Source organism: Caballeronia cordobensis (assembly GCF_001544575.2).
GTDB classification, from domain to species: domain Bacteria; phylum Pseudomonadota; class Gammaproteobacteria; order Burkholderiales; family Burkholderiaceae; genus Caballeronia; species Caballeronia cordobensis.
In genome coordinates this window covers 1-54810 of record NZ_FCNY02000034.1, presented here as the reverse complement: position 1 = coordinate 54810, position 54810 = coordinate 1, and the positions used below count along the sequence as shown (strand labels likewise).

The following is a 54810-nucleotide window of genomic DNA, read 5'->3' as shown; positions in this document are numbered from 1 at the left end:
TGCGAGGGAAACCAGCGAACACGAGTGCACTCGCATACCCGATTAACCCATCGGCCGCGAAGCGGGCTGGAGCTTGAAATGGCTGTACCAATGAATTAAGTGGCGCGATGTGACGGATCGTGCGCGATCCAAGCCCGATTGTTCCTTCGAGGGCACTCTTAGGCGAGGGCCGTTCCCCGAGGAGAAGAATGGCCAACGTGCGTGTGACTGCGGGCGGTGACAAAGCTGCTTTCTTTGGTGACTTTCTTTGCAGCAGCAAAGAAAGTTACCCCCGCCCCGGGGAGGGGCAGTGCTAATAAACCGACACGAAACCGGGATCCGGCGACACAAAAAAAACCCTCAATACATCCCAGCCGCAACCCGCCCCACCTCCCCAATCCCCACCTCGAAGATACGCTGAAAAAACGGCATCAAATTCGGCACCATGAGTTGCAGCAACAGCAACCCGACGAGCATCGTCACAGGAAACCCGACCTGAAAAATCCCGATTTGCGGCGCAGCGCGATTAAGAATCCCGAGCGCGAGATTCGCGATCAACAACGCCGCCACAATCGGCAAAGCCAGCAGCAACCCCGTAGAAAACACACTGCCGCCATAGCCAACCAAAACCCGCCACCCCTGCGCATGCGACGCCGCCGCCACGACATTCGCCTCGATCGGCACACTCTGAAACGTCGCGACGAGCGCACTCATGAGCTGCAAATGCCCATCGAAGACGAGAAACGCGAGCATCGCAAGCGTATTCAAATACCGCGAAACCACCACCGCATTCCCACCGGCGCGCGGATCGTAAAGCATGGCGAACCCCAGGCCCATTTGCTGCCCGATGAACTCGCCCGCCGCATCGACCGCCGCGAACGCAATCTGCATCACCATGCCGATGGCCGCGCCGATCAAGAACTGATTGACGATGATCCACACGCCCGCCGCCGAAAACACCGTCGCCTGCGGCATCGCGCCCAAAGTAGGCGCAACGATCAGCGAGATGAACGCGGCGAGCGCAATCTTCACGCGCATCGGAATCGCCATGTGGCTCAGCACGGGCGCGGTCGCGATCAGCGCGAGGATACGCACGAACGGCCACAGAAACGCCGTGAGCCAGCCGTTCAGTTGCGCGTACGTGACGGAGAACATCAGCCGCTCACGCCCGGCGCGATGGTGAAGACCGAGCGCATGTAGTCGAGCAGCGTCGACAGCATCCACGGACCCGCGATGACGAGCGTCACCGCCACCGCAATCAGCTTCGGGATGAAAGACAAGGTCGATTCGTTGATCTGCGTCGCGGCCTGAAACAGGCTCACGACCAGACCGACGACAAGCGCGACCAGCAACAGCGGCGCGGCAAGCAACAAGGCGACGTACATCGCCTGATGCGCCATCGTCATGACGGATTCTGGCGTCATTTCACACTCTCACGAAATCAGGAAACGAAGCTCTGCGCAAGCGAGCCGATCAGCAACTGCCAGCCATCGACGAGCACGAACAGCATCAGCTTGAACGGCAGCGCGATGGTCGTGGGCGACACCATCATCATGCCCATCGACATCAGCACGCTCGCCACCACCATGTCGATGATGAGAAACGGAATGAAGATCGTGAAGCCGATCTGAAAACCCGTCTTCAGCTCGCTCGTGATGAACGACGGCACGAGCAGCGAGAGCGGCACGTCCTCGGGACCGTTCATCGGCGCGGCCTTCGAAATGCGCGCGAAGAGCGCGAGATCGGATTCGCGCGTCTGCTTCAGCATGAACTGCTTGAACGGCGCGACGCCGCGCGTCACCGCCTGGTCCATCGCGATCTGGCCTTCGGAGAAGGGCTTGTACGCGTCGTTGTAGGCGCGGTCGAGCACGGGCGACATCACGAAGAACGACAGAAACAGCGCGAGTCCCACGAGCACCTGATTCGGCGGCGTGCTCGACGTGCCGAGCGCCTGACGCAGCAGCGACAGCACGATGATGATGCGCGTGAAGCTCGTCATCATCAGCACCATCGCGGGGAGGAACGAGAGCATCGTCAGCAGCAGCATCGTCTGCACGCTGAGCGAGTACGTCGTGCCGCCGTTGGGGCCGGGACTGGTGTTGAAAGCCGGCAAGCCTGCCGTGCTCTGCGCGAAGGCGAGATACGGCATCGAGCCGATGAGAACCGGAAGCGCGAGCTTCGCCACGCGCACGATATGACGACTGACCTGCATTACTTGCTCCCGCCGACGATGCTTGCGAGGGCATCGAGAATGCGCTGACCTTGAATGACGACGAACGTGATAGCCATGAAATCCTGCCTCTTTCGATAGGATGAATTCTCGGCGATCGCGATATCGGACGATGGCGCGAAAAGAGGGGGAAACCCGCGCCAACTCGTTCTATTGGTAAACAGCGGCTGTAAACGCAAATCGGGCGCGGTCCTTTCGAACCGCGCCCGATATGACGGCCAATCCGCCTTATTTGACGAACTTCTGGAGCCGCTTGTTCGCTTCGCCGGCGAGGGCGTCGCGAAATCTCGCGCCAAAGCTGCCGGACGGCGTTGCCGGAATGCCGACGCCTTCCACTTCCGCCGATCCCGCGGGCATCGTGTGCAAGAGGCGCACGTTGCCCGGACCCGCGCCGAGCACGAGCCACGTATCGCCCACTTCGACCACCGCGACGCGCTCCTTGTTGCCGAGCGATGCGCCGCCGACAACCTTCACGAGCCCCGAGCGCTTGCCGCCCTGCAAGCCGAACTTGCGCGCGAGCCACGCGCAGCCGAACACGAAGCCGATCACGACGACGAGCCCGACGAGCGTTTGCAGCACCGCGCCGAAGCCGAGCGACGGCACCGCGGTGCCCGCGCCGACACCCGATGCGATCTGCGCGGCGTGATTCACCGCGTTCATGTCCGCGGCGTGAGCGAGAAGAGGCGCGCAGAAGAGCAGCGCGGCGGCGAAGCGTTTCATCGATTCAATTTCCGGATACGTTCCGACGGCGTGATGATGTCGGTCAGGCGAATGCCGAACTTGTCGTTGACGACGACCACTTCGCCCTGCGCGATGAGACAGCCGTTCACGAGCACGTCCATCGGTTCGCCGGCGAGGCCGTCGAGTTCCACGACCGAGCCTTGCGCCAGTTGCAGCAGGTTGCGGATCGCGATCTTCGTGCGCCCGAGTTCCACCGTCATCTGCACGGGGATGTCGAGAATCATGTCGATGTCGTTGCGCGTCGACGGCGGCGCGGCCTTCGACAGCGGCTGGAACACGCCGGCGCTCGCCGCGACAGGCACGTCGTTGCCGTTCTGCTCGGCGAGCGCGCTCGCCCAGTCGTCCATCATGAGCTCGTCGCTCTTTTCGTCCGCGCCGGGCGAGCCCGGCAGCGTGCCTTCCTGCATCAGGTCACTCATATCCACCTTCCTTCATCGTGTCGGTCGCGCTGATCATCTTCTGTACGCGCAGCGCGTATTGACCATTGAAAATTCCGTAGCCGCATTCCATGACCGGCACGCCATCCACTTTCGCGACGACCTGCTCCGGTATGTCGATCGGCAGCACGTCGCCAGCGCGCATGTTCAAAATCTGCTCGAACGACGAGCGGATCTCGGCGAGATCCACCGACAGTTCGACTTCCGCCGTCTGCACCTGCTGCGACAGCACGCGCACCCAGCGGCGGTCCACTTCGAGCGCTTCGCCCTGAATCGGCGAGGAGAGCACGTCGCGAATCGGCTCGATCATCGAGTACGGCATGCAGATGTGCAGCGTGCCGCCCGTCGAGCCGAACTCGATCGTGAACTGCGTCACGATGACGATCTCGTTCGGCGTCGCCACGTTCGCGAACTGCGTGTGCATCTCCGAGCGCATGTATTCGAACTGCAGCGGCTTCACGCTGCGCCACGACGTCGCGTAGTGCTCGAACACGAGATTCAGCAGCTTGCTGATGATGCGCTGCTCGGTCTGCGTGAACTCGCGGCCTTCGACGCGCGTGTGAAAGCGCCCGTCGCCGCCGAACAGGTTATCGACCACGAAGAACACGAGGTTCGGATCGAACACGAACAGCGACGTGCCGCGCAGGGGCTTCACGTGGACGAGGTTCAGGTTCGTCGGGATCGGCAGATTGCGGGTGAACTCGCTGTATTTCTGCACCTTCACCGGGCCGACGGAAATTTCCGCCGAACGCCGCATGAAGTTGAAGATGCCCACGCGCATGAGGCGCGCGAAGCGGTCGTTAATGATTTCGAGGCCGGGCATCCGGCCGCGGACGATGCGTTCCTGCGTCGCGATGTTGTACGGACGTACGCCGGCGGGCTTTTTCTCGTCAGCTTCCTGATCGATTTCGCCGGTGACGCCCTTGAGCAGGGCATCGACCTCCTCCTGCGACATGAACTCTTCGTGGCCCATGGCTCTTTACTCGTTGATGCGGCCGTTACTGAACGACGAATTCGGTGAACAGCACTTCTTCGATGCGCACCGGTTTTTCCGTGGTGCTCGCCGCCGTCTCGACTGCGGCGCGCAGTTCGCCTGCGAGCTGCCTTTTGCCGTCGACCGATGCGAGATCGTCGGGGCGTTTGCCGGAGAGCAGGAGCAGCACGCGGCTGCGGACTTCGGGCATGTGCTCGGTGACGAGCAACTGGACCTTTTCGTCCTTCAGCTTGAGCGTGAGACCGGCGCGGAGATAGTGCATGGCGCCGTCGTCGGATTGCAGATTCACGGTGAGCGATTCGAGCGGGAAAAACACGGGCGGCGGTTCCGGAGCGGGCTTGGCCGGGCCGTGATTCTTGCCGAGGAAGAAGTAGGCGCCTCCGGCTCCCGCGCCGAGAAGCACGATCGCCCCGACGGCGATGATCAGGATCTTTTTGAGCTTGCCGCTCTTCGCGGGAGCGATGGGTTGCTGGTTTGCAGTCGTGGTAGCCATTTGCTTGCCTCTTTCGATAGGGTGAATTGTTGGCTATCGGGGTGTAAAGCGATGGGTCGAACAGAGGGGGGATTTGGGGTTATTCCAGCTTTTTGCCCTGCGCGGGCTTGGCGTTTTTGGGTTTGGTTTTTTTTGCCGGATCCCGTATTCGTGTCGGTTTATTAGCACTGCCCCTCCCCGGGGCGGGGGTAACTTTCTTTGCTGCTGCAAAGAAAGTCACCAAAGAAAGCAGCTTTGTCACCGCCCGCGGTCACACGCACGTTGGCCATTTTTCTCCTCGGGGAACGGCCCTCGCCTAAAGAGTGCCCTCACAGGCCTAACCGGGCGTGGATCGCGCACGGTCTGACCAGCCATAACTTCGAACGCGCTGGTTCAGCACGAAATAGCTTCGGCACAGCGCTTCGCGCTGCCGTGGGGTATGCGAGGGAAACCAACGAACACGAATGCGCACGCAAACCCGCTCTTCCCGTCGGCCGCGAAGCGGGCTGGAACTTGAAATGGCTGTACCAGTTCGTTAAGCGGTGCGATGTGACGGACCGTGCGCGATCCAAGCCCGATTGGGCTTGTGAGGGCACTCTTTAGGCGAGGGCCGTTCCCCGAGGAGAAGAGTGGCCAACGTGCGTGTGACCGCGGGCGGTGACAAAGCTGCTTTCTTTGGTGACTTTCTTTGCAGCAGCAAAGAAAGTTACCCCCGCCCCGGGGAGGGGCAGTGCTAATAGACCGACATGAAAACGGGATCCGGCGAATCAAAAAACTCAAGCAAACGTATCGACAAGCCCGACAGTACGCCTCACAGGCACACTCACACTCACACCACCAGCACCAACCGCCCCCGCGACACCGCCAATCCCCCGCCCACCAGGTCCAGAGGAAGAAGAACCACCCCGCCCCTCGCCCCCATTCTGCTGCCGCGCAAACGCCGACCCATCCGAAACAGAAGCACTCCCAAGGCTGATGCCATTAGCCTCCATCGCCTCCCGCAGCTTCGGCATGGCGGCCTCGACCGCCTCCCGCACCTGTTGATGCTGCGACACGAACAACGCGTGCGCGTGATTCTCCGAAACCTGCAACGTCACTTGCAACGGCCCGAGATCCTTCGGATTCAGCGTAAGTTCAGCACTCTGCTGATCCGCCTTCGAGAGAAACACGACCTTCTGACTGAACGCATCGTCCCAGCCCGATGCGCCCACGTGCGGTGCGATCGCCGCGCTCGTCGCCGACGCCATCGCGCCCTGCGGACTCGATACCGCCGCATTCGCCGATACCGATTGCATCGCCACCGCATGCGCGGCCGCATCGGCGGCCTGCTTGTAGGCGGCGGTCGCGGCGTCCGCCGGCGTCGTCGCCGCGGCCTGCGCGCTTGCGAGCGCGGCTGCGTCAGCGGCTTTGTCGTCGATCTTCGTGTTGGCCACAAGCCCGATCAGGCTCGCGCCCTTTCCGCCCTTGCCCAGGAGACCGCCTTCCTCGTCGCCCTTCGCGCCCTCGCGTGCGCTCGACGCCGCGCCATTCACGGGCGCCGGATTCGCCTGCGCATTGTTGAGCGCCGCAAGCGCCGCCTGCAACGCATCCTGCGCGGATTTCGCATCGCCGGGCTTGTGCGTCTCGCCCGTGGACTTCGCGTCATCGGTCGAGGTCGAGGCGTTCGCCGTCACGAGCGTAGCCGCATCGGTCAGATCGGCGAGCGTGGCGTCGGTGTCGTCGGCATTCGCGGCGTCGGCGCGCGCTTTCGCTTGCGCTGCGGCGGCGGCATCGGCGGACGAATGGGCCGGTTGCGCCGGCGCGGGCTTCGATGCGTCCGCCGTCTCCGTCTTGTCCGTATTCTTCGATGCCTCTTTCGGCGCGTCAGCGTGATCGGGCTTCGACGCAGCCTGCGTGTCGTCGCTCGACGACTTCGCCGATGCGCTGTCATCCGGCTTCGGCGCGTCATGCACGCTCGACTTGTCGGACGATGAATCCGCCAGCGCCTGCGCCGCCTGCGCGTCGGCATGGGCCTTGTCGGCGATGTTTTGCAGCGTCATGCCGAACGAAGCGCCCGCGCTCGCCGCGCGTTTGCTTGCGGCCTGAGAAGACGAAGCCGCGCCGGAAAGCGCGCCCAGAAGAGAAACGGAGGACATGAAAAATCTCTAAGCAAAAAATTTGGATTACGACGAAGCCCGCTCGGCGCGCATACGCAGAATCTTCGCGGCGTGCTCGTCGGACTCGCGCTGCTCGACGCGCGCGGCCTTCTTCGCGAGCATCGCCTCGCCGCGCGCGGCCAGCACTTCGTAGCTGCCGAGCTTCTGTTTCTTGAGACGCCAGTCGGGCTTGGCCGACTCGATGCGCTGGTCCGCCATGATGAGCGCCGTGCGCTGCTGCGCGATCGCGTTATCGAGCGTATCGACGAACGCCTGGAAATTGCGCAGCGTCTGCGCCGTGGTGCCTTCCTGCGCCGATGCCGTGAACCGTGCGTGATACTCGTCGCGATACGTCACGAGCGAATTGAGCTGCGTCTCGATTTCGTCTCGCTCCTGCTGGAGCTTGCCGAGTCGTTTCGTGGCGGCGTCGAGTTCCTCTTCGGCGAGTTCGATGAGCGTGTTGATCGGCAGATTCTTGGACATGGCGTGGCGGTCCCGTATGGTCTTTATGCTTTCTTGTGACGAATGCTTTGGATACTAGTCGAAAACTATTCGAACAGTTGATTCAACATCGCGATGCTCGGCTCGAACGGCGCCTCTTCGCGAAACCCTTGCTGCAAGAACGACTCCATGCGCGGATACAGCGCGATGGCGCGATCGAGCAGCGCATCGCGACCGCTCGAATACGCGCCCACGTTGATGAGATCCTTGTTGCGCTGGTAGCGCGACAGCATCTGCTTGAAAAGACGCACGCGCTCCAGATGTTTGTCGTCGATGAGCGCGGTCATCGCACGGCTGATCGATTGCTCGATGTCGATGGCCGGATAGTGCCCCGCCTCGGCCAGCGACCGGTTCAGCACGATATGGCCGTCGAGGATCGCGCGCGCCGAATCGGCGATCGGGTCCTGCTGATCGTCGCCTTCGGTGAGCACGGTGTAGAACGCCGTGATCGAACCGCCGCCTTCCGGGCCGTTGCCGGTGCGCTCGACGAGCGCGGGCAGCTTCGCGAACACCGACGGCGGATAGCCCTTCGTCGCGGGCGGCTCGCCGATCGCCAGCGCAATCTCGCGCTGCGCCATCGCGTAACGCGTCAGCGAATCCATCAGCATCAAGACGTGCTTGCCCTGGTCGCGGAAATATTCGGCGAGCGAGGTCGTGTAGGCCGCGGCCTGCATCCGCAGCACGGGCGAAACATCCGCGGGCGCGGCGACGACCACCGAGCGCGCGAGACCGTCCTCGCCCAGAATCTGCTCGATGAACTCCTTCACTTCGCGGCCGCGTTCGCCAATCAGCCCGATCACGATCACTTCCGCGCTCGTGTAGCGCGCCATCGTTCCGAGCAGCACCGACTTGCCGACGCCCGAGCCCGCGAACAAGCCCATGCGCTGACCGCGTCCCACGGTCAGCAGCGAATTGATCGCGCGCACGCCGACATCGAGCACCTTGTGAATCGGCTCGCGGTTCAGCGGATTGATGACCGGCGCGGACAGCGGCGCATCGACTTTCGCGCCGAGCGGGCCGAGGCCGTCGAGCGGACGGCCCGACGCATCGACCACGCGGCCGAGCATTTCCCAGCCAACGGGCAAACGCTTCGCGCCCGCCATCGGATCGTTGATCGGCGCGCTTTCGAGCGGATAGACGCGCGCGCCGGGCAGCAAGCCGCCCGTTTCCGTGGTCGGCATCAGAAAGAGCTTGTCGCCCGCGAAGCCGACGACTTCGGCTTCGGCGGTCGGAATCGCGCTGCCCGGCGGCAGTTCGATCATGCATTCGGCGCCGACGCCCATCTTGAGGCCGACGGCTTCCAGCACGAGACCGGCCGCACGCGTCAGCCGCCCGCACGGACGCAGCGGCTTCGCGATCGCATTGCGCGAGCGCAGCGCATCGAGCTTCTCGCGCCACGCGTCGATATGCGGATTGCCGGCGATATCGGCCAGTTCGGCGATGGTGCGCGCAGCATGCGCGTCGGGCTCGGTGTCGAAGTCGTCGTCAGCGGCGAGCGGGCCGAACGATGCGCGCGCGAGTTCCTGTTCGAGCGCGGAGAGGCCATCCTGCGTGATCCGTTGGTTCACCACGGCTTGTTTCTCCCCAAAGCGGCCACGACGCGCTCCCAGCGCGACACGTTGGTCGAGTCGATCTCGCCGGTCGCGGCGTGCGCCTTGCAGCCGCCGCGCTCGACGACCGGGTCCGGGCGCACGGTCCAGCCCGCGCCTTCGAGTTCGTCTTTCAAGTACGCATCGACGATCGGCATGTCGGCGGGATTGACGACGAGCGTCGGATCGCCCGCGAGCGCCGGTTCCGCGGCGATCACTTCACGCGCCACCGCGACGAGCGCGGTCGGATCGAGCGCGAGATGCTGGCGCACGACCTGCTGCGCGATATCGACGGCGAGTTCCGCAAGCGATTCCGCGATGGCGGCGTCGGCGGCCTGCAACGCGGTCTTGAACGCGTCGGCGATCTCGGCGATCCGCGCGGCCTGAGCCAGCGCTTCCTTGCGGCCGTCGTCGAAACCCTTCGCCTGGCCTTGCTCGTAGCCGGCCTGATAGCCGAGCGCCTGGCCCGCAACATGCCCCTTCGCGAGCCCTTGCTGATACGCGTCTTCCTCGACGCGGCGCAGGTGCGCTTCGAGCGCGGCCTGTTCCGCCGCGCCGTCGTCGGCCTTGACTTCGACCGGATCGAACGACGCCATCTCCCAGCGCTGATAAGCCGAGAGCGGCGCCTTCTGGGTGCGCGCATCAGACATACGCGTCCTCCGCCTTGCCGCCTAGCTGGATCTGACCGTTTTCCGCGAGATTGCGGACGATCTGCAGAATCTTGCGCTGCTGCTGCTCGACTTCCGACACGCGCACCGGACCGCGCGAATCGAGGTCTTCCGCGAGCAGTTCGGCCGCGCGCTGCGACATGTTCGACAGGAACTTCTGGCGCAGCGCGGGCTGCGCGCCCTTCAGCGAGACGATCAGCGTTTCCGACTCCACTTCCTTCAGCAGCAACTGGATCGCGCGGTCTTCCAGATCCAGCAGGTTCTCGAACACGAACATCTGGTCGATGATCTTCTGCGCGAGTTCCGCGTCGTATTCGCGCACGTTCGAGATGACGCCTTCTTCGTGATTGCTCGACATGAAGTTGAGAATCTCGGCCGCCGTGCGGATGCCGCCCATCGGCGCGCGCTTCAGGTTGTCGCTGCCGGAGAGGAGCGTGGTCAGCACGTCGTCGAGCTCGCGCAGCGCGGCGGGCTGAATGCCGTCGAGCGTCGCGATGCGCAGGAGCACGTCGTTGCGCAGGCGGTCGGTCAGCAGCGAAACGATTTCCGACGCCTGATCGCGGTCCAGGTGCACGAGAATCGTCGCGATGATCTGCGGATGCTCGTTCTTGATGAGTTCCGCGACCGCGCCCGAGTCCATCCACTTCAGGCCTTCGATACCGCTCGTGTCGCTGCCTTGCAGGATACGGTCGATCAGCGCGCCGGCCTTGGTTTCGCCGAGCGCCTTCGTCAGCACCGAGCGGATGTACTCGCTCGAATCGAGCGAGAGCGCGGTGTGCTGCTCCGCCTCGCTGACGAATTCGGTCAGCACGTTGTCGAGCTGCTCGCGCGTGACGTTCTTCAGCGCCGCCATCGTCGCGCCGATCTTCTGCACCTCGCGCGGCGCGAGATACTTGAATACTTCGGCGGCTTCTTCCTCACCGACGGACATCAGGAGGAGAGCGGCTTTGTTCAGGCCTTCAGCGTTCATCGGACACCCAGTTCTTTACGACCGTCGCAACGATTCTCGCGTCCTGACGCGCCACCATGCGCGCGTAGTCGAGATTGCGATCGAATTTGGCTTTCTTGCTTTCATGACCGAGCAGACTCACCTCGGCATCCTTGTCTTCGTCCAGCTTCTTCGCGCCCTCGGCGGCGGGGCCGTCGAGCAGCGAAAGTTCATCCGGTGCGGCGAACGTCGGCGCGGTTTCGGGCGGCGGCGGGAAGGCGCGCTTCATCGCCGGCTTCACCATGCTGAAGTACAGGAACAGCCCGACGATGCCGATGCCCGCGTACTTCGCCGCCTGAACGCCCCACGCGATCATCTGCGGGGTGCGCCACCACGGCGCTTCGGGCGTCACGTTCAGATCGGCCGAGAAGGCGCTGTTCACGACGTTCACCGAGTCGCCGCGCTTCTCGTCGAAGCCCATCGCGTCCTTTACGAGCTGCTGGACCTGCGCGAGCTTGTCGGCGGCGAGCGGCGTCATCGTCACGTTGCCCTTCGCATCGACCTTCTTTTCGTAATTGACGACCACCGCCACCGAGAGCCGCTTGATGCCGCCCGTCGCCTGCTCGTAGTGACGCACGGTGCGGTCGACTTCGTAGTTCGTGGTCGTGTCCTTGCGCTGGTTCTGCGGCCCGGTTTTCGCGGTGGCGGCAGCGCCCGACGCGGCGGCATCCACCGGCGCGGAAGCCGGCTGCGGCGGCTGGTTCGACAGCGCGCCCGGCACGCCGCCGATGCTGCTGCCGCCGGTTTCGCTCGATTCGCTCGACTGCTGGCTGCGGATCGCCGTGTTCTGCGGGCTGGCGTTCGGGCCGTAGCTCTCGGCGGTCTGCTCCAGCTTCGAGAAGTCGATGTCCGCGCTCACTTGCGAATGCGCGTTGCCCGCGCCGAAGAGCGGCGAGAGGATCGCGTCGATGCGCTTTTGCGTGTTGTGCTCGATCTGCTGCACGTACTTCAGTTGCGACGCGTCGAGGCCGTTCGCGGCGCTCTGGCTCGTGAGCAGGTTGCCGTCCTGATCGACGATATTGACGTTCTTCACCGGCATGTCCGCCACGCCCGAGGCGACCATGTGCGCGATCGCGACGACCTGGCCTTCGTCCAGCACGCGGCCCGGATACAGATTGACCATCACGGAGGCGGTCGGCAGTTCCTTGTCGCGCACGAAGACGGAAGGCTTCGGAATCGCCAGATGCACGCGCGCCGACTTCACCGACGAAATCGAGCCGATCGTGCGCTCCAGCTCGCCTTCGAGCGCGCGCTGATAGTTGATCTGCTCGGCGAACTGGCTGATGCCGAACTTCTGGTTGTCCATCAGCTCGAAGCCGACCGAACCGCTTTTCGGCAGGCCCTGGCTCGCAAGGCGCAGACGCGTTTCGTGAACCTGCTCGCCCGGCACGAGAATGGCGCCGCCGCCGTCGGACAACTTATACGGAATGTTGCCCTGCTGGAGCGCGGCAACGATTGCGCCGCCGTCCCGGTCGGAGAGATTCGAGAACAGCACGCGATAGTCCGGCTGGCGCGACCACATGACGAGGCCGGCGACCACCATCACCAGAATCGCGACCGCCACGATGAGCGGCACGCGCGGATTCGAGCGGAACTGGTTGAGCATCGGCACGCGCTGCGTGAAGCCGCCGAAGTCGGCGCCTCCCGCGAGGCTCGGGCCCGCAGCGGCCGTAGCGGCTGCGCCCGGTTGCGCGCCCGCCAGGCCCATTCTGGCGTCGGGCGTGATCAGTGAGTTGTTGGGCGTATCCATTTAGCGTCGAGGCTCCGAATCTTTGCTTCCCCTGCGGCCGCCCGACTTTTAATAAGCGGCGGTAGAGGACTTTTCACGATGGGGATTATCCGCAGAAGATTGCAAGTCGATTCGGCGAATAGAGCGGGGTTTTCCCCGTTCTTCCGGTGCTTTGAAAATCCGCCCGCTGCTAATCTTTTTCGTACTCGGACAACCTCCGCAAACGCGGCCCGAGCATAAGGTCCCCGCCACGAGCGCGCCGGCTTTTCCCTGTCATCCGGAGTCAACATGAACTTTCCGATCAATCCGCTTTCCGCCGCTCTCTCGGCGATTTCGTCGATGGCGTCGCAAGCCGCCGGCGGCGCCGGCGCGGCCTCGACCGTCGCGTCGGGCGCCATCGCGGACAGAAGCGGGACATCGGGCGCGGCGAGCGCCGGCAGCTTCGCCGATGTGCTGAAGACGTCGATCGACAAGATCAGCGACACCCAGACCAAGGCGCTCAACCAGGCCCACGCATTCGAGATCGGCGCGCCGAACGTGTCGCTTAACGACGTGATGGTGGACATGCAGAAGGCGAACGTGGGCCTGCAGTTCGGGCTTCAGGTGCGCAACAAGCTCGTCTCGGCGTACAACGACATCATGCAGATCTCGGTCTGATCCAAGGCTCCCCGCGCGATCCCGCCCTTTAACGCCCCAATGGCGTCTAGAGCCTTGCGTCCTAAAGCTTTTCCGCGTTTCTCCGATAACCCCGATAACGGCACGGCGAACGATGGCTCGCCCGTATGGGCGGGCAGCGCGCTCGCGTGCACCGGCTTTACCGGACCCACACGCATCAGGACGAGAGGCACGGCGTCGGCATGAAGCTCGCGGACGCCGCGGCATCGCACAAGGAGAACCGAGAGATGTATTCGCCAGGACACGCTGGAGCCAGCGCCTACGCACGCGTGGGCGTTCAGACAGGGGTGATGGGCGCGAGCCCGCACCGTCTGATCGTGATGCTGTATCAGGGCGCGCGCCAGGCGATCGCGCAGGCGCGCATGCATCTGCAGCAGAAAAACGTCAGCGCGCGCGGCATGGCGGTCGGCAAGGCCATCAGCATCATCGAGAGCGGCTTGCAGCAGGCGCTCAACAAGGATGCGGGCGGCGAAATCGCCGAACGTCTGGACGCGCTCTACACGTATATGTCGCGCCGGCTGCTCGAAGCGAACCTGAAGCAGGACGAGTCGATGCTGGTCGAGGTCGACAACCTGCTCGCGACGCTCGAAGAAGCCTGGGTGGGAATTGGACCGGAAGTGGCGCAAATGACCGCGGCGCCCGTTTGACGGGATTGCGCGTCGACTGCCTCGAAAGTATGAAGACGACACAAGAATATTTCGCCCATTACGAAGCCATCGCGGCGATTTCCGGCCAGATGCTGGCGGCCGCGCGCGGCGGCGAATGGAGCGAGCTGAAGACGCTGCAAGGCACTTACCGCGACTTGATCGAGCAGTTGAGGGAAGTGGACTCCGGCTCGGAACTCGACGAGAACGCCCGCGCGCGCAAGCTGGACCTCGTGAAGAAGATTCTCGCCGACGACGCCGCGATCCGCGATCTGAGCTCGCCGAGCCTCGCGCGCCTGTCGGCGCTCTTCACGGTCAACAGTCCCGCGCGCGTACTGAAAAAAATGGTCGGCCTGCGTTAGGCCGTTCGCGCCCGGCCACGGCCGGAGCGCCAATGAGGATGTGGGCATGACTGGACTCGACACCGCGATCGCAACGCTGCTCGCCAGCCGCACCGAGCTCCTCATGTCCGCGATCCGCGCGCCGAACGGCGTCGCCGGCGGCGGCGTGACCGGCGCGAGCGTCGGACAGACGACGGCGCAGACGGACACCGCGCAGTTCGTCGGACCGGCGGCGGGCGGTGCGACGCCGGCGGCATCGGCGCAAACCGAGCTTTCCAGCGTTGCGCGCACGCTCGACGTGATCTCGCGCTTCGGCGGCGCGGCCCCCGCATTGACCGGCGACGCTCCGCTCTGGCCGACTCCGCCGCGTCCCGCGAGCGCTTTCGCCGCGCTCACGACCGGCCTCTTCGATACCGCTTTCTCCGCCAATGCCGCCGCCGTCGCGGCCGCGCGCGCCGCGACGCAGAATCTGCCGCCGCTGCCCGCCGCCGTGCTGGCGGGCGCGCTGGCTAAAACCGTCGGCGAAAGCGGACTCTTCTACGAATCGCATCTGATGCAATGGCTCGCGGGCCAGCGCAGCGCGGCGTCGCTCGCCAGCGAGCCGCAGGCGCGCGCCGATGCCCGCTCGATGGCCCTGCCGCTCGATTTCGCGAACGCCGCAACGAACGGCGACACCGGCCTCGACGACGCCCGCGCCGCGCAACTCGTGCCGGATCCACCCGATCTGCATGCGGGCGCACGCGCCGTCGCGACGCCGCAGAATCCGCAGCAGGCCGCGGCGCTGGCGGCATCCGTGCGCGATGCGCCACCGGCCGCGCTGTCGAATTCGCAAAGCGGCAACCCGACCGGCGCGGGCGCGCAAAGCGCGCAGCCGAGCCAGCACGAATCCGCGCTGCAGGCGTCGATCGCGGCGGGCATTCATCCGGCGACGCTCAATGTCGTGCGCCAGCAACTCGACGTGCTTGCCAATCAGCAGTTCCGATGGCAGGGCGAGGCGTGGCCCGGCACGCGCTTCGAATGGGAAATCGCGCGCGAACCGCGCGATCCGCGCACGATGGCCGACGAAGCCGCCGACGAACGCGCGTGGCGCACGCGCATCACGCTGTCGCTGCCGGCGCTGGGCACGATGGACGCCGAACTGGTCCTGACGGGCGACAAGCTCGTCGCGCGCATCCGGGCGGGCGATTCGGGCGCGCGCCGTCTCGCCGCCGAAGGCGAAGCGTTCGCGCGCCAGCTCGAAGCGGCGGGCATCGCGCTGGCATCGCTTTCCGTGCGTTCCATGGACGGCGTTACCGATCTCGCGCTCACCGGCGACAAACCCGCCGCGAAGAAACCGCTGCGCTCGCCGCTGGAGCATCTATTCCGCGCACCCGACGGCGACGGAGGCGGAACATGAGCGCCGATCAACCGCTCTACACGCGCAAGCAGGCGACGGCGCTCGCCTACGAGGCGGGCAACCGGGAGTCGACGCCGCGCGTGGTCGCGAAGGGCTACGGCATGGTCGCGGAAATGATCGTGCAGCGCGCGAAGGAAGCGGGGCTGTACGTGCACGAATCGCCCGAAATGGTGTCGCTCCTGATGCAGGTCGATCTGGACGCGCATATTCCGCCCGCCTTGTATCAGGCGGTGGCGGAATTGCTGTCGTGGGTTTATCGGCTGGAAAACGAAGAGCCGATGCGGGAAGCGGGCAGGCTCGCGCGCTAGATTGCAAACGCCCGCGTCACGATCGCCGCATGATCGAAGCGCGCCGGCAGCGTTCCATACACGCGCCCCGTGTCGCCGCGCGCATCGCCCAGACGCGTGTCGATGAAGGCGTCGGCGACTTCCTGCGGCGCATGCCGCGCGAGCAGCACGCCTTGCGCACACAACGTCAATTGCTGCGCGATGCGCCGCGCCGACGCTTCACGCGCGGCCGGATCGCCCGTGAGCATGTCCGATAACGACGACAGCGCGCCCGCCAGCGCCGGATGCGCGCCCGCCGTCGTCTTCCAGTCGTCGAAGAGCGCGTGCGCGGCGTCCTGTTCGCGCTCGAACGCGCGCAGCACGTCGAGACACATGACGTTGCCCGAGCCTTCCCAGATCGAATTGACCGGCGCCTCGCGATAGAAGCGCGCCATCGGCCCCGTTTCGACATAGCCGTTGCCGCCCCAGACTTCCATTGCCTCGCCGGTGAATTCGAGCGCGCGCTTGCAGACCCAGAACTTCGCGGCAGGCGTCACGATGCGCCGCCACGCCCGCTCGGCGAGCGCGCCGTCCGGCGTGGCGCTCTGCTCGAACGCGCCCGCGAGGCGCATGAAGAGCACCGTCGCCGCTTCGGATTCGAGCGCCAGATCGGCGAGCACGTTGCGCATCAAGGGCTGATCGACGAGATGCGCGCCGAACGCGCTACGATGCCGCGCGTGATGAATCGCCTGCGCGAGCGCCGCGCGCATCAGCGCCGCGCTGCCGATCACGCAATCGAGCCGCGTGAAATTCGCCATCTCGATGATCGTCGGCACGCCGCGCCCCTCGTCGCCGATCATCACGCCGTAGGCATCGAGAAACTCCACTTCGCTGCTCGCGTTCGAGCGATTGCCCAGCTTGTCTTTCAGGCGCTGAACCTGGACCGCGTTCTTGCGGCCGTCGGGCGTGAAGCGCGGCACGTAGAAGCACGACAGGCCGCCTTCATCGGCGGTGCGCGCGAGCACCAGATGGGCGTCGCATTGCGGCGCGGAGAAGAACCACTTGTGACCGACGAGCCGATAAGCGCCGCCGCGCCCCGATGCCGCGCCCGCGATGGCATGCGCGCGCGTGCGGTTGCTGCGCACGTCCGAGCCGCCCTGTTTCTCGGTCATGCCCATGCCGATCAGCATAGAATGCTTGCCGGCCTCCAGCGGAATGTCGCGCGAATCGTGCTCGCGCGACAGCAGCGGATGCGCGATCCGCGCGAACAGATCCGGCTCGTTGCGCAGCACCGGAATGCTCGCGAAGGTCATCGTGATCGGGCACAGCGAGCCCGATTCGAGCTGCCCGTGCAGATAGTAGCCCGCGCAGCGCGCGGCCATCGATCCGGCGCGCGCCGACGGCTCGAACGGCAACGCGTGCAGCCCTTCGTGACGCAGACGCCGCAGCAGTTCGTGCCACGCCGGATGAAACTCCAGCGCATCCACGCGCACGCCGCGCGAGTTGTGCGTCGCGAGTTCTGGCTCGTGCCGGTTGGCGAGATCGGCCAGCGTGACGACATCCGGCTGAGTGAGCGCCATGCCGTCGCGCGACAGTGCTTGCGCGTGCCATTGCGCGCCTTCCCGCCCGAGCGCCGCGACGAGCGCCGGATCGAACGCGAAAGCGTCATAGCCAACGAGCGGCGGGGCCTGATTCGTGACTTCGTGTGTCTGCCCGAACGGGCGGTCAGCGGGATCGGCCATCGTCGGTCTCCTTTTGACGCGCGCGAAAGGCCGGCGCGCGGTTTTGTCACTGTCGGGCGGGCGCAACGGTCGGTCTGGGCCGATCGGCCATTCCGGCGCCATCTCGAATTCAAGAATCATAGGCCGCACGCGCGTTGGGCGGGTAGAGGCATCGTTCTTTTCGGAATCGGGCGTGCTTTTCTTATGCGCAGTCCTAAAGCGCCAATTGCTGAGATAAATCCGATTGTTATTCCCTCCCCGATGACGTGCAGGACCCCGAACCTATAATCGGCACGCCTATTTCTCCGGCAGATGCAACAACGCCTTTCAGGGAAGCATTCTATGAGCATCAACCTCAATCAACTCGTACAGGGCGCTTTGACAGAAAGCGTGCTGCAGAATATTGCCGGGCGCATCGGCTGTGCGCCGGAATCGGCCATGCGCGTGGTCTCGCTGTGCGGTCCCGCGCTCATCGGCGCGATGATGAACAAGGCGTCGTCGCTCGAAGGCGCGCGCAACCTGTTCGCGTCGATCATGTCGCCGGCGACGAACGCACACATCGCGGAAGAGTTGCCGCATTTCGCCGCGCACGACGATGGCTTTAGAACGCTCATCGACACGAGCGCGAAAACCGATCAGGCGATCGCCTCGCACGACAGCCTGAACCTGCTCGCCGAGCGTGTCGCGGAATACACGGGCGTGGCGTCGAGCGCCACGCGCACGCTGACCGGCGTGGTCGGCGCGACGCTCTTCGGCGTGCTCAAGCGCTATTTGACGCAGCACAACGGTCATCCCGGCCAGCTCCCGACGCTGCTCGGCCATCAGTTGCCGGTGGTGCGCGCGAACCTCACCGACACGTTCGCGCATGCGCTCGGGCTCGGCTCGGTCGGCGCGTTCCTCGCGGGCGTCGCATCGCGGCTGAAAGCGGTATCCGCGCATCTGGAGCATCCGTCGACGCACGAGGCGGCGGCGTTCCCGCAGCAGGTGGAAACGCACGTCACGCACGAGCAGCCCGTGCAGGAGAAGGCGAGCAAGAAGAAATGGTGGTGGATCGCGCTTGCCGCTGCGCTTGCGCTGCTCGCGATTCTGCTCGGACGCGGTTGCTCGACGGAAAAGACGGAGCAGGAAGCTGCGCCCGCGGCGACGCCTGAAGCGACTTCCGAGGCCGTTTCGGCCGCGGCGGTCGAGTCGAACGCATCGGCTGTATCGGCGGCATCGGATTCGTCGGCCGCCGCGGCGCCGGGCAAGGATTCGACGATGTCCTTCGTCGTGGACGCAGCCGGCCTTCCCACGCTGAACGCGACGGTTCACAGCGAAGCGGAGCGTAGCCAGCTGATCGACGCGCTTGCGGCGAAGCTCGGCGCGGACAAGTTCCACGCGAACATCACCGTCGATCCGGACACGAAACCGGCCTCGTGGATCGCCAAGCTCGACGGCCTGCTGCCGGTCATGGCGCTGCCGGGCGCGAAGGTGAGCGTCACGGGCGAGACGATCGATCTCGGCGGAAGCGCCGCTGACGCGAAGCTCGGCTGGCTGGACAGGCTCAAGGCCTTCTTCGGCGCCGGCTGGACGATCGGCGCAAGCGAAAGCACGCCGGCGGCGCGCACGCTGGCCGCGTCCGACGCGCAAGCTGCCGCAGCCTGCGCCGCCGCCGACATCGCCAAGCACATGAACGCGCATCCGATCAACTTCGGCTTTGCATCGAACGCCTTGCCGCGCGCGGCGCTGAACGATCTCGCGGATTCGGCGAAGTCGCTGAAGGAGTGCGGCACGGCAGGCACGCCGATCAAGCTGCAGATCGGCGGTTACACGGATAGCACCGGCGACCCGGCGGCGAACCTGCGCATCTCGAAACAGCGTGCGGAGACGGTGCGCGCGTACCTGATCCGGCACGGCGTGAAGGCGGACACGCTTTCGGTGGAAGGTTTCGGCGACGCGCAACCGATCGGCGACAACACGACGCCCGCAGGCCGCGCGGCGAATCGCCGGATCGAGTTCAAGGAAGTGAGCTGATTCGGAAAAGGCCCGCAGGCCGCTTCGAATGACGCGCCGGCCCGCTTCTCGCGGGCCGGCGCGTTTTTTTATGGCGCTCGGCGAGTCATGATTCCGGCTCGCCGCGCCGGGCGCGCGGGAAGCCATCGGCCATGAAATCCTCGTCGAGATTCGCGGGCAGCATTTCGCGCGCGACCTCGATCCACGCGCGCGCCGCGTGCGACAGATAACCGTTGCGCCGCCAGCCGAGCGCCATGTCCCAGTGAATCTCGGGCGCGACGACGCGACGGCAGGTGAACGCGTCGGCGTCGAGGCGGCGGCAATAGGGCGCCGGCAGCAGCGCGATGCCGATGCCCGCCTGCACGAGCGCCGCCATGAAATCCCAATGCCCGCTGCGCCCGACGATCGTCGGTGCAAAACCGGCCTCGCGGCACGCGTTGAGCACGACATCGTTCAAGGCGAGGCTCTCGCCGTAGAACACGAACGGCTCGGCGGCGAGATCGGTGAGCGCGACTTCGCGCGCTTCGTCCCAGCGCGAGCCTTTCGGCGCGACGAGCCACAGCACTTGCCGGCTGACGGGCAACACGTCGAAGACTTCGGTGTTCACGGGCTGCAGCACACCGCCCAGTTCGAGCTCGCCGTCGATCAGCGCGGCCTCGATCGCCTTCGAGCCGCGCTCGAACAGCTTGAGCTCGACCTTCGGATAGCGTTGCCGGAACGCGGCGATGGCCGGCGTGAAGAGCGCACCGCCCATCGGCGGAATGCCGATCGTCAGCGTGCCGCGCCCGAACGTGCCGAGATCGTTGAGTTCGGCTTCGAGCCGCGCGTGGGCGGCCAGCACCTCGACGCCGCGCTGATAGACGATCTGCCCCGCATCGGTCAGCACCATCTGACGGCCTTCGCGCAGAAGAAGCGGCGAGCCGACTTCATCCTCCAGCGACTTCACCATTTTGCTGATGGTCGGCTGCGTCACGAACATGTGCTCGGCGGCGGCGGTGAAGCTCTTCTGCTTCACGACCTCGATGAAGTACCGCAAGGCGCGCAATTCCATCGTCGGCTCCGAAATTCCAGTTTGGAATGATTTAGATAAGGTTAAGTCATTTTTATTATGCGAGGGGCGCCCATATACTCGGACTACGGGATAACCCTAATCAATCGCATTCAACGTAGAAGAGTCCACATGTCCGCCGTCCTTTCGACTAAAACGCCTTCCGCTTTCGGACGCTTCGTGCGCATCGCGTCGCAGTCCGCCGTGCTCGCGGCCATCTGGGCGGTGGCCGACTTCGTCGCGCGCAAGCTGGCGCTGCCGGTGCCTGGCGGCGTGATCGGCCTCGTCGCGCTCCTCGCGCTGCTGTTTTGCGGCGGGATCGCGCCGCGCTGGGTGAAGGCCGGCGCCGACTGGCTGCTCTCCGACATGCTGCTGTTTTTCATTCCGGCGGCGGTGGCGGCGGTGCAGTACGGCGGTCTTTTCATGGAAGACGGCTGGCGGCTCGCGCTGGTTGTCGTCGGCGGAACCTTGATGGTGATGGTCGCAGTCGCGTTCGCCGTCGACCGTGCGGCGCGCCTCGAACGCCATCTCGCGCTGCGCCGCGCGCTCGTGGCGCGGCATGCGGCCCGCGCCTGATTACGCCGTCATGAACCACTTTCTCGATTCCCTTCTCGAAGACGACGCCGCGCGCCTCATCGCGGCGGGCTGCTTCGTGCTGACCGTTGCGCTGTACTTCGCGGCAAAACATCTCTATGCGCGTTTCAAACGGCCCTGGCTCACGCCGCTGCTGGCGGTGCCCGCGGTGCTCGCGCTGATCGTCGTGATGGCGCGCATTCCGTACTCCGTCTATTACGCCGACACGCGCTGGCTGATGTGGCTGCTCGGCCCGGCGACGGTCGCGTTCGCGGTGCCGATCTACGAATACCGCGCGCTCATCAAGCGCCACTGGATTTCGCTGACGGTCGGCGTGACGGTCGGCATTCTGGTCGCGGTCGGCGGATCGCTAATGCTCGCGAAACTGCTGCATCTGTCGCCGGAATTGCAGCGCAGCTTGGCGACGCGCTCCGTTTCGACACCTTTCGCGCTCGCCGTCTCCGACAAGATCCACGCGCCGAAAGATCTCACCGCGCTGTTCGTGATCGCGACGGGCGTCTGCGGCATGCTGTTCGGCGAGATCGTGCTGGCGCTCGTGCCGCTGCGCACTCGGCTCGCGCGCGGCGCGTTGTTCGGCGCGGCCGCGCACGGCGTCGGCACGGCGAAGGCGCGCGAACTGGGGAGCGAAGAAGGCGTCGTCGCCAGTCTCACGATGATGATCGCCGGCGTCGCGATGGTGCTGCTCGCGCCGGTGTTGTCGGTGTTGCCGTTCTGATCGCGACCAGCGAGACTTTGCTACAATCTGCGTTCGCTTCCGAGGAGCGTTGCGACGGCCTTTCAGTACGACAGTACATGGCCGCCAGGCTCGGAAGCTTTCAATCCGGACGGTTCGAAAGCGCCTGAAAAAAGCGCCCGCTGAGCCACCGCATTCGAACGGCGCTCACGTCAACATTTCTAGTACTTTTTAGAAAGGAGGGCGTGATGAACGCCGCAGTTCTCGATTCCAAAGATTCCAAGGATTACGTCGTCGCCGACATGTCGCTGGCCGCATGGGGCCGCAAGGAACTCGACATCGCCGAAACGGAAATGCCGGGTCTCATCCAGACGCGCGAAGAGTACAAGGCGCAGCAGCCGCTGAAGGGCGCACGCGTCGCCGGTTCGCTGCACATGACGATCCAGACGGGCGTGCTGATCGAGACGCTCACGGCGCTCGGCGCCGACGTGCGCTGGGCATCGTGCAACATCTTCTCGACGCAGGATCACGCTGCCGCCGCCATTGCCGCGGGCGGCACGCCGGTGTTCGCGTTCAAGGGCGAGTCGCTCGACGAGTACTGGGAATTCTCGCACCGCATCTTCGAATGGCCGAACGGCGAATTCGCCAACATGATTCTCGATGACGGCGGCGATGCCACGCTGCTGCTCATTCTCGGCGCGAAGGCGGAGAAGGACCGCTCGGTCATCGCCAAGCCGACGAACGAGGAAGAAGTCGCGCTGTACAAGTCGATCGCCAAGCACCTCGACGCCGATCCGAAGTGGTACTCCACGCGCCTCTCGCACATTCAGGGCGTGACGGAAGAAACGACCACGGGCGTGCATCGCCTGTATCAGATGGAGAAGGAAGGGCGTCTGCCGTTCCCGGCCATCAACGTGAACGATTCGGTCACGAAGTCGAAGTTCGACAACCTGTACGGCTGCCGCGAGTCGCTCGTCGACGGCATCAAGCGCGCGACCGACGTGATGATCGCGGGCAAGATCGCGGTCGTCGCGGGTTACGGCGACGTGGGCAAGGGCTGCGCGCAATCGCTGCGCGGCCTGGGCGCGACCGTGTGGGTCACGGAAATCGATCCGATCTGCGCGCTGCAGGCCGCGATGGAAGGCTACCGCGTCGTGACGATGGAATATGCCGCGAGCCGCGCCGACATCTTCGTGACGGCGACGGGCAACTACCACGTCATCAACCACGACCACATGAAGGCGATGCGCAACAACGCGATCGTCTGCAACATCGGTCACTTCGATTCGGAAATCGATATTGCTTCCACGCGCCAGTACACGTGGGACAACATCAAGCCGCAGGTCGATCACATCGTCTTCCCGGACGGCAAGAAGATCATCATTCTGGCTGAAGGGCGTCTGGTGAACCTCGGCTGCGCGACGGGCCATCCGTCGTTCGTGATGTCGAACTCTTTCACGAACCAGACGCTCGCGCAGATCGAACTGTTCACTCAAGGCAAGAAGTACGAGAACAAGGTCTACGTGCTGCCGAAGCATCTCGACGAGAAGGTCGCGCGTCTGCACCTCGGCCGCATCGGCGCGGAACTGACCGTTTTGAGCGACGAGCAGGCCGGTTATATCGGCGTCGACAAGAACGGCCCGTTCAAGCCGAACCACTACCGCTATTAATCGCCTGAGCGGCGGCGTTCGTCCGCACGGGTGCGAACAGTTGAAGATCGCACCCGCGCGGCGCATGCAAGCTGACGCATCAAACCCGGAGAACCCTCGATGACCTTGCTGCTGACATGGCTGATCAACGCGCTCGCGCTTCTGATCATCACGTATCTGGTGCCGTCGATTCACATTCGCAGTTTCGGCACGGCGCTCATCATCGCGGTGGTGCTCGGACTCATCAATGCAGTGCTGAGGCCGGTGCTTATCATCCTCACGCTGCCGGTGACGGTACTCACGCTCGGACTCTTCATTCTGGTGGTGAACGCGCTCTGCTTCTGGCTGTGCTCGTCGCTGCTGAAGGGCTTCGAAGTGTCGGGGTTCTGGTCCGCGTTCTTCGGCTCGATTCTGTACAGCATCGTGTCCTGGCTGTTGTCGGCGCTCATATTCGGGAACCGCAACTTCGGCTAGACGGACTGTCGCCGCTCGAGTCCTCATCATCATGAAACCGATCGAACTCTCATTCGAGTTTTTCCCGCCGAAGACGCAGGAAGGCGTGGACAAGCTGCGCGCTTCCCGCGCCGAACTCAAGAAGTTGTCGCCCAAGTTCGTCTCCGTGACGTTCGGCGCGGGCGGCTCCACGCAGCAAGGCACGCTCGACACCGTGCTCGAAATGGCCGCGGAAGGTTTCGAGGCCGCGCCGCATCTGTCGTGCATCGGGTCGTCGAGAGACAATCTGCGCGCGATCCTCGCCAATTACCGCGAGCACGGCATTCGCCATATCGTCGCGTTGCGCGGCGATCTGCCTTCGGGCATGGGCGAAGTCGGCGAGTTGCGCTATGCGTCGGAACTCGTGGCGTTCATTCGCCAGGAGCACGGCGACTGGTTCAACATCGAAGTGGCCGCGTATCCCGAGTTTCATCCGCAATCGAGATCGCCGCGCGCCGATCTCGAAAACTTCGCGCGCAAGGTGAAGGCGGGCGCGAATTCGGCGATCACGCAGTACTTCTTCAACGCGGACTCGTACTTCAAGTTTGTCGAGGAAGCGCGGAAGCTGGGCGTCGACGTGCCGATCGTGCCGGGCATCATGCCGATCACGAACTTCTCGCAACTGATGCGCTTCTCCGACATGTGCGGCGCGGAAGTGCCGAAGTGGGTCGCGCGCCGGCTCGAAAGCTTCGGCGACGACCGCGAGTCGATCCGCGCGTTCGGCGTCGATGTGGTGACGGGTCTGTGCCGCCGTCTCATCGACGAAGGCGCGCCCGGCCTGCATTTCTATACGCTCAACGGCGCGTGGGCGTCGAAGATGATTTGCGAGCGGCTCGGCTTCAAGAGCGTCTGATCTGCATCAATGTTGTTCCCGCGCGGCGCTCGCCGCGCGGTTCTTTCCTCTCCCCTTCGAATTCCGCCTTTTTTGCGCGATCTCGCGCCCTCACGCGCAATATTTCGTCCTCCGGTCTATCAGTTAAACGCATGGGCGATAACCTGCCCTTATCGAAGCGCGGCCGGCGGCAAACGATAGTGGGGAAAACCAAGAACGCATGTCACTTTTGTTCGTGCTAGGGTAGCGCCCACTTCGCGCACACGCTTCCGAAAGAACGAGCGACGCGATCCAGTAAACTCGCGCTACGCCGGCCCGAACGCCGGCATTGACTTGGAGGAAACATGAACAAAAACAGCCTGTTGCGAGCCGTCCGCATGTCGGCGCTCGTGGGCGCCGTGGCCACGGCATCGCTCTTCGCGGCGACCGCCGCCAACGCCGCCATCCCGAACAAGACGCTCGTCTACTGCTCGGAAGGCAGCCCGGCGGGTTTCGATCCGGCGCAGTACACCACCGGCACCGATTTCACCGCGAACACCTTCACCGTCTATAACCGTCTCGTCGAATTCGAGCGCGGCGGCACGAAGGTCGAGCCGGGTCTCGCCGAGAAGTGGGATGTGTCGTCGGACGGCCTCACGTACACGTTCCATCTGCGTCACGGCGTGAAGTTCCAGACGACGTCGTTCTTCAAGCCGACGCGCGAATTCAACGCGGACGACGTGATCTTCACGTTCAACCGCATGCTCGATCCGAACAATCCGTTCCGCAAGGCGTACAACGTGCAGTTTCCGTACTTCACGGACCTCGGCATGGACAAGCTGATCTCGAAGATCGAGAAGGTCGATCCGTACACCGTGAAGTTCACGCTGAAGGAAGTGAGCGCGCCGTTCATCCAGAATATGGCGATGGAATACGCGTCGATTCTTTCCGCCGAATACGCCGACAAGCTGATGAAGGACGGCAAGGCCGCCGATATCAACCAGCAGCCGGTGGGCACGGGCCCGTTCATCTTCCGCAGCTACACGAAGGACGCGACCATCCGCTTCGACGGCAATCCTGATTACTGGAAGCCGAACGCGGTGCAGATCTCGAAGCTGATCTTCTCGATCACGCCGGACGCCGCCGTGCGCGTGCAGAAGCTGAAGAACAACGAATGCCAGGTGATGAGCTATCCGCGTCCGGGCGATATTTCGACACTGAAGTCGGTATCGACCGTCGATACGCCGTCGCAGGCGGGCTTCAACGAAGGTTACGTCGCCTACAACGTGACGAAGAAGGGCCTCGACAACACCGACGTGCGCCGCGCGCTCGACATGGCGATCAACAAGAAGGCGATCATCGATTCCGTGTATCAGGGCGCGGGCCAGCCGGCCACCGCACCGATGCCGCCGACGCAATGGTCGTTCGACAAGAACCTGAAGGGTCAGGCCTACGACACCGCGAAGGCGAAGGATCTGCTCGCGAAGGCGGGCTTCCCGAACGGCATGGAAATCACGCTGTGGGCCATGCCCGTGCAACGCGCCTACAACCCGAACGCGCGTCTGATGGCGGAAATGATCCAGGCCGACTGGGCCAAGATCGGCGTGAAGGCGAAGATCGTCTCGTACGAGTGGGGCGAGTATCTGAAGCGCGCGCACGCGGGCGAGCATGATGCGCTGCTCATCGGCTGGACCGGCGACAACGGCGATCCCGACAACTGGCTCGGCACGCTGCTCGGCTGCGACGCGGTGAAGGGCAGCAACTTCTCGAAGTGGTGCTACAAGCCGTTCGACGAACTCGTCGTGAAAGGCCGTTCGACGACCGATGTCGCCGCGCGCACGAAGGCGTACACCGACGCGCAGCAGATCTTCGCGCAACAACTCCCGTTCTCGCCGATCGCGCACTCGACGGTCTATCAGCCCGTCAGCAAGAAGGTGACGAACATGAAGATCGAGCCGCTCGGCTACGTGCGTTTCGATGGCGTCGGCATGCAATAAAGTTTGTCAGCGGAACGCTTTTTGCACTAAACCATAACTATTCGAATACGCCGGCGGCGCGGGTTCACGAGATCCAAGCCGCCGGACTCACATTCTGTCCTCCCAAAGCACCAAAGGGCGATCATGTTCCGATTCGTTTTGCGACGCATAGGAATGGTGATACCGACGTTCATCGGCATTACGATTCTTGCGTTCGCGCTCATCCATCTGATTCCTGGCGATCCCATCGAAGTGATGATGGGCGAGCGCGGCGTCGACCCGGCGATGCACGCCGAAGCCATGAAGCGCCTGGGGCTGGATCAGCCGCTTCCGCTGCAATATCTGACGTATGTCGGGCACGCGCTCAAGGGCGATCTCGGCACGTCCATCATCACGAATACGAGCGTGATGGGCGAGTTCCTCGCGCGCTTTCCCGCGACTGTCGAACTGTCCATCTGCGCGATGATTTTCGCGCTCGCCGTCGGCTTGCCGGCGGGCGTCGCGGCGGCGCTCCGGCGCGGCACGGTCGTCGATCACGGCGTGATGGGCACCGCGCTCACCGGCTATTCGATGCCGATTTTCTGGTGGGGCTTGATCCTCATCATGTTCTTCTCCGCGAAGCTCGGCTGGACGCCGGTGTCGGGCCGCATCGCGGTGGAATACGACATTCCGCACGTCACGGGCTTCATGCTGATCGATGCGCTCTTCTCCACCGATGAAGGCGCGTTCAGGTCGGCCGTGAGTCACCTGATCCTGCCGACCATCGTGCTCGGCACGATTCCGCTTGCGGTGGTTGCGCGCATGACGCGCTCGTCGATGCTCGAAGTGCTGCGCGAGGACTACATCCGCACGGCGCGCGCAAAGGGTTTGTCGCCGCTGCGCGTGGTGGTCGTGCATGCGCTGCGCAATGCGCTGATTCCGGTCGTGACCGTGATCGGTCTGCAAGTGGGCACGCTGCTCGCGGGCGCGGTGCTGACCGAGACGCTGTTCTCGTGGCCGGGCGTCGGCAAGTGGCTTATCGACGCCATTTCGCGGCGCGATTATCCGGTCGTGCAAGGCGGCATTCTGATGATCGCGACGCTCGTGATCGTCGTGAATCTGGTCGTCGATCTGCTCTACGGCGTGTTGAATCCGCGCATTCGCCATACGAGGTAAGCATGTACCCCCACGCTCACATTTGTTCGCTGCCCCCCGAGGGGGCTTATGCCTCGCTTGAGGCGGCTCGGCGCGAGGCATGAAAAGTTATGGCTGACGTTCAAAACAATCTCCCGCCGGGCGCGCTGACGCCGCCGTCCGGCCGCATGGTCGCCGCGCGCGAGTTCTGGTTCAACTTCTCGCGCAATCGCGGCGCCGTGGTCGCGGGCGCGATCGTGGTCGCGCTGATTCTCGTCGCGCTGCTCGCGCCGCTGATCGCGCCGCATAGCCCGATCGAGCAATACCGCGATTACGTCAAGATTCCGCCCGCGTGGCTCGAAGGCGGCAATCGCATGTTCCTGCTCGGCACCGACGAAGCCGGCCGCGACATTCTTTCGCGTCTCATGTACGGCGCGCGGCTGTCGTTCTGGATCGGCTTCGTGTCGGTGGTGCTCGCGCTGATTCCGGGCGTCGTGCTCGGTCTGATGGCCGCGTTCTTCCACTGGCTCGACACGCCGATCATGCGCGTCATGGACGTGCTGCTCGCGTTGCCGTCGCTGCTGCTGGCGGTCGCGGTCGTCGCGATCATCGGGCCGGGGCTCGTGAACACCATGCTCGCCATCGCGATCGTCGCGCTGCCGGGCTATGTGCGTCTCACGCGCGCATCCGCGCTCGGCGAGTTGCAGAAGGAATACGTGACGGCATCGCGCGTTGCGGGCGCGGGCACGGTCCGGCTGATGTTCTCGCAAGTGCTGCCGAACTGCGCCGCGCCGCTCATCGTGCAGGCGACGCTCGGCTTTTCTTCCGCGATTCTCGATGCCGCCGCGCTCGGCTTCCTGGGCCTCGGCGTGCAGCCGCCCGCGGCGGAGTGGGGCGCGATGCTCGCATCGGCGCGCGACTACATCGAAAGCGCGTGGTGGATCGTGACGATGCCGGGCCTGTCGATTCTCGTCTCGGTGCTCGTCATCAACCTTCTCGGCGACGGTCTGCGCGACGCGCTCGATCCGAAACTCAAGCGGATGGGCTAAGCGATGAACGATCTTTTGACTATCCGTAATCTGCAGGTGACGTTCGGCGGCACGCAGGCCGTCGATCGCATCGATCTTTCCGTGAAACCGGGCGAGGTCGTCGGCGTGGTCGGCGAATCCGGCTCGGGCAAGAGCGTCACGATGATGGCGCTGATGGGCCTCATCGACGCGCCCGGCAAAGTGACCGCCGATCAGGTGACGTTCGATGGCCGCGACTTGCTGAAGGCGTCGGCGCGCGAGCGTCGCAAAATCATCGGCAAGGATATCGCGATGGTGTTTCAGGACGCGCTGACGAGCCTGAACCCGAGCTATACCGTCGGCTACCAGATCAAGGAAGTGCTGAAGCTGCACGAAGGCTTGCGCGGCGATGCGCTTCACCGGCGCGCGGTCGAACTGCTCGATCAGGTCGGCATTCCGGATGCGAAGAGCCGCATCGAATCGTTTCCGCACCAGATGTCGGGCGGCATGAACCAGCGCGTGATGATCGCGATGGCGGTGGCGTGCAATCCGAAGCTGCTGATCGCCGACGAGCCGACCACGGCGCTCGACGTCACCATTCAGGCGCAGATCATGGAACTGCTCGTGCGCCTGCAGAAAGAACGCGGCATGGCGCTCGTGCTGATTTCGCACGATCTCGCCGTGGTGTCGGAAGTGGCGCAGCGCGTCGCGGTGATGTACGCGGGCGAGATCATCGAAACGAATCATGTGCCGACGATCTTCAGCGAGCCGCATCATCCGTACACGGAAGCGCTGCTCGCGGCCATTCCCGAGCATAACCGCGGTACGTCGCGCCTCGCCGCGCTGCCGGGCATGGTGCCGGGCAAGGACGACCGGCCAGGCGGATGCCTCTTCGCGCCGCGCTGCAAGTATGTCGTCGACGATTGCTGGAAGGCGCGGCCGAATCTGTTTCAGCTCGACAAGAACGACCCGGCCGTGCGCGCGCGTTGCATCAAGCCGCTGAATATCGATGTAGTCGTGGAGGGCGCGCGATGAATGCCGTACCGAAGGAAATCAGTCAGGAGATCGTGCTCGCCGCCGACCGGCTCACGAAGCACTACGACGTGAAGCGCAGCGCGTTCAAGCACGGCACGGTGAAGGCGTTGAACGGCGTGTCGTTCGAGCTGAAGCGCGGGCGCACGCTCGCGGTCGTCGGCGAATCGGGCTGCGGCAAGTCGACGCTCGCGCGTCAGTTGACGATGATCGAAGCGCCCACGTCGGGCCGCTTGCTGATCGAAGGCGACGACGTTGCCGGGGCGAGCAAGGCGAAGATCGCCGAGTTGCGTCAGCGCGTGCAGATGGTGTTTCAGAACCCGTTCGCGTCGTTGAATCCGCGCAAGACCGTCGAGCAGACGCTCGGCGAGCCGCTCGCGATCAACACGAAGCTGAGCGCGACCGAGCGCGCCGAGCGCATCGCGCACATGATGCGCACCGTCGGCTTGCGGCCCGAGCATGCGTCGCGTTATCCGCACATGTTTTCGGGCGGACAGCGTCAGCGCGTGGCGATCGCGCGCGCGATGATTCTGGACCCGCAGATCGTCGTCGCCGACGAGCCCGTGTCCGCGCTCGATGTATCGATCCAGGCGCAGATTCTGAATCTGTTCATGGATTTGCAGGCGCAGTTCGGCACGAGCTACGTGTTCATCTCGCATAACTTGTCGGTGGTGGAGCATATCGCCGACGACGTGATGGTGATGTACTTCGGCGGCGTCGCCGAGCTCGGCGACAAGAAGACGATTTTCGCGAAGCCGCGTCATCCGTACACGCGCGCGCTGATGTCCGCGACGCCCGCGATCTTCGAGGAAGACCGGAGCATCAAGATCAAGCTGCAGGGCGAGATGCCTTCGCCGCTCAATCCGCCGTCGGGCTGCACGTTTCATCAGCGCTGCCCGTATGCGATCGAGCGATGCCGCGTCGAGGAGCCGAAGCTGCGCGCCGTCGATGGGAGGCAGGTGTCGTGTCATCGCGCCGAGGAGGTAGGAGAAGGCGAAGCCTGAATCTCGGCGGACGCGCGCGACGCGTCATGTGAATGTTTTAAGATGACGGTCGTGCCGGATTCATACGTCAAGCCGCGCTCTTTGCGCGCGGCGCTCGCCCAAACGACAGTCATCGTGCTGTCGTTCGTGCTGTTTACGGCGGGTGTCGCGTGGTGGTCGCCGAGCTTCGCCGTTATCGGGGCACGCACGCCGCAGGCCGCGGGCGATGCCGGTTCCGCCACCGCGCCGTCGAACCCGGCGCCTGCGCCGCCGCGCGCGGATCGTTCGACCGGCACGACCGCAAGCGGTCCGGTGCGCGCGCAGCCGCCGCGCATGCCGTTCTACGTCGCGACCAAGGGCGCGACGACCATCTACGTGCTCGGCACGCTCCATGTGGGTTTCGCGAGCGACTATCCGCCCGAGCAACCGTTTCGCAAGCCGATACTCGCGGCGCTCGATGCATCGCCGACACTGGCGCTCGAAATCTCTCCCGACGAACTGCTGCTCTCGCAAGAAGACGTGAATCGCTATGGCATGTGCCGTAGCGAGTGTCTCATCGACTATTTGCCCGACGCGATGTGGAAGAAGGTCGAGACGCGCATGCGCAGCAATCCGCAGGCTTTGAAGGAACTGCGGCACACGCGGCCGTGGCTGGCTTCAATGCTGATCGAAACGTACGACACGTTGAAAGCGGGTTTTCAGAGCGAGTACGGGACCGAGGCGCAATTGCAGAACGTGTATCTGCGGGTGCGCGGGAAGATCGTCGGGCTGGAAACGTTGAACGAACAGATATCGACGTTCACGCGGCTCACATCGGCGCAGCAGCGCGAAATGCTCGCGCAGGATCTCGTGCAGACGCCCGCGGAGAATGTGGCCGACGTGAAGGAGTTGCACCGGTTATGGCGTATCGGCGATGCGGATGCGTTGAAGGCCTGGGACGATGCGAAGAGTTCGAAACTGGCGCGCAACAGGGCGCTGGCTGAGCAGGTGGATAACCGCGTGGTTTATCAGAGGAACCAGCGGTTTGTGCAGAGGATGGTTGCGCTGGCGGCGCCGGATAAGCCGGTGTTCGTGGCGATCGGGGCGCTGCATTTGGGCGGTGCGCGGGGGGTGTTAGAACTGTTGAGGAAGAGGGGATTTGTGGTGGTGGGGGGGTGAGCCGGGCGAGGCAGGTGCATCAAAGCTAACGGATCGGTGCTCGCTTCTGCCATTCCATTGAATACGGACGTGCGGACAATCGAGGCTCTGCATGTGCATGCTCTCGATGGCGTTTGTCGTATAAACGATTGGACGCGCCTCGGGCGGATAGACGAAGAAGGGGCCACCTGTTCCCGTTGATGCTGCCACATCGCCGCGACGTTTTTAACCAGCCTCAGCACACAAGATTTCTGACCCGTTCAACTATTTCGCTTACCGACGAAACGGGGCGATTTCTCCTCTGTCATGTCCAGACTTGCACACGCACTTTCGGTTTGTTTCGTCATCGGTACACTGTCGTGCGCGATGTCGCTCGGCGGCCTACCGGCGCACGCGCAGGAGGCACATACGTCGTACGCGTCGACTTCGGTGCAACAAGGTCCTCTGCGCGTCGGCGTTCAGGTCAAGATCGAAACGTTTTCTGAACTGGATGCAGAGAAGATCGCGAACGCGGGCTTCGCATTCGTGCGCCTGGGAGTGTGGACCGACCAACTCGACAATGCGCGGTATATGCGCCGTGTCACCGCAGCCTTTTCGATTGCCGCTCGCGCCCGGCTTCCCGTCCTGCTGACCATCCGCTCCACCGTCCCCCAGATTGCAGCAGGCGATGCGAGTCCTTCGTACTTGCAGTTCGTGGGCAGGCAATTCGGCGCGCGTGTTCAAACCATTGCACAAGAATACGCGCAGCAACTCCTCGGCATCGAACTGTGGAACGAGCCGGATCTCGGCCGTTATTGGCCGACCGGCGACGCCGCAACGACTTTCCCGCCGTTCATGAGCGGCGTGTGCGCGCAGATCAAGGAGCCACCGTTGCACGTTCCGGTGTACGGCTTCGGGTTTTCCACCGCACCCGTCGGCGACAGCACGGCGAGCCGACTTCTACGCGCGGCGCTTGACGGATCGTCCCGCTGCCTCGATGCGGTGTCGTATCACGCATACGGCATGACGCCGGCGCAGATCCGCAATGCCGCTCGCGAACTGCGCAACCGCTATGGGCTGCCGGCGGTCATCACCGAATGGGGTGTGCCGTCCCAAGGTTCCGCGACGAGCAGTCCAGCGATGCAGGCGCGCAGAATCGGCGCGTTCGTTGCGTCGCTCGATGCGTCGCTCGATGCGTCGAGTATTCCGCTTTTCTCGATCTACGAGTGGAAAGACACTGCGCGCGCCGAAAACGCGCGGGAGCGCAGTTTCGGACTCGTCGATACGGACAGCAACGCCAAAGCTGCGCTCGCCCCAGTGCTCGACTACCTGGGCGAAAGTGCGGTCCGCCGTTGATTGTCAGCGCGTACGGCGCGAACCGGATTGGCACGCGTCGCAAACAGGACCATGCAGAAAATCGACACACTCGAAAGATGCCTCACGTAGCTGCCGAGATCGGGTTCGAACAGCATCGATACAATGATGTGTCCCATGACCAGACACGCGAGTCTTCCGATACCGGGACACGCCTCCGCCGCACGGCGCATTGGCCGGGCGGCGCACCATGCCGCGATCACGAATGCCTGCATCGCCAGACCGCGTGGATCGGGCGAAAAGAGAACGGGCAAATGCAAGCGCAAGGCGGCGTAGAGATAGTCGATACAAAACGCTAGGAATGTGTCGGGCGCAATCAGGTTGTAGAAACTCGTGCGCGCGCCATAGGGTGACTGATACATCAGGTAGTCCACCGCCATGTCGCGCGGATGCAGCAAGGCCGTATAGACGACCGAAGGCAATAGAAAAAGCGTCAGCAGAACGCCGCACACAAGAACGAAACGTGCGCGCTTTCCCGCGCACCTGAAAAGCCATACACCGCCGGCACACACCACGATCAAAAGAAAATAGCGCCGCACCAGAAGCGCGTAGACCATGTAAGCAGCGATTGCGACGAAGGTTGTGAATCCCGCGCGCCCGCGCCGTAGTGTCCAGACGATCATGAGCGCCATGGCCACGACGAGTGTGTCCTTTGAGGCGACGAACAGATTGAAAAAGACGCACGGAACTCCAAGGAGAAGCGCCATGCTCAGTGCGCCAGCGTCCCTGACGCGAGTCAGCAATGCACAGATGAACCATATACCGACCGCCATCACGAAGACGTTCAGCAGCGTCGGTCCAAACATCGCATATAACTTGCCGACAGCGTCGAAGGACGATCCGTCGTAGGTGCTCGAACCGTTCATCTGAGCCTGAATCTTCTCGGCATCCCGAAACAGGAAAGCGGGAAGAAGCGACTTTCCCGCGACGAACAAGCCTATATATCCGCATGAGGCGATGCCCGCAAGCCAGGCGATGACACCGCGGCTCAGTTGGGGGCCGGTGCGCATCAATCGATCAAACATTGTCGTGCTCTCCTACCACGCCTCCGCGTTGCGCCCAGAACAGTGCCACCAGCACCGTGACGCTTCCGAGCAGATGCGCTAGCGCGACTTCAACGACGCCATGCCCCGGAATCAGCCAGAGCGAAATCGGCAGTGCGACCGAAGCAGCGACACACATGCCGAGCACGATGCGCTGACGCGCGCGGCGCGCGACGGACGCCCACCAGAGCAAATCGCCGATGGAACGCAGCATGAAAGAGGCGAGGAGAATTGAAATGGTCAGGAGCGCTGCCGGCGTCGTCCGTTCCTTGGTCGTCCAGAAAATGATCGGGGCTGCACAGGCGATGCCGGCCGCCGTTGTGACGCTTACGCCGATCGTGGTTCGCAACGACTTTCGGAATGTTTCGCGCCAGGCGACGTCCGTTGCGCCGGCCGCGCGCGCAAGGCGAGGACCGGCGATCACCCCTACCGTTGCGTAAGCGACCGTCTGCACGGCGTTCGCCACTGACCACATGAAGACATATCGCCCGACTTCTGCGGCCGGCAGCCACGCCGTAGCGATGAAGCGCTCGGCATATTGCAGCCCGGCCAGCAGAACACCACCGATATAGAAATGCACCCCGGCCGTCCACGTCGTCCGCAGTTGCGTCGCGAGAGGCACATCTCGGACCGCCGCTTCGCCATGTCGGGAAGCGAGACGGGACAGCAGCATCCAAGCCCAGAAGGTGACGCCGACGTTCGAGACGATCCACAGGACAAATACCGTGTGGATGTCTTTGACGAGCCCGATCAACAAACCGACGATCGCGATTGCAGCCCAGCCGCCCGTGCGGGCGAACAGCATCGATGAACCAGCGCGCGACCGATGCACGGAAAACACATACGTATTGACTTCGAGCGCGTAGTGTTCGCTCGCGGCAACCAGCAGAACGAAGCCGACGGTGGCCACACTTGCGGAATACTCCGTCGACCAACCGCCAAGCGATGCGGCGAGTAAGCCGGCTCCTGAGATCAGATAGAAGCCGACGTACACGGCGCGCAATCCTCGCGCCGTCTCGATGGCCGCCTTGGAAGTCGGTCCGCTGAGCTGGCGGTTGAGTTCGGCGCTGAAGCCTAGGCCGCACAGCTTTGAAGCGATAACCGAGACCGCGACGGCAAGCCCATATTCACCGACCGCGGCGAAACCGAGGGCGCGCGCGACCGCAATCGTCAAACCGAATTTCGCGGCAAGCGAGGCAACGCGTAGCAGGAGACGCAGCGCCATCGGACCTTATCCTTGCACATCGGCGAGCTGCGGGCTTTCGACGCGCGGCCCAGGTCGCGTTGGCTCCACGCCTGCGGCTCGCCGAAGTACCTCGATGAGCGATGCGCGCTGCGTGGCAATCCGCGACAGCGCACCCTCCGTGGCGTCCCAGAATGCAGGCAAAGCCTGCGGTGAGAACAAATGCCGGACCACGGCCTCGGCGTCGAAGTCGGCGGCATTGGCGACCCATCCCGGGATGTCCAGGTCGCCGAACGCACCGAAGCCCTTGCGCTCGTAACTGAGGTGAAATGCCGGTACGCCGTGCAGAAGCGTTTCCAGCGCGCCATGCAGGCGAACCGATACGACCGCATCCGGGGTGTCATGCTGGAGCAGATGACGCAAACTCGGCAGTTCGCCCCCGAGCCCCATGCGGCGATAGTAAGCGGCATCGTCGTTGCCGCGCCCCGTGCTCTGCACCGCAAAACTTAAGCGGCACTGGCCCTGCAGCAGCGTAATGAGTTCGCGTGTCGAGTGCGCATAGCGCTCGCATTGCTCACGGCTCCAACTCGGCGCCTCACGCAGCACTAGCGCGACATGCGCCACGTCGTGGCGGCGCGAAGCGGCGCGTGCCAATACTGCGTCGCGGGCACGCGCGAATTCCAGAACCGCCATGTCCGGCATGCGGCAAACGTTCGCATTGCCGCGCAGAAATTCCTGTGAGCGATCGTCGCGCACGCACACAGCATCGAAACTTGACAGCGCTTCGCGAAGTCGCCGCCCAGCCAGACTCGATAGTCCGGATGTGCATGCCATCGCCGGTCCGATGCTCTGCGGGAGATAGACGGTTGGCTTGCGTGCGGCGCGCGCGGCGTCCACCTGCACGAGATGACCCAACTCAAGCTTGAGCATCTCGAAACCATCGCGCGCGCGCAGATAGCCCCCGCCGACGCCGACGATCAAATCGGCTTGCGCAAGACGCTGTCGCAACGTGTCGAGCGACGACGTTGCCAGACGGCAGGCTGTGCTCGCCGCAGCCTCGACACGTGCAAGGCCTCTCGAAGCGATGACGGGTGCTGGCAGGACGTCGTCGTATTCCGGAAATGAAGCGGGATCGGCAGCGACCACCGCTACGCGAATCTGCGGACCGAAGGCTTCACGCAACAGAGCCGTGCAAAGATCGACGAGCAATCCGTCGCCTGAATTACGACGGCTATAGGCGTGCAGCATCACGATGTTCTGAATCGGTTTCATATGCTTTCTTGGGCAATGCAATGCCGATAGACGGCGAGTGTTTCGTCGACCATGCGGCTGGCAGTGAAACGTGTGGCCGCGGTCATACAGTTGGATTGGAGCTGCGCGTAACGCTGCGGATCGGATGCGAGCGCGATCACGGCTTCAGCGAATGGAGTTGGATCGTCGTCGTTCGAAACGACCACGCCAGCGTGGTATGAAGTGACTAGCGCGTCCGCGCCCGCTACGCGTGTTGAAACGATCGGCACGCCGGCCGCAATGGATTCGACATAGACGTACGGGAAGCCCTCGTAACGGCTCGTTAGCGCGAAAAGATCGAATGCGTTGAAGTAACGGCGTGCGGCGGGCACCGCGCCGATCACGCGAAGGTTCGGAGGCAGCACCTCGTTCGCCACCCCTGCAGCGGCGGAAAAGTCGCCGCTGCCGATGCAGACGAACTGCACCCGCGAGCCCGTTTTTTCGCCGACCTTTCGCGCGATCGAGACGAACCGGTCGACACCCTTCTGCAACGCGAAGCGGCCGACCATGCCGACCACGAACACGTCGTCGGGGATGTCCAACCGTCGACGCGCGGACAGTCGATCGACACGTTCGAATGGGGGCGCGCCATTCCAGACGGTCGCGATCCGCGCGCGAGGAATGTTGATGTCGTCATGCAGGTGGCGCGCCTCGTCATCCGAGACGGCGACGATGCGATCGGTGAGAAAGCGCCCGAAAAATCCCTCGAGTGCGCCGAAGAGGCGGCGGGTGGCCGGTTTCAGCGTAGGGTTGAGCGTGTAGACCGCATGCGGTGTATAGACCTGGCGCCACGGACCGGGACAAGCACGCGCAAGCACACCTGCCTTCGAACTGTGGGAATGGACGATGTCCGGCCGAATTCGTTTGAGGACACGGAATACACGCGCGAAAGAACCCAGATCGCTTGGGCCGATCGCCCGCTGCATCGGGATGCGCGTGACCGAAGCACAGCACGAGAGGCATTCAACAGTCAGCCATTGCGAATCGAATCGCGCACCGTCGGGCGGAGCGATCAGATGCACGTCCACGCCGCGCTTCGCCAGACCCGGAATCAGATCGGCGAGGTGCGTTGCAACGCCCCCGGCGGCGGCTTCCACCACGATCGCCACGCTCAGGCGCGGCTTTGTCGCGAGCAATACCAAGTCCGCTTGCGCCTTCGCGAGACTCGTCTCGCCTCCCCACTGTATGCGCGTCTTCATTTGCGCTTCCACCAGGATCGCGAATTCGACACGCCCGTCGAATCAGATAGGCCGTAGTCATAGCTGCGATACCCCTTGCTTCCGTAGGACGCGCGGACAGAACGCGGCGACAGGCCGTTGAGAATCACGCCAGCGGGCTTCGCCCCGCCGAGCCTCAGGCGCTTCTCCGTTTCGATCAGCTCGCCGATGCGCGTCTCACCCGCTCGTGCGACCAGCAACACGGTGTGCGCGTGCGCCGCGAACGAGGCGGCGTCTTCGACGGCGAGGATCGGTGGTGTATCGATGACGACATAGTCATATGCGACACGCACCGAGTCGAGCAGGGACGCCGCGCGGGTGGACGCCAGCAACTCGGCGGGATTCGGCACGCGGGACCCGGCAGCGATGAAATCGAGGCCCGGCGGACCGCTTCGATGCACCGCCCGATCCAGTTCAGCTGTGCCGTTGATCAGATCGGACCATCCCGGCGCACGATCGACGCCAAAGCAAGGATTGAGCGATGGACGTCGCAGATCGCCCTCGATCAGGAGCACGCGCTGGCCCGTGGCCGCGAGCACCGCGCCAAGATTGGCTGCGACAAAGGACTTGCCCACGCCGGGCGCCGCGCCCGTCAATAGCACCACCTTTCCCGGCGCATCCGCCATGCTCATTCGCAATGCGGTGCGCAGACTGCGGAGGCCCTCGATCGCCGTATCGTGCGGCGCATCGATCGCCAGCAGGTGCGCAACGCCACCGTGCGTCCGTACCGCGGCTTTGCTGACCGCAGGCTGCGCCGCCGACAGCGGCACGGTCGCCAGCACCTGCATGCCCGCATCTCGCTCGATCTCGTCCGCTGTGTGGACCGCGCCGGCGAGAAACTCGCGAGCGAACGCATAGGCGATGCCAAGCAACAGTCCGCCGAGAATCGCTGCGACGATGGCGAGCGGCCGCTTGGGCCAGGCAGGGTCCTCTTGAATCACAGGCGCATCGATGAGCCTCACGCTGCCGACCTTGCCCGCTTTCACAAGCTGCAACTGCTGTGCATTATTCAGGGTCGCGCTGTAGAGGTCTGTATTCACCTTCACATCGAGCATCAAACGTGCGGCGTCCTGCTCGACATTCGGCAGGCGGCCCAACGCGGTGTCGAACTCCGCGATTTGCCTGCGCAGCAATGAGATCTGCTCGTCGATGGCGGCGACACCCGGATGCATCGGCGTATAGCGCGTGACGAGTTCCGCACGCTTCTGCTGCAGCACGATCAACTGTGCCTTCGCCTCGGCCTGCTGTTGCAGACCACTCGCGGTCTCCGCGGGAAGATCGATCACGCCCTTCTCGTTGCGCAGTTGCGTGTACCGCGCCTGCGCCTCTTCGAGCTTCTGTTTCAAATCAGGCAACTGCGCGCTCAGGAATGCCAGTGACTGAGCGGCATCCGCGTACTTTCGCTCGACGTTCTGCCGCACGTACTGTTCGGCGATCTCGCGCAATGTCTGGCTCGTTCGCTCGGCGTCGCGTCCCAGCAAGGTCGCGACGATCACGCCGGATTGTTTGACTTTTTCCTGGACGTCGAGCCGTTCCTGCAGCATGGCCACCGTGTCGTTGAACGAATGACGGATGACGGAGAAACGCGTGCCGGGAAGTGCGTCGATCCGGGCCACGTTGATGACCAGCGGGCCATACGGGGTATCGACCTTGTCTTCCGAGCCGACCATTCCACGCACGGGCTGGTCGAGATACGAACTGGTGAGAGTAAAACGGCCACCTGCATCCGCGCTCAGCGTAAAGGGTTCGTCCTGCAGCTTCTTCGGCACATCGAAGCGCAGGACGTCGGCTCGCTCCTGACCCCAGGCGAAACCGCCGAAGCCGAACAGACCCGGACTGAGCGGACCGTCATAGACGCGCGAGACGAAATCGCCGATCACCGGAAACCGCTTGGGCGTGACGTCAATATGCAGGCGCAGCTTTTCGACGGCGCGCGCCACCACCAGACGTGAAATGATGATCTGAGCTTCAGCCGCAGCCGACGACTTCACATCGAACAACGTCGACACTTCGTTGAGCAGATTGGCTGTCGTTCCGCCATCCGCACTGTCTTCGATCTGGATAAGGACGTCGGCCTGGTACTTCGGGGGCCAAAAAAAGGCCCACGCCGTGCCTGCCAGCGCGACGACCGTCGCAATCAAAACGATGCGCCAGGCGTTCTTGAAGAGCGTATCGATGACGCCGATGACGTCGAGTTCGGCGGCTTCGACTGAGCTGTGTCGATCTGGATGGGACATGCATTGGATCCATCAGTGAAAGCGAACCGCAACGGGCGGCGCCACGACGCGGCGGCGATGCGGTCCTCGAGTTACGTTCAGGCGGGGGATGGAGGCTCTGGCACGAGCGTCATGTGGTGCAGCCTGTCGAGCCAATAGCGAACGCCACCTTCGATCTGCACAAGTGACGCTTCGAAGGCGGCGCGATCCTGACGGTACGGATCTGCGACATCGTCTTGGGCGTCGTGCAAAAGGCGGTAGACGCGGCCACGCGCGAACGGAAAGCGTGCTAGCAGTTCATCCCGCTGGCCGAGCGTCATGACCAGAATGAGATCGTGCGAGCGCATCATCTGGAGATTCACCGTGCGCGCCACGTGACCGGACAAGCCGATGCCCCGCTCGCGCATCAGATCGATGGCATGCGCCGCCGCCGGTGCGCCCACCAGCGCGTGCGTGCCCGCCGAGTCGACTTCCAGATCCGGCAGCGCCTGCGCAAGCATTGCCGCCGCCAGCGGACTGCGGCAAATGTTGCCTTCACAAACCATCAACACGGAGCGGATCACTTCGCGATCACTCCCGCCGTAAGACCTGTGTTGATGAGCGGCATCAACAGACTGATCACACGGTTGAAGCGCACGAGGCCGCTGCCGTCCACATAGACGATGTCCTTCGGCCGCAATTCGAATTCCTTCGCCACAAGCATGGACACGGGCGAGCGGCTGTCGAGGTGGAACACTTGTGGTTCGCCGTTGCGCGAACGGATCACGAACATTTGCGCGGTGTCGGCGGTGTTCGAGTTGATGCTTCCGGCTTGCGAAAGGGCGTCGGCGAGCGAAAGGCGTCCGTCGCGACGCGGCGAGGCGGAGCCGGGCTTGCTGACTTCGCCCATGACGTAGACGTCGTTGTCGTCGCGCGAATTGACGCGCAAAAGGTCGCCGGCTTTCAGATACAGCTTCGACGGGTTCAAGCCCTGCGCGAGTATCTGCGGCACGTCGATCCGGTGCGAGGCGCCATTGCGCACCAGCACGACGTCGCTCTGATCGGCGCTGTCGTTGAAGCCACCGGCGCGCGCGATCGCGTCGTAGAAGTTGAGCGGCACGTCCGTCAACGACAAGGCGCCCGGCGTATGAACCTGGCCGTCCACATAGACCTCGCGCGAACGATAGGACGCGACGCGCACCGTGACCTGCGGCTTGACGAAGTAGGTCGCAAGCGCGGACGCGAGGCGTTGCTGAATCTGTTCGGTGCGCAGGCCGGCGACGGCGAGCGTTCCCGCATACGGAAAATGCAGATTGCCGCTCTGATCGACGACGAAGCCCGACGCCGGGTCGCTCGCCTTCGACGATGTCTGGTTCGCCGTCGAACCGAGCGCGGCGTTGAGTTCCGGGTGATCCCACACGACGATCTGCAGCACATCGCTCGCGCCGACTGTATAGACGTCGGGTGCGCCAAACAGTCCTTTGACATCTTGCTGGCTGGACTTTCGTTCGTCCGCAAGTCGCTTGACGAACGCCAGATCGAGTTCTGTGATCGGAACTGCGGGCGTCGCCGCGGTCGCTTCGATGTGCGGGCCCGAGGCGACGGTGTATTCGCCTGCCCGATCCGGCGTATCGCCGCCGGGCGCGACCGGCATGCGAAAGCCCGGTGCGAACGCGCAGGCGCTGAGCAGAGCGGAGAATGCAAGGGCTATCGCGCGCTTTGGAAAAGTCATGCGCCGCGTCGGCTGCGACACGGGCGAAATCGATTGCTTCATGCTTGAATCCTGCGCATCAATACGCGTTGCGATGAACGAAACCCCGCACGATGGTCGTAAGCACGATGCGCATGTCGAGCGCGAACGACCAGTTGCTGAGGTAATAGAGATCGGCCTCGACCCGCCGCTGCATCTTGTCGAGCGAGTCGGTTTCACCGCGCAGGCCATTGATCTGCGCCCAGCCCGTGATGCCAGGCTTGATGCGATAGCGGTGGATGTAGTCGTCGACGACAGGCTGATAAAGCGCGTCGTGCTCGATGGCATGCGGACGCGGGCCGACGACCGACATCTCGCCGCGCAGCACGTTGAAGAACTGCGGCAGCTCGTCGAGGCTCGTGCGCCGCAGAAACGCGCCGACGTGCGTGACCCGTGGATCGTCGCGCGTGGCCTGCACGACTTCGCCCTCGTTGCGCGCGTGCAGATGCATCGTGCGGAACTTGTAGATCTGGAAGGGCTCGCCATTCGCCCCGCGGCGTTGCTGCCTGAAAAACACCGGCCCCGGCGATGAAACCCTGATCGCGAGAGCGATCGCGAACAGCAGCGGCGATCCCACGATCACGGCGCACGCGGCAAACACAAAGTCGAACAGCGTCTTGCTCAGCACGCTGGCCGTGAGCGGCGCGGCGACGAGGTCGATCGCGACGGCTTCATCGAGAGCGGCCTGCTCGCCGTGAAACCGCGCGACCTGACGAACGTCCGGAACGAAGCGAATGTTGATCAGGTCATTTCGAAATGCTTCGAGAAAACGCAGCAACGTGGATTCGTCCGTGAGCGGAAGCGCGAGCCACAATTCGTCGATGCGATTTGCGCGCACGTGCGCGGCGAACGCCTCCATCTCGTGAAAGAGCGGCACGCCCGGTACGTTCGCGCCCGAGCGCGAGTCCACGTCGAAGTGCGCATTGACGTTGTAGGTTGGCTCCTGCATGGCCGTAAGGCGGCGCACGAAGTTCGCGCAACGCTCGCCGCGACCGACGATGGCAACCGTCGCGACGCGCGTGCGACGCGCTCTGGCGATGTGATAGACGACACGCCAGAGGATCACGCTCGTCACTGTCAACTCGGCGAGGAAAGCGAACGACTCCATCGAAGGGGCGTAGTGGATATGCAGCCACTTCACGATGCAGACCGCAGCCCCTTCACAAAGCACCCAGCAGAACGCAGGCATCAACACGGTGCGCGCGGCCGACACGCGCCGAGCCGGATGCTTCACGTAAGAACCGGATTGCGCGCTCCAGCCAAAGGCAATGGTGAAGATCGCGACGGCGTTATCGTGAGCAGATGAGGCACTGTCGCCATAGAGATGGTGTGTTGCCAGCATGCAAGCTATAACGATGCTCATTTCGAGCACGCGAAGCGGCAGACCAGGCCCCGCAGGCAAAGTAGTAAATAGGCGGGAATAACTCGGCAAACGCATGACGGGATCGGAGACTTACGCCGACATCGAGAAGCTCGCGGGACGAGCGGCCGATCGCTTTGGTTAATTTAGTTATCGGGCGATCGCAGCGTCGTTTGCGATTCGCGTGGCGCGTCGGGCGCATCTTCATTCGATGGGATCAGCCATGCGGACACGCCACATGCACTCCCAACGCCCGAGCGGAACGGGCGAGAGTGTCACAGATCGATGTGCGCCTTCTCTATAAGCGATGTCTTAAAACAGGCGGCGTCTCAGATGTCGAAAACCCAATTGCCTCTAATTTGAGCGCAAGGGACGGTTACGTTTGGAATGCGAAGGAACAGCAGCGACGCGGTCACGCACTTTTACGATCTGGTCGCGCCGCGAGGAGGGGAAGTCGAATGCGTGCGGCGGGAAGGATGCGCGTGAAACGCGGGCCGCAGGCAGAAGCAGAAATGAGCGCGCGAGCACGCGTTGCAGAAAACGCGCGCTCGCCGCCGTTCAAATAAACATCAGCCAGTTCAACAAAAACACATTCGCAATCAAGAGCGTCAGCGCCGTCGGCACCTGCACCTTGATCACCGCGTTCTTGTCGGGCAACTCCAGCAGCGCCGACGGCACGATATTGAAGTTCGCGGCCATCGGCGTCATGAGCGTGCCGCAGTAGCCGGAGAACATGCCGATCGCGGCCATCGTCGCGGGATTGCCGTGGAACATGCCGACAAGAATCGGCACGCCTACGCCGCCCGTCATCACCGGGAATGCGGCGAAGCCGTTGCCCATCACCATCGTGAAAAGCGCCATGCCGACGACATACACCGCCACCGCGACGAACCGGTAGTCCATGTTGACGTACGCCGTCGTCACATGCGCGACCGCCTTGCCGACGCCCGCATCGGAAAAGACGAGTCCGAGCATGCCGAGCATTTGCGGCAGCACGGCGGCCCACGAAAGCGCGTCGATGAGCCGGCGCGTTTCACGCATCGACTGGCCGACGGTATCGCGCGTCATCACGCAGGCGATTGCAAGCGCGATCACGCAGCCGATGCCAAAGCCGATCAGCGTCACGTTCTTCGGATCGATGAGCGGCTTGCCGCCGAACACGAGGTGGCTCACGGAAAGCGTGAGGATCACGGTGACGACGGGAATCGTCAGCGCAGGCACGAAGAGTTTGTTGCCGAGCCGCACGGCGCTCTGGCGGCGCGTTTCTTCGGAAAGCATCTTCGGCTTCGCGCCGGTCACGCCGCCAAGACCCGCGATCAGCGCCATCGCCACGACGAGCACGCCGACCACCGTCACCGGAATCCAGTCGCCGACGAGAAAGATCAGCGCGTAGATCAGCCAGAACACGCCCGCGGAGAGACGCCGCGGATGCGACTTGTCCGTGAGAATCATGCCCGCGACGACCACGAGCACGATGCCGACGAGATAGAAGAGATAGTTGATCGTGAGCGTCATGCCTTCTCTCCCGCGACGTTGCGCGTGAGCGCGCCGAGCTCGCGTGCGAGCCTGCGGTCGAGCAGCCACAGCCGGAAGCCGTGGATCAGGAACGCGCAGATCGCGGTGGGAATGCCCCACACGGCCACATGCATCGGTTCGACGACGATGCCCGCTTCCTTCAGGAACGTGACCATCAGCACGATCGCGCCGAACGCGACGAAGATGTCCTCGCCGAAGAACAGGCCGACGTTGTCGGTCGCGGCGGAATAGGCGCGCAGCTTGTAGCGCGTTTCATCGGAGAGCTTGCCGTAGCGCGCTTCGGTGGCGCCTTCGGCCATCGGCGCGAGCAGCGGCCGCACCATCTGCGGATGGCCGCCGAGTCCCGTCAGACCGACCGCCGCCGTGATTTCGCGCACGAACAGATAGACGATCAGGAGACGCCCCGCGGTCGCGGCCTTGATGCTCGAAATCCACATTTGCGCGCGCTCGCGCAGGCCGTGCCGTTCGAGCAGGCCGATCACCGCCAGCGGCAACAGGATGATGAGCGGAATATTGCGCGTCTTGAGAAAGCCGCTGCCGATCGCGGTCAGAATGCGCTCGACCGGAAAATGCGCCGCCAAGCCGGTGATGATCGCCGCAGCCGCGACGATCAGCATCGGATTGAAGCGCAGCACGAACCCCACGATGATGACGGCCACGCCGATGAGCGGCCATAGATTGACTGCATTTGCCATTAGGATCTCCACACTGACAGGAAAAGACGCGCCTCGAACCGGGCGCTTTCTTGCTAAAACGCCCCGACGTCGCGGGGCGTTGGAACTTGCTGAAAATGACTTCAGGCGTCGGCGTGCGCCGCGCGGACTTCGATGCCCGCATCGGCGAGCGCGTCACGAATGCGGCGCGCGAATTCCAGCGCGTGCGCGCCGTCGCCGTGCAGGCAGATCGTCTGCGCGTTGAGCGGCACCCATTCGCCCGACACGGCCTGAACGCGCTGCTCGCGCACCATCGCGAGCGTGCGGTCGAGCACGAGGTTTTCGTCGTCGAGCAGCGCGCCCGGCTCCTTGCGCGGCACGAGCGAGCCATCCGCGCGATAGCCGCGGTCCGCGAACACTTCCTCGATCGCGATCAGGCCCGCGCGCCGCGCCGCTTCGACGAGCCCGCTGTTCGCGAGCCCGAACACGAGCAGCGACGGATCGAAGTCGTGCACGGCGGACACGATCGCATCGGCGATATCGGGGCTTCTCGCCGCCTGGTTATAAAGCGCGCCGTGCGGCTTCACGTGCGCGATGCGCCCGCCTTCCGCCTGCGCGATCGCCGACAGCGCGCCAAGCTGATACAGCACGCCCGCATAGATTTCCTCGGGCGGCAGATGCATTTCCCTGCGCCCGAAATTCTCCGGATCGTTGAAGCTCGGATGCGCGCCGATGGCGACGCCTTTCTCCACGGCCCAGCGCACGCAGTCGCGCATCGCGGTGGCGCCGCCCGCATGCCAGCCGCACGCGATGTTCGCGGAACTCACGAGATCGAGCAGCGCTTCGTCGGAGCCGCAGCCTTCGCCGAGATCGGCATTGAGATCGATTTCCATGATGTTTTGGTCGTCCCGTTGAATGTTGAGTGTGATGCGCCGCGTCTGCCGCGCGGTCTTCGCTTCAGGAGCCAGCGCGCGCGATGCGTTCTTCGTGCATCGCGATGGCCGTTTCCACCTGGCTCACGTATTGCCGTTCATCGGCGAGCGCGTGGCGCGCTTCTTCCACCGATGTCTCGATGAAGCGCACGCCGCCGTTCAGCTTCACTTGCGCGAGCTTCCACAGATCCGCCTTGATGACCGCGCCGATCTTCGGATAGCCGCCCGTCGTCTGCGCGTCGCCCATCAGCACGATCGGCTGGCCGTTCGGCGGCACCTGCACCGTGCCGGGCAAAACCGCGTGCGACAGCAATTCGATCTTCTCCCTGCGTTCCAGCGCCGTGCCCGCGAGGCGAAAGCCCATGCGGTTGCTGTTCGGCGTGATCGTCCATTCCTCGTTCCAGAAACGCTCCTGCGCCGCGTCGCTAAAGCTGTCGTACTCCGGCCCGCGCAGCACGCGGATCGGCACCGCCCACGCAAGGCCCGGGGAATGACGCCCGCGCCGCACGGGTTCGTCGACCAGCACGAACTTGCACCACGCCGGCGCCTTCACGCCGAACGCGGGTTCTTCCGGCGAAAACGCAATGCCCTTGTGCGGCTGCGGCACGCCGACCGGCAAGCGGTCGCCGTCGCGCAGCGCACGCCCGCCGAGGCCGCCGAAGCACGCGGCGAGATCGGTCGAGCGGGAGCCGAGCATCGGCAGGACGTCGATGCCGCCCGCGATCGCCACGTAGCAGCGCATGCCGCGCTTGGCCGCGCGCAGCGTCAGTTCCTGCCCCGCGCGCACCGGCAGGCTCCACCACGAATAGACCGGCTTGTCGTCGAGCGTCGCGCCGAAATCCGTGCCGGTGATCGCAACACGCGTCGCGTGCTTGAAGCGCAGCACGGTCGGCCCGAACGTCACCTCGATGCCCGCCGCATCCGGCTTGTTGCCGACGATGCGATTGCCGATTTCCAGCGACAGCGCATCGAGCGCACCGCCCGCGCTTACGCCCAGATGGCGGTAGCCGCGCCGGCCCAGGTCCTGCACGGACGTGAGGACGCCCGCGCGAATCACGTCGATCATGCGCGCACCTCCAGCGCCGTGAAGCGCACGCGATCGCCGGGCTGCATGAGCGTCGGCGGATTCCTGGCCGGATCGAAGAGCTTCAGCTCCGTGCGCCCGAGCAATTGCCAGCCGCCCGGTGACGCCGCCGGATAGATGCCCGTCTGCGCCCCGCCGATGCCGACCGATCCCGCCGGCACTTCGATGCGCGGTTCGGGGCGGCGCGGCATCGCGAGCGCGGGATCGAGCCCGCCGAAATAGGCGAAGCCCGGCTGAAAGCCCAGAAAGAACACGACGTAGTCGGCTCCGGTATGGCGCTTCACGACTTCATCGACGGAAAGGCCGACGTGCTTCGCGAGCGCGGCGAGATCGGGGCCGTCGGCGCCGCCGTAGCGCACGGGAATCTCGATTTCGGCGCTTTCCATGTCGACCGCCTGGGCGGCGTCCCAGCCGGATTCCAGTTGCGCCGCGAGCGTTTCGTAGTCCGCTTCGAGCGGATCGAACACGATCGTCAGATTGTTCATGCCCGGCACCACTTCGACGACGTGCGGCATCAGGCGCGCGTGTTCCGCCAGCGCCCAGACGCGCCGCTGGCAGTCGAGCGTGGCGGGCGGCGCGGCTTCGCACACGAGCGCGGTGTCGCCCAAGGGGTGGATTCGTGGTTTCGTCATGCGTTTGATTGCCTTTGCGGGCGCGAAATATCGCCGGTCGGACCGGCTTCGCGCCATCGCAGAATGTTACATTGTCAATAAATTATCAAGAAATTATCAATTAACGTTTTCGCCGAGGCATGCTTTCCGCTCACAAATGACGTTGAGCTACACTCCAACGCACTTCATATCGACCATCGCCATGCCGCGCCATCCCACCAAGATCGTTTCGTCCGAGCATCTCGTCTCCGAAGCCAGCGCGGAACTGTCGGAGTTCGAATACGGCCTCATCATGGCCGGCAACGCGTTCAATCGCTGGATGGTGCGCTGCATGTCGGCCGCGGGCGCGAAGGACATGACGGCGGTGGAAGTGTCGCTGCTCCATCACGTGAGCCATCGCGACCGCAAGAAGAAGCTCGCCGACATCTGCTTCGTGCTGAACATCGAGGACACGCACGTTGCCACGTATGCACTGAAGAAACTCGTCGCCCGCGGCTATGTGCAAAGCGAGAAGTCAGGCAAGGAAGTGTTCTTTTCCGCGACGCCGGCGGGGCGCGAGCTCTGCGGCAAATATCGCGAAGTGCGCGAGGCGTGCCTCATCGAAACGCTGCGCGAAAGCGGACTCACCAACGAGCAGATCGGCGAGGCCGCGCAATTGATGCGCAATGCGTCCGGTCTCTACGATACCGCTGCGCGCGCGGCGGCATCGCTCTAGCCGCTTCAGCCGCTCTAATAGATCGCGGATTCGGTGACGATCGCGTCGAGCGGCATGTCGTGCGTCTCGCGCGGCAGCACGCCGCATTTGCCCGATTCGTATGCAATGCCGATCGTCACCGGCCGTTTCGCGTCCGGCCACGCGGCGAGCGTCCGGTCGTAATAGCCGCCGCCGTAGCCCAGGCGATACCGGTGGGCATCGAAACCTACGCACGGAATCAGCAGCAATTCCGGCACCACGACGCGCTCTTCGGCGGGCACCGGAATGCGGTAGCGGCCTTCCTTCATCGGCATGTGCGCGCTCCACGCGTGAAAGACCATCGGCGCGTGCGGCGTGACGACCACCGGCAGCGCCCCGCCGCGCGCCGCATCGGCGGCGAGCCAGCGGGTCATGGCGGCGCGCGCGTCGAACTCGCCCGCGACCGGCCAGTACAGGCCGACGCAGCGCGCGTCGTGCCGCGCGAGCACTTCCTCGATGCGCGCCGCGAGCGCCGCATTCTTCGCGACCTGGCCGGCCTGCTCGCTCTGCGCCTCGCGGGTCGCGAGGAGCGTTGCGCGCAGGGCGCTTTTAGGTTCGCTCTTGGGTTGATCGCAAACGTTGCGTGCTATGCTTTCCTCCGATCTCAGGACCCGGTTCAAGACCATTCGCGCTCCAGAAATAACGATGTCAAAACGCCTCAACCGAGTATATCTCGCGGTCGGCTCGGCCCTTGCCGCGGTGACGCTCGTCGCCTGCAGCACGGCGTCCGCCGTTCGCCCCGACGCTGACCTGTCGCCCGGCCCGGACGACCGCATCTTCCTGCAACTGCGCGATGCCGCGCGCGCGAACGATGCCGGCAAGGCCGCCGCGCTCGCCGCCCAGATTCCCAACTATCCGGCGCCGAGCTACCTCGAATACTTCACGATCAAGCCGCAGCTTTTCGATTCGCAGGGCCACGCGCGCATCGACGCGCCCGACGCGCCCGTGCTCTCGTTCCTGCAGCGCTACGACGGCCAGGCGATCGCCGACCGCATGCGCAACGACTATCTCGTCGTGCTCGGCGGCCGTCACGACTGGAAGAACTTCGAGCAGCAATATTCCCGTTTCGTTCTGAACGACGACACGCAGGTCAAGTGCTATGCGCTCGAAGCGCGCCTGTCGCGCGGCGAGAACGTCGCGGACGCGGCGCGCGCGCTGCTCGTCGAGCCGAAATGGTACGGCGACGGCTGTGTCGATCTGATCGGCGCGCTCGCCGAGTCGGGCCAGTTCACCAGCGACGACATCTGGCAGCAAATCCGTCTCGCCTATGAGCAGAACTACACGACCACGGGCTCGAACATCGTCGAGGCGCTCGGTCAGGAAAAGCCGAAGGGCACGTTGCTGGACGACGCCGTCAACAAGCCGCCGCTCTATCTCGCGCGCGGCGTGATGCCCAATACGCCGGCGCATCAGTTGACGCTGCTCGCCATCACGCGCATGGCGCGCAACGATCCGGCGATGGCCGCGGCCACCTTCAGTTCCGTCGCGCCGAGCCTGACGCCCACCGAACGCGCGACCGGCTGGGGAACGATCGGCTATCAGGCGGCGATCAAGCGCATGCCGGCCGCGTCGGACTGGTATCGGCTGTCGGCGAACGCGCAATTGTCGAACCCGGCGTATGAATGGCGCACGCGCAGCGCGCTGCTCGCCGGCGACTGGAACATGGTGCGCTGGTCCATCGAACAGATGCCGCCTACGCTGCGCGCCCAGCCCGCGTGGGTGTACTGGCACGGGCGCGCGCTGAAGCAGGCGGGCGACGCGGCCACGGCGAATCAGGAATTCCAGACCATCGCCGATCAATACAATTTCTACGGCCAGCTCGCGCTCGAAGAACTCGGCCAGAAGATCACGGTGCCGCCGCGCACGACCGTATCGGACGCCGAAATCGCACAGATGCAGTCCGTGCCCGGCTTCGCGCTGTCGCAGCGTTTCTACGCGCTGAACATGCGGCTCGAAGGCAATCGCGAATGGAACTGGCCGCTGCGCACCATGACCGACCGCCAGTTGATCGCCGCCGCGCAGTACGCGAAGCGTATCGAGATGTTCGACCGCACGGTCAACACCGCGGACAAGACAAAGACCGAGCACGACTTCTCGCTGCGCTATCTCTCGCCGTTCCGCGATATCGTCGAGCGCGACGCGCAGAATACCGGGCTCGATATCGAATGGGCGTACGGGCTGATTCGCCAGGAATCGCGCTTCATCATCAACGCGCGCTCGGAAGTGGGCGCGGGCGGTCTGATGCAGCTGATGCCCGGCACGGCGCAGCTCGTCGCGAAGAAGATCGGGCTCGGGCCGGTTTCGCGCGAGCAGATGAACGACATCAACACCAACATTCTGCTCGGCACGAATTACCTGTCGATGATCTACAATCAGTTCGACAACTCGCCCGTGCTCGCCACTGCCGGTTACAACGCGGGACCGGGCCGGCCGAAGCAGTGGCGTCAGGACTTGCGCGCGCCCGTGGAGGGTGCGATTTTTGCTGAAACGATTCCGTTCACCGAGACTCGCGATTACGTGAAAAACGTGCTGTCGAACACCGTCTATTACGCCGCGCTGTTCGAAGGCCGTCCGCAGTCGTTGAAGACGCGTCTGGGCTACATCGCGCCCTGACCGTCCGCCAGCGAACGCTCACGCCCGCGCGTCGAATGACAGGACGCGCGGGCGTTTTCATTTTCGGCGCCGCCGTTCTTGACTGACGCCGCATTCTTCAGGCCGCGACCCTAGAGGCGAACCATGCGACACCAACACATAGCGCTGATCGGCGGTTCGGGTTTCATCGGCAGTCATCTCGTCAATGCGCTCGTCGATCTCGGCAAGAACGTGCGCATTGCGACACGGCGGCGCGTTAACGCCGCGCATCTGACGCTCTTGCCCGTCGATGTCATCGAAACCGACGTGCACGATCCCGTCAAGCTCGCCGCGTTCATCGATCAGAGCGACGCGGTGATCAATCTCGTCGGCGTGCTGCAGGGGCGGCGCGACGATCCGTATGGGCCGGAGTTCGCGAAGGCGCATGTGGAACTGCCGCACAAGATCGCGGCGGCGTGCGAGGCGAAGGGCGTGCGGCGTCTGCTGCACATGAGCGCAATCGGCGCTGACCCGCAAGGCCCGAGCATGTACCTGCGCTCGAAGGGCGACGGCGAGAAGATCGTCCGCGAATCGGGACTCGACTGGACCATCTTCCGCAGCTCCGTCGTGTTCGGCCCCGAGGACAATCTGCTCAACCAGTTCGCGTTTCTGGAGCGCGTGTTCCCGGTGATTCCGCTCGCGTGCGCCGACGCCGAGTTCCAGCCGGTGTTCGTCGGCGACGTGGCGAAGGCGATGGTCAACGTGCTCGACCTCGACGCCGCGAACCGCCAGGTCTACGAGCTCGCGGGTCCGAGCGTGTACACGCTCGCGGAGCTCGTGCGCTTCGCGGGCGCGACCATCGGCAAGCATTCGCGCATCATCAAGCTGCCGGAGAGCCTCGGCCGCCTGCAGGCGATGACAATGGAAATGGCCCCCGGCCAGCCGATCATCTCGCGCGACAATCTCGATTCGATGAAGACGCCGAGCATCGCGAGCGGGCCACTTTCGCCGGAACTGGGCATCGACGAACCCGCGAGCATCGAGACGATTGCGCCGCTCTATCTGACGGGCAACGCGTCGCGCTCGCGCTTCAACGCTTTTCGCGCAACCGCGCATCGTTAAACATCTCTTTGTGATCGCACGAAACTCGCGCATGAAACTAGTAATCGGTGACAAGTTCAATTCTTCCTGGTCGATGCGTCCGTGGGTTCTGCTGAAGCATTTCGGCATCCCGTTCGAAGAGGCGCTGATCCGCCTCGGCCAGCCCGACACGAAGTCGAAGATTCTCGAAGTCTCGCCGTCCGGCAAGGTGCCGTGCCTCGTCACCGATGCAGGCGACGCCGTGTGGGAATCGCTGGCGATCGCCGAGACGATTGCAGAGCGGTATCCCGAGCACGCCATGTGGCCGCGCGATGCCGCCGCCCGCGCACATGCCCGCAGCGTCAGCGCGGAAATGCACGCCGGCTTCGCGGATCTGCGTCAGAACATGCCGATGGAAATCACGACGCACGCGCCGGGCACGGGCGCGACGCCGGAGGTGCTTGCAAACATCGCGCGTATCGAGGCGATCTGGGCGGAGTGCCTCGCGAAATCAGGCGGGCCGTTTCTGTTCGGTGAATTCGGTATCGCCGACGCGATGTACGCGCCCGTCGTCATGCGCTTCAATACTTATGCGCCGGCGCTGAGCGCGACGTCGCTCGAATATGGCAAGCGCATCACGGCACTGCCGGCGGTCGCCGCGTGGATCGACGGCGCGCGCGAGGCGGCGCAATGAACATCTACGCAGTCGGCGGCGCGATTCGCGACGAACTGCTCGGCGTGCCGGTGGTCGATCGCGATTATGTCGTCGTGGGCGCGACGCCGGAGCAGATGGTGGCGCAGGGATATCGGCCGGTCGGCAAGGATTTTCCGGTCTTTTTGCATCCGGAGACGCACGAGGAATATGCGCTCGCGCGCACCGAGCGCAAGACGGCGGCGGGCTATCACGGCTTCCAGTTCTACTATTCGCCGGACGTGACGCTGGAGGAGGATCTCGCGCGGCGCGATCTCACGATCAACGCGATGGCGCGCGAAGTGACGCCCGCGGGCGAGCTGACCGGCGCGGTGGTCGATCCATTCGACGGGCAAGGCGACCTGAAGAACAAGCTGTTCCGGCATGTGGGCGATGCGTTCATCGAAGATCCGGTGCGCATCCTGCGTCTCGCGCGGTTTGCGGCGCGTTTCGCGGATTTCGACGTTGCGCCGGAGACGGCGGCCTTGATGAAGAAGATGGTCGCGGCCGGCGAAGTCGATGCGCTCGTGCCCGAACGCGTATGGCAGGAAGTGTCGCGCGGGCTGATGGAAAAGAAGCCGTCGCGCATGTTCGCGGTGTTGCGCGAGTGCGGCGCGCTCGCGCGCATTCTTCCCGAGGTCGATGCATTGTGGGGCGTGCCGCAGCGCGCCGACTATCATCCCGAAGTCGATACCGGCGTGCATGTGATGATGGTGCTGGACTATGCGGCGTCGCAGGGTTTTGCGTTGCCGGTGCGCTTCGCGGCGCTGACGCACGATCTCGGCAAGGCCACGACGCCCGAGGATATCTTGCCGCGTCACGTCGGCCATGAAGGGCGCAGCGTCGATTTGCTGCGGCCGTTGTGCGAGCGCTTGCGCGTGCCGAACGAGTGCCGCGATCTGGCGATGCTCGTCGCGCGGGAGCACGGCAATATTCATCGCGTGATGGAGATGGGCGCGGCGGCGCTCGTGCGGCTTTTTGAGCGATCGGACGCGTTGCGGAAACCGGCGCGGTTTGCCGAAGCGCTGCAGGCCTGTTTGGCGGATGCGCGTGGGCGGCTTGGGTTGGAGCAGCAGCCTTATCCGCAGGCTGAGCGGTTGCGGGAGGCTTTGGTCGCTGCGCGGGCTGTCGATGCGGGGGCGGTGGCGCAACAGTTTGCCGATCAGCCTTTGAGGATTAGGGATGCGGTGCATGATGCGAGGGTTAGCGCGGTGAGGGGCGCGCTTGGGGGGTGAGGGCTTTTTTGTCGCCGGATCCCGGTTTCGTGTTGGTTTATTAGCACTGCCCCTCCCCGGGGCGGGGGTAACTTTCTTTGCTGCTGCAAAGAAAGTCACCAAAGAAAGCAGCTTTCTCACCGCCCGCGGTCACACGCACGTTGGCCATTCTTCTCCTCGGGGAACGGCCCTCGCCTAAAGAGTGCCCTCATAGGCCCAATCGGGCTTGGATCGCGCACGGTCTGACAAGCCAGTGCGCGAAGCGCGCTGGTTCAGCACGAAATAGCTTCGGCACAGCGCT

52 protein-coding genes, 1 pseudogene and 1 riboswitch are annotated in these 54810 nt (G+C 64.1%); of the genes and pseudogenes, 23 read left to right on the top strand and 30 right to left on the bottom strand.

Translation table 11 applies throughout. The features are described 5' to 3' along the window. Positions 1–339: 339 nt before the first annotated feature. The 13 genes from fliR to fliF form a co-directional block, all read right to left on the bottom strand. Complete coding sequence (fliR, locus tag AWB70_RS36005) at positions 340–1134, bottom strand: flagellar biosynthetic protein FliR (RefSeq protein ID WP_053567160.1); 795 nt, start codon at positions 1132–1134, stop codon at positions 340–342. Further along, positions 1134–1403 (bottom strand): flagellar biosynthesis protein FliQ, encoded by a 270-nt coding sequence (fliQ, locus tag AWB70_RS36000; protein ID WP_014192628.1) that lies wholly within the window; start codon positions 1401–1403, stop codon positions 1134–1136. Before fliQ ends, fliR begins: the two co-directional genes overlap by 1 nt. 17 nt (positions 1404–1420) lie before the next feature. Then, entirely contained in the window at positions 1421–2191 is a 771-nt protein-coding gene (gene fliP, locus AWB70_RS35995; protein ID WP_053567159.1) for a flagellar type III secretion system pore protein FliP, read from the bottom strand. A gap of 246 nt (positions 2192–2437) precedes the next feature. Beyond that, on the bottom strand, positions 2438–2929 hold the full coding sequence (gene fliO / locus AWB70_RS35985) for a flagellar biosynthetic protein FliO (protein ID WP_053567157.1): 492 nt from the start codon (positions 2927–2929) through the stop codon (positions 2438–2440). After that, positions 2926–3369, bottom strand: a complete 444-nt coding sequence (gene fliN, locus AWB70_RS35980) for a flagellar motor switch protein FliN (protein ID WP_041730814.1) — start codon at positions 3367–3369, stop codon at positions 2926–2928. The genes fliO and fliN overlap by 4 nt, the downstream gene beginning before the upstream one ends. Continuing rightward, positions 3362–4360, bottom strand: coding sequence for a flagellar motor switch protein FliM (gene fliM / locus AWB70_RS35975; protein WP_014192624.1), 999 nt, complete (start codon positions 4358–4360; stop codon positions 3362–3364). Before fliM ends, fliN begins: the two co-directional genes overlap by 8 nt. A gap of 25 nt (positions 4361–4385) precedes the next feature. Beyond that, complete coding sequence (gene fliL / locus AWB70_RS35970; RefSeq protein ID WP_014192623.1) at positions 4386–4874, bottom strand: flagellar basal body-associated protein FliL; 489 nt, start codon at positions 4872–4874, stop codon at positions 4386–4388. A 755-nt stretch (positions 4875–5629) separates the two neighbouring features. Further along, positions 5630–6988, bottom strand: a complete 1359-nt coding sequence (locus AWB70_RS35960) for a flagellar hook-length control protein FliK (protein WP_053567156.1) — start codon at positions 6986–6988, stop codon at positions 5630–5632. Between the two features lie 27 nt (positions 6989–7015). Further along, positions 7016–7471, bottom strand: a complete 456-nt coding sequence (gene fliJ / locus AWB70_RS35955; RefSeq protein WP_045451435.1) for a flagellar export protein FliJ — start codon at positions 7469–7471, stop codon at positions 7016–7018. Positions 7472–7536: 65 nt separating this feature from the next. Further along, on the bottom strand, positions 7537–9060 hold the full coding sequence (gene fliI, locus AWB70_RS35950; RefSeq protein ID WP_053567155.1) for a flagellar protein export ATPase FliI: 1524 nt from the start codon (positions 9058–9060) through the stop codon (positions 7537–7539). Then, entirely contained in the window at positions 9054–9728 is a 675-nt protein-coding gene (gene fliH / locus AWB70_RS35945; protein WP_053567154.1) for a flagellar assembly protein FliH, read from the bottom strand. The genes fliI and fliH overlap by 7 nt, the downstream gene beginning before the upstream one ends. Beyond that, positions 9721–10716, bottom strand: a complete 996-nt coding sequence (fliG, locus tag AWB70_RS35940) for a flagellar motor switch protein FliG (RefSeq protein WP_014192618.1) — start codon at positions 10714–10716, stop codon at positions 9721–9723. The genes fliH and fliG overlap by 8 nt, the downstream gene beginning before the upstream one ends. Then, positions 10706–12484, bottom strand: a complete 1779-nt coding sequence (gene fliF, locus AWB70_RS35935) for a flagellar basal-body MS-ring/collar protein FliF (RefSeq protein ID WP_053567153.1) — start codon at positions 12482–12484, stop codon at positions 10706–10708. The genes fliG and fliF overlap by 11 nt, the downstream gene beginning before the upstream one ends. 267 nt (positions 12485–12751) lie before the next feature. Between fliF and fliE the strand changes: the two genes are divergently transcribed. The 5 genes from fliE (at position 12752) to AWB70_RS35910 (ending at position 15827) form a co-directional block, all read left to right on the top strand. Further along, positions 12752–13120 (top strand): flagellar hook-basal body complex protein FliE, encoded by a 369-nt coding sequence (gene fliE / locus AWB70_RS35930; RefSeq protein ID WP_053567152.1) that lies wholly within the window; start codon positions 12752–12754, stop codon positions 13118–13120. A 245-nt stretch (positions 13121–13365) separates the two neighbouring features. Further along, the gene (gene fliS, locus AWB70_RS35925; protein WP_014192615.1) at positions 13366–13785 is read left to right on the top strand and encodes a flagellar export chaperone FliS; all 420 of its coding nucleotides are present in this window, start codon (positions 13366–13368) and stop codon (positions 13783–13785) included. 29 nt (positions 13786–13814) lie between these two features. Next, positions 13815–14144 carry a flagellar protein FliT gene (locus AWB70_RS35920; RefSeq protein ID WP_014192614.1) on the top strand — a complete coding sequence of 110 codons (330 nt, stop codon included), beginning with the start codon at positions 13815–13817 and terminating at the stop codon, positions 14142–14144. 46 nt (positions 14145–14190) lie between these two features. Next, positions 14191–15519: a flagellar hook-length control protein FliK gene (gene fliK, locus AWB70_RS35915; RefSeq protein ID WP_053567151.1), complete on the top strand. Its 1329-nt coding sequence runs from the start codon at positions 14191–14193 to the stop codon at positions 15517–15519. Beyond that, positions 15516–15827, top strand: a complete 312-nt coding sequence (locus tag AWB70_RS35910; RefSeq protein ID WP_014192612.1) for an EscU/YscU/HrcU family type III secretion system export apparatus switch protein — start codon at positions 15516–15518, stop codon at positions 15825–15827. Before fliK ends, AWB70_RS35910 begins: the two co-directional genes overlap by 4 nt. On the opposite strand, the gene AWB70_RS35905 is transcribed toward AWB70_RS35910, so the two are convergent. Beyond that, positions 15824–17527 (bottom strand): isovaleryl-CoA dehydrogenase, encoded by a 1704-nt coding sequence (locus AWB70_RS35905; RefSeq protein WP_053567150.1) that lies wholly within the window; start codon positions 17525–17527, stop codon positions 15824–15826. The two genes, AWB70_RS35910 and AWB70_RS35905, sit on opposite strands and share 4 nt — an antisense overlap. Positions 17528–17848: 321 nt before the next feature. Here AWB70_RS35905 and AWB70_RS35900 point away from each other — a divergent pair, with 321 nt between their 5' ends. Further along, complete coding sequence (locus tag AWB70_RS35900) at positions 17849–19519, top strand: OmpA family protein (RefSeq protein ID WP_063786664.1); 1671 nt, start codon at positions 17849–17851, stop codon at positions 19517–19519. Positions 19520–19604: 85 nt separating this feature from the next. Here AWB70_RS35900 and AWB70_RS35895 read toward each other — a convergent pair whose 3' ends face one another. Beyond that, on the bottom strand, positions 19605–20549 hold the full coding sequence (locus AWB70_RS35895; protein WP_045451422.1) for a LysR family transcriptional regulator: 945 nt from the start codon (positions 20547–20549) through the stop codon (positions 19605–19607). Between the two features lie 129 nt (positions 20550–20678). On the opposite strand from AWB70_RS35895, the gene AWB70_RS35890 reads away from it, so the two are divergent. The 11 genes from AWB70_RS35890 to AWB70_RS35840 all read left to right on the top strand — a co-directional run bounded on the left by AWB70_RS35890 (position 20679) and on the right by AWB70_RS35840 (position 32034). Continuing rightward, a complete protein-coding gene (locus AWB70_RS35890; RefSeq protein ID WP_053567148.1) occupies positions 20679–21122 on the top strand; it encodes a CidA/LrgA family protein in 444 nt (147 codons plus the stop codon). Positions 21123–21132: 10 nt separating this feature from the next. Next, positions 21133–21855 carry an LrgB family protein gene (locus AWB70_RS35885; RefSeq protein WP_053567564.1) on the top strand — a complete coding sequence of 241 codons (723 nt, stop codon included), beginning with the start codon at positions 21133–21135 and terminating at the stop codon, positions 21853–21855. A gap of 35 nt (positions 21856–21890) precedes the next feature. Beyond that, a riboswitch (S-adenosyl-L-homocysteine riboswitch) is annotated at positions 21891–22029 on the top strand. A 32-nt stretch (positions 22030–22061) separates the two neighbouring features. Beyond that, complete coding sequence (gene ahcY, locus AWB70_RS35880; RefSeq protein WP_053567147.1) at positions 22062–23483, top strand: adenosylhomocysteinase; 1422 nt, start codon at positions 22062–22064, stop codon at positions 23481–23483. A 99-nt stretch (positions 23484–23582) separates the two neighbouring features. Continuing rightward, a complete protein-coding gene (locus tag AWB70_RS35875) occupies positions 23583–23936 on the top strand; it encodes a phage holin family protein (RefSeq protein ID WP_014192604.1) in 354 nt (117 codons plus the stop codon). Between the two features lie 31 nt (positions 23937–23967). Beyond that, a complete protein-coding gene (gene metF / locus AWB70_RS35870) occupies positions 23968–24807 on the top strand; it encodes a methylenetetrahydrofolate reductase [NAD(P)H] (protein ID WP_014192603.1) in 840 nt (279 codons plus the stop codon). 323 nt (positions 24808–25130) lie between these two features. Further along, positions 25131–26762, top strand: coding sequence for an ABC transporter substrate-binding protein (locus tag AWB70_RS35865; RefSeq protein ID WP_053567146.1), 1632 nt, complete (start codon positions 25131–25133; stop codon positions 26760–26762). A 123-nt stretch (positions 26763–26885) separates the two neighbouring features. After that, positions 26886–27896: an ABC transporter permease subunit gene (locus AWB70_RS35860; RefSeq protein ID WP_014192601.1), complete on the top strand. Its 1011-nt coding sequence runs from the start codon at positions 26886–26888 to the stop codon at positions 27894–27896. A gap of 89 nt (positions 27897–27985) precedes the next feature. Further along, positions 27986–28903 (top strand): ABC transporter permease subunit, encoded by a 918-nt coding sequence (locus tag AWB70_RS35855; RefSeq protein ID WP_014192600.1) that lies wholly within the window; start codon positions 27986–27988, stop codon positions 28901–28903. Between the two features lie 3 nt (positions 28904–28906). After that, the gene (locus tag AWB70_RS35850; RefSeq protein WP_053567145.1) at positions 28907–29896 is read left to right on the top strand and encodes an ABC transporter ATP-binding protein; all 990 of its coding nucleotides are present in this window, start codon (positions 28907–28909) and stop codon (positions 29894–29896) included. Beyond that, positions 29893–30897, top strand: coding sequence for a peptide ABC transporter ATP-binding protein (locus AWB70_RS35845; protein WP_014192598.1), 1005 nt, complete (start codon positions 29893–29895; stop codon positions 30895–30897). The genes AWB70_RS35850 and AWB70_RS35845 overlap by 4 nt, the downstream gene beginning before the upstream one ends. 42 nt (positions 30898–30939) lie before the next feature. Next, on the top strand, positions 30940–32034 hold the full coding sequence (locus AWB70_RS35840) for a TraB/GumN family protein (protein WP_053567144.1): 1095 nt from the start codon (positions 30940–30942) through the stop codon (positions 32032–32034). Between the two features lie 87 nt (positions 32035–32121). Here AWB70_RS35840 and AWB70_RS39755 read toward each other — a convergent pair. Continuing rightward, a pseudogene (locus tag AWB70_RS39755) lies at positions 32122–32249 on the bottom strand (transposase); the annotation flags it as partial. 193 nt (positions 32250–32442) lie between these two features. Here AWB70_RS39755 and AWB70_RS35835 point away from each other — a divergent pair. Beyond that, a complete protein-coding gene (locus AWB70_RS35835; RefSeq protein ID WP_143281744.1) occupies positions 32443–33348 on the top strand; it encodes a glycoside hydrolase family protein in 906 nt (301 codons plus the stop codon). Here AWB70_RS35835 and AWB70_RS35830 read toward each other — a convergent pair. The 13 genes from AWB70_RS35830 to pxpB all read right to left on the bottom strand — a co-directional run bounded on the left by AWB70_RS35830 (position 33318) and on the right by pxpB (position 48241). Next, positions 33318–34391 carry a hypothetical protein gene (locus tag AWB70_RS35830; protein WP_053567142.1) on the bottom strand — a complete coding sequence of 358 codons (1074 nt, stop codon included), beginning with the start codon at positions 34389–34391 and terminating at the stop codon, positions 33318–33320. The genes AWB70_RS35835 and AWB70_RS35830 overlap by 31 nt on opposite strands. Then, on the bottom strand, positions 34384–35634 hold the full coding sequence (locus AWB70_RS35825; protein WP_053567141.1) for a lipopolysaccharide biosynthesis protein: 1251 nt from the start codon (positions 35632–35634) through the stop codon (positions 34384–34386). Before AWB70_RS35825 ends, AWB70_RS35830 begins: the two co-directional genes overlap by 8 nt. A 6-nt stretch (positions 35635–35640) precedes the next feature. Continuing rightward, positions 35641–36864 carry a polysaccharide pyruvyl transferase family protein gene (locus tag AWB70_RS35820; protein ID WP_053567140.1) on the bottom strand — a complete coding sequence of 408 codons (1224 nt, stop codon included), beginning with the start codon at positions 36862–36864 and terminating at the stop codon, positions 35641–35643. Then, positions 36861–38081, bottom strand: a complete 1221-nt coding sequence (locus AWB70_RS35815; protein WP_053567139.1) for a glycosyltransferase family 4 protein — start codon at positions 38079–38081, stop codon at positions 36861–36863. Before AWB70_RS35815 ends, AWB70_RS35820 begins: the two co-directional genes overlap by 4 nt. Further along, positions 38078–40336, bottom strand: coding sequence for a polysaccharide biosynthesis tyrosine autokinase (locus AWB70_RS35810; protein ID WP_053567138.1), 2259 nt, complete (start codon positions 40334–40336; stop codon positions 38078–38080). Before AWB70_RS35810 ends, AWB70_RS35815 begins: the two co-directional genes overlap by 4 nt. 77 nt (positions 40337–40413) lie before the next feature. Next, entirely contained in the window at positions 40414–40878 is a 465-nt protein-coding gene (locus AWB70_RS35805; protein ID WP_053567137.1) for a low molecular weight protein-tyrosine-phosphatase, read from the bottom strand. Beyond that, positions 40875–42068 carry a polysaccharide biosynthesis/export family protein gene (locus AWB70_RS35800; protein ID WP_235024420.1) on the bottom strand — a complete coding sequence of 398 codons (1194 nt, stop codon included), beginning with the start codon at positions 42066–42068 and terminating at the stop codon, positions 40875–40877. Before AWB70_RS35800 ends, AWB70_RS35805 begins: the two co-directional genes overlap by 4 nt. Positions 42069–42084: 16 nt before the next feature. Then, positions 42085–43407 (bottom strand): undecaprenyl-phosphate glucose phosphotransferase, encoded by a 1323-nt coding sequence (locus tag AWB70_RS35795; RefSeq protein WP_053567136.1) that lies wholly within the window; start codon positions 43405–43407, stop codon positions 42085–42087. Between the two features lie 555 nt (positions 43408–43962). Further along, the gene (locus AWB70_RS35790; protein WP_014192596.1) at positions 43963–44919 is read right to left on the bottom strand and encodes a DUF979 domain-containing protein; all 957 of its coding nucleotides are present in this window, start codon (positions 44917–44919) and stop codon (positions 43963–43965) included. Then, entirely contained in the window at positions 44916–45635 is a 720-nt protein-coding gene (locus AWB70_RS35785; protein ID WP_014192595.1) for a DUF969 domain-containing protein, read from the bottom strand. The genes AWB70_RS35790 and AWB70_RS35785 overlap by 4 nt, the downstream gene beginning before the upstream one ends. A 101-nt stretch (positions 45636–45736) precedes the next feature. Then, positions 45737–46486 (bottom strand): 5-oxoprolinase subunit PxpA, encoded by a 750-nt coding sequence (gene pxpA, locus AWB70_RS35780; protein ID WP_053567135.1) that lies wholly within the window; start codon positions 46484–46486, stop codon positions 45737–45739. A 64-nt stretch (positions 46487–46550) separates the two neighbouring features. Next, a complete protein-coding gene (locus AWB70_RS35775) occupies positions 46551–47591 on the bottom strand; it encodes a 5-oxoprolinase subunit C family protein (protein WP_053567134.1) in 1041 nt (346 codons plus the stop codon). Continuing rightward, positions 47588–48241, bottom strand: a complete 654-nt coding sequence (pxpB, locus tag AWB70_RS35770; RefSeq protein WP_053567133.1) for a 5-oxoprolinase subunit PxpB — start codon at positions 48239–48241, stop codon at positions 47588–47590. The genes AWB70_RS35775 and pxpB overlap by 4 nt, the downstream gene beginning before the upstream one ends. Before the next feature lie 181 nt (positions 48242–48422). On the opposite strand from pxpB, the gene AWB70_RS35765 reads away from it, so the two are divergent. After that, positions 48423–48935: a winged helix DNA-binding protein gene (locus AWB70_RS35765; protein ID WP_008352632.1), complete on the top strand. Its 513-nt coding sequence runs from the start codon at positions 48423–48425 to the stop codon at positions 48933–48935. 14 nt (positions 48936–48949) lie between these two features. Here AWB70_RS35765 and AWB70_RS35760 read toward each other — a convergent pair whose 3' ends face one another. Continuing rightward, positions 48950–49579, bottom strand: a complete 630-nt coding sequence (locus tag AWB70_RS35760; protein WP_053567132.1) for a 5-formyltetrahydrofolate cyclo-ligase — start codon at positions 49577–49579, stop codon at positions 48950–48952. Positions 49580–49598: 19 nt separating this feature from the next. On the opposite strand from AWB70_RS35760, the gene AWB70_RS35755 reads away from it, so the two are divergent. The 4 genes from AWB70_RS35755 to AWB70_RS35740 all read left to right on the top strand — a co-directional run bounded on the left by AWB70_RS35755 (position 49599) and on the right by AWB70_RS35740 (position 54530). After that, positions 49599–51566, top strand: a complete 1968-nt coding sequence (locus tag AWB70_RS35755; protein ID WP_053567131.1) for a lytic transglycosylase domain-containing protein — start codon at positions 49599–49601, stop codon at positions 51564–51566. A gap of 123 nt (positions 51567–51689) precedes the next feature. After that, entirely contained in the window at positions 51690–52646 is a 957-nt protein-coding gene (locus AWB70_RS35750; RefSeq protein WP_014192589.1) for a complex I NDUFA9 subunit family protein, read from the top strand. Between the two features lie 31 nt (positions 52647–52677). Beyond that, positions 52678–53298 carry a glutathione S-transferase family protein gene (locus tag AWB70_RS35745; RefSeq protein WP_053567130.1) on the top strand — a complete coding sequence of 207 codons (621 nt, stop codon included), beginning with the start codon at positions 52678–52680 and terminating at the stop codon, positions 53296–53298. After that, on the top strand, positions 53295–54530 hold the full coding sequence (locus AWB70_RS35740; RefSeq protein ID WP_053567129.1) for a multifunctional CCA addition/repair protein: 1236 nt from the start codon (positions 53295–53297) through the stop codon (positions 54528–54530). Before AWB70_RS35745 ends, AWB70_RS35740 begins: the two co-directional genes overlap by 4 nt. The last annotated feature ends 280 nt before the right edge of the window (positions 54531–54810 follow it).

Bases quoted from the DNA above. Each gene is read 5' to 3' on its own strand.
- fliS (WP_014192615.1), top strand. From the start codon at position 13,366: ATGTATTCGCCAGGACACGCTGGAGCCAGCGCCTACGCACGCGTGGGC.
- AWB70_RS35765 (WP_008352632.1), top strand. From the start codon at position 48,423: ATGCCGCGCCATCCCACCAAGATCGTTTCGTCCGAGCATCTCGTCTCC.
- fliK (WP_053567151.1), top strand. From the start codon at position 14,191: ATGACTGGACTCGACACCGCGATCGCAACGCTGCTCGCCAGCCGCACC.
- fliJ (WP_045451435.1), bottom strand. From the start codon at position 7,471: ATGTCCAAGAATCTGCCGATCAACACGCTCATCGAACTCGCCGAAGAG.
- AWB70_RS35760 (WP_053567132.1), bottom strand. From the start codon at position 49,579: ATGGTCTTGAACCGGGTCCTGAGATCGGAGGAAAGCATAGCACGCAAC.
- AWB70_RS35885 (WP_053567564.1), top strand. From the start codon at position 21,133: ATGAACCACTTTCTCGATTCCCTTCTCGAAGACGACGCCGCGCGCCTC.
- AWB70_RS35865 (WP_053567146.1), top strand. From the start codon at position 25,131: ATGAACAAAAACAGCCTGTTGCGAGCCGTCCGCATGTCGGCGCTCGTG.
- AWB70_RS35825 (WP_053567141.1), bottom strand. From the start codon at position 35,634: ATGGCGCTGCGTCTCCTGCTACGCGTTGCCTCGCTTGCCGCGAAATTC.
- AWB70_RS35855 (WP_014192600.1), top strand. From the start codon at position 27,986: ATGGCTGACGTTCAAAACAATCTCCCGCCGGGCGCGCTGACGCCGCCG.
- AWB70_RS35920 (WP_014192614.1), top strand. From the start codon at position 13,815: ATGAAGACGACACAAGAATATTTCGCCCATTACGAAGCCATCGCGGCG.
- fliR (WP_053567160.1), bottom strand. From the start codon at position 1,134: ATGTTCTCCGTCACGTACGCGCAACTGAACGGCTGGCTCACGGCGTTT.
- AWB70_RS35800 (WP_235024420.1), bottom strand. From the start codon at position 42,068: ATGAAGCAATCGATTTCGCCCGTGTCGCAGCCGACGCGGCGCATGACT.
- AWB70_RS35790 (WP_014192596.1), bottom strand. From the start codon at position 44,919: ATGACGCTCACGATCAACTATCTCTTCTATCTCGTCGGCATCGTGCTC.
- AWB70_RS35815 (WP_053567139.1), bottom strand. From the start codon at position 38,081: ATGAAGACGCGCATACAGTGGGGAGGCGAGACGAGTCTCGCGAAGGCG.
- fliF (WP_053567153.1), bottom strand. From the start codon at position 12,484: ATGGATACGCCCAACAACTCACTGATCACGCCCGACGCCAGAATGGGC.
- AWB70_RS35810 (WP_053567138.1), bottom strand. From the start codon at position 40,336: ATGTCCCATCCAGATCGACACAGCTCAGTCGAAGCCGCCGAACTCGAC.
- AWB70_RS35745 (WP_053567130.1), top strand. From the start codon at position 52,678: ATGAAACTAGTAATCGGTGACAAGTTCAATTCTTCCTGGTCGATGCGT.
- fliM (WP_014192624.1), bottom strand. From the start codon at position 4,360: ATGGGCCACGAAGAGTTCATGTCGCAGGAGGAGGTCGATGCCCTGCTC.
- AWB70_RS35890 (WP_053567148.1), top strand. From the start codon at position 20,679: ATGTCCGCCGTCCTTTCGACTAAAACGCCTTCCGCTTTCGGACGCTTC.
- AWB70_RS35910 (WP_014192612.1), top strand. From the start codon at position 15,516: ATGAGCGCCGATCAACCGCTCTACACGCGCAAGCAGGCGACGGCGCTC.
- ahcY (WP_053567147.1), top strand. From the start codon at position 22,062: ATGAACGCCGCAGTTCTCGATTCCAAAGATTCCAAGGATTACGTCGTC.
- AWB70_RS35740 (WP_053567129.1), top strand. From the start codon at position 53,295: ATGAACATCTACGCAGTCGGCGGCGCGATTCGCGACGAACTGCTCGGC.
- fliL (WP_014192623.1), bottom strand. From the start codon at position 4,874: ATGGCTACCACGACTGCAAACCAGCAACCCATCGCTCCCGCGAAGAGC.
- metF (WP_014192603.1), top strand. From the start codon at position 23,968: ATGAAACCGATCGAACTCTCATTCGAGTTTTTCCCGCCGAAGACGCAG.
- AWB70_RS35845 (WP_014192598.1), top strand. From the start codon at position 29,893: ATGAATGCCGTACCGAAGGAAATCAGTCAGGAGATCGTGCTCGCCGCC.
- fliH (WP_053567154.1), bottom strand. From the start codon at position 9,728: ATGTCTGATGCGCGCACCCAGAAGGCGCCGCTCTCGGCTTATCAGCGC.
- AWB70_RS35795 (WP_053567136.1), bottom strand. From the start codon at position 43,407: ATGAGCATCGTTATAGCTTGCATGCTGGCAACACACCATCTCTATGGC.
- fliN (WP_041730814.1), bottom strand. From the start codon at position 3,369: ATGAGTGACCTGATGCAGGAAGGCACGCTGCCGGGCTCGCCCGGCGCG.
- fliQ (WP_014192628.1), bottom strand. From the start codon at position 1,403: ATGACGCCAGAATCCGTCATGACGATGGCGCATCAGGCGATGTACGTC.
- fliO (WP_053567157.1), bottom strand. From the start codon at position 2,929: ATGAAACGCTTCGCCGCCGCGCTGCTCTTCTGCGCGCCTCTTCTCGCT.
- AWB70_RS35875 (WP_014192604.1), top strand. From the start codon at position 23,583: ATGACCTTGCTGCTGACATGGCTGATCAACGCGCTCGCGCTTCTGATC.
- fliE (WP_053567152.1), top strand. From the start codon at position 12,752: ATGAACTTTCCGATCAATCCGCTTTCCGCCGCTCTCTCGGCGATTTCG.
- pxpB (WP_053567133.1), bottom strand. From the start codon at position 48,241: ATGACGAAACCACGAATCCACCCCTTGGGCGACACCGCGCTCGTGTGC.
- AWB70_RS35860 (WP_014192601.1), top strand. From the start codon at position 26,886: ATGTTCCGATTCGTTTTGCGACGCATAGGAATGGTGATACCGACGTTC.
- AWB70_RS35850 (WP_053567145.1), top strand. From the start codon at position 28,907: ATGAACGATCTTTTGACTATCCGTAATCTGCAGGTGACGTTCGGCGGC.
- pxpA (WP_053567135.1), bottom strand. From the start codon at position 46,486: ATGGAAATCGATCTCAATGCCGATCTCGGCGAAGGCTGCGGCTCCGAC.
- AWB70_RS35820 (WP_053567140.1), bottom strand. From the start codon at position 36,864: ATGAAACCGATTCAGAACATCGTGATGCTGCACGCCTATAGCCGTCGT.
- AWB70_RS35900 (WP_063786664.1), top strand. From the start codon at position 17,849: ATGAGCATCAACCTCAATCAACTCGTACAGGGCGCTTTGACAGAAAGC.
- AWB70_RS35830 (WP_053567142.1), bottom strand. From the start codon at position 34,391: ATGTTTGATCGATTGATGCGCACCGGCCCCCAACTGAGCCGCGGTGTC.
- AWB70_RS35775 (WP_053567134.1), bottom strand. From the start codon at position 47,591: ATGATCGACGTGATTCGCGCGGGCGTCCTCACGTCCGTGCAGGACCTG.
- AWB70_RS35755 (WP_053567131.1), top strand. From the start codon at position 49,599: ATGTCAAAACGCCTCAACCGAGTATATCTCGCGGTCGGCTCGGCCCTT.
- AWB70_RS35840 (WP_053567144.1), top strand. From the start codon at position 30,940: ATGACGGTCGTGCCGGATTCATACGTCAAGCCGCGCTCTTTGCGCGCG.
- AWB70_RS35960 (WP_053567156.1), bottom strand. From the start codon at position 6,988: ATGTCCTCCGTTTCTCTTCTGGGCGCGCTTTCCGGCGCGGCTTCGTCT.
- AWB70_RS35785 (WP_014192595.1), bottom strand. From the start codon at position 45,635: ATGGCAAATGCAGTCAATCTATGGCCGCTCATCGGCGTGGCCGTCATC.
- fliP (WP_053567159.1), bottom strand. From the start codon at position 2,191: ATGCAGGTCAGTCGTCATATCGTGCGCGTGGCGAAGCTCGCGCTTCCG.
- AWB70_RS35905 (WP_053567150.1), bottom strand. From the start codon at position 17,527: ATGGCCGATCCCGCTGACCGCCCGTTCGGGCAGACACACGAAGTCACG.
- AWB70_RS35895 (WP_045451422.1), bottom strand. From the start codon at position 20,549: ATGGAATTGCGCGCCTTGCGGTACTTCATCGAGGTCGTGAAGCAGAAG.
- AWB70_RS35750 (WP_014192589.1), top strand. From the start codon at position 51,690: ATGCGACACCAACACATAGCGCTGATCGGCGGTTCGGGTTTCATCGGC.
- fliG (WP_014192618.1), bottom strand. From the start codon at position 10,716: ATGAACGCTGAAGGCCTGAACAAAGCCGCTCTCCTCCTGATGTCCGTC.